The organism is Nocardia sp. NPDC004151 (genome assembly GCF_042874235.1).
In the GTDB taxonomy this organism is placed as follows: domain Bacteria; phylum Actinomycetota; class Actinomycetes; order Mycobacteriales; family Mycobacteriaceae; genus Nocardia.
The window spans coordinates 1-57671 of the sequence record NZ_JBIAMR010000011.1 but is presented as its reverse complement, the minus strand read 5'-3'; the positions used below and the strand labels follow the sequence as shown (position 1 = coordinate 57671).

Below are 57671 nucleotides of genomic sequence, written 5' to 3'. Positions count from 1 at the left end.
GCGGACCATGGACCAGCAGAACGCGTCCGCGCTGACATACGCGGTCAGCAGGTCGCCCTCCGCGACCCAGTCGAAGCGCTGCAGTTCGCGAATCGTGGTCGCGCCCTCGCGGCGGCGGCAGAAGGCCGCGAAATCGTGCAGGCCCAACAGGTTTCGGGAGGCCTCGCGCATGGCCTCGAGATCCGGACCGGGACGGCAGGGCACCACGCCGCGGGCCTGCAGCGGCTCGGCGCCGTAGGGCGCGGTGGTCAGGCGGTAGGCGTAGTGCCGGCGGATCGCCGAGAAGCGGGCGTCGAAGTCCGGCGGGGCGATCCGGGCCTGCTTGACCCGCACGTCCTTGGGCAGGAAACGGGCCAGCCGGTGCACCAGCTTGGGGCCGTCGACCTCGGTGTGGGTATCGAAGTGCGCGACTTGGCCTTCCGCGTGCACCCCGGCGTCGGTGCGCCCGGCCACGGTGAGCTGGATGGGTTCGCGCTGCACCTTGGACAGCGCGTCCTCCAGCACGCCCTGCACGGTGCGCAGGCCGGGCTGACGGGCCCAGCCGGTGAAATCGGTGCCGTCGTAACTGATGTCCAGCCGTACCCGAATCGAAATGGGTTCGGGCGTCGGATCCTCCACGGTCACAGCGATCTCCTGGTTAACATGGAGAAAGCCCGCCGACCCGGAGGGGACGGCGGGCTCACTCATGGGATGTCCACCTTCGGGGTTTCAGGGGAAGCCCCTGAAACCCCTGGTTGGTCCGAAGGACCCGGAGTATTACTCCGCGGCCTTGTCCTCGGCAGCCTCGGCGGCCGGAGCCTCAGCCTCGGCGGCCTCGTCGGCCTTGGCCTCGGCCGGAGCCTCGGTGGCCTTCGAAGCGGCGACACGACGGGCACGATCGGCCTCGTTGGTCACGGTCTTCTCGCGGACCAGCTCGATGATCGCCATCGGAGCGTTGTCACCCTTGCGGGGGATGGTCTTGATGATGCGGGTGTAGCCACCGTCGCGGCCCTCGAACGAGGGACCGATCTCGGCGAAGAGGGCGTGGACGATGTCCTTGCTACGGATCACCTTCATGACCTCGCGACGGTCGGCCAGGGTGCCGCCCTTCGCCTTGGTCACGAGCTTCTCGGCGTAGGGGCGCAGCGCCTTGGCCTTGGCCTCGGTGGTCGTGATACGACCGTGTTCGAAGAGCGCCGTCGCCAGGTTGGCGAAGATCGCCTTCTGGTGCGACGCCGACCCGCCGAAGCGGGCACCCTTCTTGGGCTTGGGCATGGTTGGAATCTCCTGTGTCTAAGGCAGATCCGGGGCGCTGGCCCCGAGCCGCCTAAAGCTGTTCGGTCTCGGCGTAGTCCTGCTCGCCGCTGTCGGTGTCGCTGAACGAGCCGCTGTCGCTCCAGGTGCCGCTCGCCGCGTCGTAGCCGACGACGGAGGACGGATCGAAGGAAGCCGGGGAGTCCTTGAGGGACAGGCCGAGCGAGTGCAGCTTGACCTTGACCTCGTCGATGGACTTCTGACCGAAGTTGCGGATGTCCAGCAGGTCCGACTCGGTGCGGGCGACCAGCTCGCCGACGGTGTGCACGCCCTCACGCTTGAGGCAGTTGTACGACCGAACGGTGAGATCCAGGTCCTCGATCGGCAGGCCGAACGAGGCGATGTGGTCCGCCTCGGCCGGGCTCGGGCCGATCTCGATGCCCTCGGCCTCGATGTTCAGCTCGCGCGCGAGACCGAACAGCTCGACCAGGGTCTTGCCCGCCGACGCCAGCGCATCCCGCGCGGAGATCGAGTTCTTGGTCTCGACATCCAGGATGAGCCGGTCGAAGTCGGTGCGCTGCTCGACACGGGTGGCCTCGACCTTGTACGTCACCTTGAGAACCGGCGAGTAGATCGAGTCAACCGGAATCCGGCCGATTTCCGCACCCGACGCCTTGTTCTGCACGGCCGGGACGTAGCCGCGACCGCGCTCGACCACGAGCTCGATCTCCAGCTTGCCCTTGTCGTTCAGGGTGGCGATGTGCATGTCCGGGTTGTGCACGGTCACGCCCGCCGGGGGGACGATGTCACCGGCGGTGACGGTGCCCGGGCCCTGCTTGCGCACGTACATGGTGACCGGCTCGTCCTCTTCGGACGACACGACCAGGCCCTTGAGGTTCAGGATGATGTCGGTGACATCCTCCTTCACGCCCGGGACGGTGGTGAACTCGTGCAGCACGCCGTCGATGCGGATGCTGGTGACCGCGGCACCCGGGATGCTCGAGAGCAGGGTGCGGCGCAGCGAGTTGCCGAGGGTGTAACCGAAACCCGGCTCCAGCGGTTCGATGGTGAACCGCGACCGGTTCTCGGACACGACCTCTTCGGTCAGCGTCGGTCGCTGTGAAATCAGCATTTCTTCCTCCTTCGGACGCCCACTATTTGACGCCCACTATGTGGGAGCTGTTGCGGCCCTGACCCTGTGCTTATCGAACTGAGCAGGGCCACAACCAGCGGCACGCTTACGCGCACCTATTACTTCGAGTAGAACTCGACGATCAGCTGTTCCTGCAGCGGAACATCGATCTGCGCACGCTCGGGGAGCTGGTGCACCAGGATCCGCAGACGGCCGGGAACGACCTGCAGCCAGCCCGGGATCGGGCGGTCGCCGACGGTCTCACGCGCCACCTGGAAGGGGTACATGGCCAGCGACTTCGCCTTGACATCGATGATGTCGTACTGCGAGACCTGGAAGCTCGGCACGTCGACCTTCACACCGTTGACGGTGAAGTGGCCGTGCGAGACCAGCTGGCGAGCGCCACGACGGGTACGGGCCAGACCGGCGCGGTACACGACGTTGTCCAGACGGGACTCGAGCAGACGCAGCAGGTTGTCGCCGGTCTTGCCCTTCTGGCGGTTCGCCTCTTCGTAGTACTTGCGGAACTGCTTCTCCATGACGCCGTACGAGAAGCGAGCCTTCTGCTTCTCCTGCAGCTGCATGAGGTACTCGGACTCCTTGATCCGCGCGCGGCCGTGCTGGCCGGGCGGGTAAGGACGACGCTCGAACGCCTGGTCGCCTCCGACGAGGTCGACACGCAGACGACGCGACTTGCGGGTGATAGGGCCGGTATAACGAGCCATTTTTCTACTCTTCCTTTCCCGCTAGACGCGACGCCGCTTGGGCGGACGGCAGCCGTTGTGCGGCTGCGGAGTGACATCGGAGATCGTGCCGACCTCGAGGCCGGCGGCCTGGAGGGAACGGATCGCGGTCTCGCGGCCCGAACCCGGGCCCTTCACGAAGACGTCGACCTTCTTGACACCGTTCTCCTGCGCCTTGCGGGCAGCGTTCTCGGCGGCGAGCTGAGCGGCGAACGGGGTCGACTTACGCGAGCCCTTGAAACCGACGTGGCCGGAGGACGCCCAGGAGATGACGTTGCCCTCGGGGTCGGTGATGGACACGATCGTGTTGTTGAACGTGCTCTTGATGTGAGCGTGGCCGTGCGGGATGTTCTTCTTATCCCGGCGACGCGCTTTCTGAGTCTTCTTCGGGCCCGAGGCCCGGCTCTTCGGAGGCATGCGCTATCCCTACTTCTTCTTGCCGGCGACGGTCTTCTTCGGACCCTTGCGCGTGCGGGCGTTGGTCTTGGTCCGCTGGCCACGCACGGGCAGGCCACGGCGGTGGCGGATGCCCTGGTAGCAGCCGATCTCGATCTTGCGACGGATGTCGGCCTGCACCTCGCGGCGCAGGTCACCCTCGACCTTGAATTCCTGCGCTTCGATGAAGTCGCGGAGCTTGGTCAGGTCGTCGTCGCTGAGGTCCTTCGACCGCAGGTCCGGGCTGACGCCCGTCTCCGCGAGGATCTCCTTGGCGCGGGTACGGCCGATGCCGAAGATGTAGGTCAGCGCGATCTCCATGCGCTTTTCGCGCGGGAGGTCGACGCCCATCAGACGTGCCATGGTTGGCGTTTCCTTACTTTTGCGGAGGTCTGCTCCCTGGCCGTCCCCTCGTAAGTGGGGCCCCGGCCTCCGTACCGGGGGTAGGCCGCCATCCGTCCCCTGACGGGACTCGGCGACGGCGACTGGCGCTGGGAGTGCTTCTTATTGCCAATCCGAACTGCGTTCGGTGCTTGGCGGAGATCAGCCCTGACGCTGCTTGTGGCGCAGGTTCTCGCAGATCACCATGACCCGACCGTGACGGCGGATCACCTTGCACTTCTCGCAGATCGGCTTGACGGACGGCTGAACCTTCACGTCAGATCCAATCTGGGTTGGTGTTCACTGGCCGTGAACACAGTTTTTCCCCGGTCAGTTCGACCGGGGAAACCCGGGACATATCGCCCCGGAAGTCTTGATGCGCTCCCGCGAGGAGCGACTCACTTGTAGCGGTAGACGATGCGGCCGCGGGTCAAGTCGTAGGGCGAGAGCTCCACGACGACGCGGTCCTCGGGCAGGATGCGGATGTAGTGCTGCCGCATCTTGCCGCTGATGTGGGCCAGAACCTTGTGCCCGTTCTCCAGCTCGATCCGGAACATCGCATTGGGCAACGGCTCGATAACCCGGCCCTCGACCTCGATGGCCCCTTCCTTCTTCGCCATATCCTCCGCGATCCCGGTTAGGCTGAACCTGGTTGGTTCAAGCTCATTACGGCAGGTCGGCCATGAGTTTCGCAGGCGCACCGGTGGATTGCTGGTGCACTGTGGCCAACCCGGTGACATACTCACTGGAGGCGGCACGAAGACATGCCACAGCCACTATGTAAGTCACCAGCGACCTACTTTACCCGTCGCCCCAGATCCGGCCAAATACGGGTGCCGTGACGTGCCCCTCCCCGGTCGCGCGGGCCATACCCCGGCCGCGGGCGGCCGATACACGCCGGGCACGCAGTCGCCGGGAATCGCTAAACTACGCCGTGTCCTGCACGATAGATCGAGGCACCCGGGGGTATAAGTGAGTCGCGAGAACGACGGACTCCCGATGCTCCCGCCCTGGCTCTCCGAGAGCGACGTCACCGACACCGGATACGAAGCCCCCGTCGAGAACCTCCCCCAGGACGACCTCATCCCCGAGGAGAAGGGCGGCCGCCGCCTCTTCGGCCGCCGCAAGCCCCGCAAGGACTCGGCCCCCGAACCCGCCGCACCCCTCCCCCGCACCCCCGGACCCGCGTCCGCTCCCCCACCCGGTCCCGCCGAGCCGCGCACCCAGCAGCCCACTCCGCCCACCCCGATGCCGACCCGCGACCCCGGCACCCACTTCAACCTCCCCCAGAACGGCACGCAGCCCAACGGGGCCCAGCCGACTTCTCCCTCCGGCCGCCACCCTATCGGCCAGAACCCGGCCACCCAGCATCCCAACGGCCACGCTCCTCAGCACCCCAACGGCCAGGCTCCTTTTAATCAGCCTCCCAACGGCCACCCATCCGGACCGAACGGCCAGACGCCTTTCACGCAGCCGCCCGCCGCTCAGACACCGCAGCCACCCCAGCCCAACAGCCAGGCGCCATTCACACAGCCTCCCGCTGCTCAGCCGCCGCAGTCGTCTCAGCCCAACAGCCAGCCGCCCATCGGCCAGGCACCACAGGCTCCCCAGCCCACGGGCCAGTCGCCCTTCACACAGCCGCCGGCCGAACGAACGCAGGCCGCGAACTCGACCGGCCAGTCGCCATTTACGCAGCCGCCGGGCGGCCAGACCCCACTCGCCGAGCCGCCCAACAGGCAGGGCACAGCCCAGCATGTGGGTCAGGACATCGGTCGATCCTCGAATAGCCAAGGCGCGGAACCGGTTCCGCAGGACGGCCAACCCGTTGCACCCGGCCGCCCGGATGGTCGGGGCTTCGAGGGTTCCTCAGACCCCAGCAAGCCGCTGGGACTCACCGGCGACCCCACTCAACCGCCCGTTGCGCCCGAACCCGCTCAGCCCGGTCCTTCTTCGGTTCCGCTGACACCCCCGCGGTTCTCCGCGCCTCCCGCGGCAGCTGCCCCGGCAACGCCCATCGGTACGCAGCCCGCGGGCGCGGCCCTCGCGGGCACGCCGACCGCGGGAAACCCGGACGCGGCCTCCCCCGCCCGCCCCCCGGCGGACCCGAACACGCGGATGCCCCTGCCTCCGTCTCCGAGCGAAATGGCCGCAGCGGCAAGCGATCCCGCGGTTCGCGCCGCGCGACCGCCGCTGCCCCCGGCTCCCGGTGAGCTGTCCGACTACGGCCCGAAGGCGGACCCGCTCGCGGCCGATCCGGCCGAGGTCACCAGGAAGATGGCGCAGCCGCCGCTGCCTCCGGCTCCGGGCGATCTGGACGCGACCGGTTCCGGCATCATCGCGCCCGCCGATCCGACGACTCGCCGGCCGCTCCCGCCTGCCCCTGAATCGAGTACCACCGCGAGCGAACCGGAGCCCGTCCCGGTTCCGGGCACGCCGAAGCCGACCTCGGCCGATCGCCCGGGCTCCGGCAATGGCGTTCCTCCCGTGCCGAATACGACGGCCGCTGCGCGCGAACCGCTCGACGCGGAACTGGCCGAGCCAGGCGCCGGCGAGACCTCGGGCCCGGAGGCGGACTTCGATCAGGCGATGACGCCGGGCCGCCACCGCGCGGTGGAGGTCACGCCGTCCGCCGACCCGCGCCTCGACATTCCGCCCGCGCCGCCCGGTCTTTCCGCACCGGCGTCGGGCCCGCTGCCGCAGGTCCCGGGTGGCCCACAGCAGTCCGCCGATGCCGGTCAGCGGCTGCCACCGCCGCCGGGACCGTTCCCTGACGCGCAGCACCTGCCGCCCGCGCCGGGCCCGCTCCCCAGCTCACAGGGCCTGCCACTCGCTCCGGGCCCGCTTCCCGGCGCTCAGGGCCTGCCGCCCGCCCCGCACTCCGGCGTTCCTCCGATGCCGCCGAACCAGGGATTCCCGGCCGGACCCGTTCCGCCGCAGTTGAATCCGTGGGCGAACGGCCCGCAGACCGAGGCCGGGCCGCATTCGAGCGACCCCACCGCGCATGATTCCGATATTCCGGGCATACCCTCGGGGTTCCCCGCCGGGCAGGGCGTAGTGCCACCGGCAGCCTCGGCACCGGACGGCCATCCCTCGATGCCCGGGCAACGCCCTTCGGCGGACGGTCCGGACGCGGCGGGGACCGAGGACCCGGACGCGAATCCTTGGGCGAACGCACCGCTGTCCGAGGCCGCGGCGGCTGGGCTGAGTGGTCGCCATCCGGTCAGCGCGCCACAGCCCGATTCCGGGATGCCGACTCCGCCGCGGGGTTTCCCGGCGGGGCCGTTCGTGTCGCAGTCGGCTCCGCAGGGTCCCGATGGTGTCGGGGTTGATGCGAACCCGTGGTCGAATGCCGCGATGTCCGAGGCTGCGGCCGCCGGATTCGACGGGCCGCGGACCGACGGGATGCTTCCGCCCCGCACGGGTATGCCGGGCGACGGCGCTCCCACGCAGCCGCAGTGGGGTCCGGGGGCCGATGGACCGCAGGGTCAGGGTGGGCAGATGCCTTGGGCCGCACCCGGGCCGGAGCAGGGCTACCCAGGTGTGCCCGGCCCGTCCGCAGTGCCTGGCTCTCCGGGACAGCCCGGTCCGTCGGCAGCGCCGGGGTTCCCGGGGCAGCCCGGTCCGGACGCGCCCGTCTGGGGTGATGTGAACGCACAGCCGGGTGGCCACATGCCAGGGCAGTACGGGATGAGTTCTGTGCAGCCCGGATTCGGCGCGCCCGGTCAGTACGGCGCTCCGGCCCAGGCCGGTCCCCCGCAGGGCGCTCGGGGTCCGGCCGGGTTTGCCGGTGGTCCCGCCCCGTCGCTGGATGATGTTCCGTTGCGCCGGGCGAAGAAGGCTCCGGGTTCGGGGTGGCGGCGGGCTGTGCACCATATGTCCGGTGGCGCGATCAATCCCGGCATGTCGGCGGAGGAGCGCCGCCTGCAGGAGTTGGTGGCGCGGATCCGGCAGCCGGTGCGCGGCGACTATCGGATCGCGGTGCTGTCGTTGAAGGGCGGCGTCGGCAAGACGACGACCACGATGGGTCTGGGTTCGATCTTCTCGTCGATTCGCGGGGACCGGGTGATCGCGGTGGACGCGAATCCGGACTTCGGGACGCTGTCGCAGCGGGTGCCGTTGCAGACGCGGTCGACGGTGCGGGATCTGTTGCTGGACGAGCACATTCAGCGGTATTCGGATGTGCGCCGGCATACCTCGCAGGGCAGCAGCCGCTTGGAGGTGCTGGCCAGTGAGCGGGATCCGGCGGCGTCGGAGGCGTTCAGCGAGGAGGAGTACCGCGCGGTGGCGCGGATCCTGCAGCGCTTCTACAACATCATTCTGACCGACTGCGGTACCGGCCTGATGCACTCGGCGATGGCGGGTGTGCTGGATCTGGCGCATTCGCTGGTGCTGATCTCGTCGTCGGCGATCGACGGCGCGCGCAGTGCGGCGGCGACGCTGGATTGGCTGTCGCTGCACGGTCACGACCATCTGGTCCGCAATGCGGTGGTGGTGATCAACCTGCCCCGCCCGGGCGCCCCGAATGTCGGGATCAATCAGTTGCGCGACTACTTCCTGTCGCGTTGCCGCGCGGTCCACATCATCCCGTACGACGCTCACCTGGGCGAGGGCGCGGAGATCGATCTGCATCGCCTGAGCAAGCCCGTCAAGCGCGCTTATGTGGAGCTGGCGGCCACGGTCGCCGATGATTTCGGCACCGACCACCGCCACTATCGGGGCTGAGCAGGGACCGGTTCCGAAGCGCTTCGGCGGCAGGGCGTTCGACCCGGCGGTGGCGGTGGCCGCGGGCGGGTGGCTGCGCATGACACGGCTTCGAACGGGTGCTAGTTTGTGGCTCGATCGCGCTGCCGCCCTGTCCGGCGAATTCCTCGCGGCCGACCCCGAGAACTCGGAGTACACCTGGATGCGTAATGCCCGCGGCCTGTCCGCCGCACCCTGCCCGCTCGCGCCGAACCCGGCGGATCTCCGATGAAGGCGCTGTTGCCCGACGATCCGCGCTGGATCGGCCCGCACCACATGATCGCGGTGGTCGGCACGGGCGAGCTGGGCCGGGTGCTCCTGGGTCGGACGCCGACCGGAAAGCTCGTGGCGGTCAAGCGGATTCACCGCTCGCAGACGGTGGACATGGAGTTCCGGGCTCGCCTGCAGCGGGAGCTGGAGACCGGCAAGCAGCTCACTGGTTCCTGGTTCACGCCGGTGGTGGACAGTGACGCCGATGCCGAACGCCCGTGGCTGGCCACCGAATATCTGCCCGCGCCGGATCTGGCGACGGTGATCGCGAGCTGTGGCCCGCTGCCGGTGCCGGGTCTGCGCATGCTGGCGACGGGGCTGGCGTCCGCGCTGCTGGAGGTGCACCGCGCGGTGCTGGTGCACCGGAATCTGAAGCCCGGCAATGTGCTGCTGACCGCCGAGGGCCCGCGCCTGGTGGATTTCGGCATCACGCGCGCCCGCGAGGACGGTTCGGCCACCACCGACGCTCCCGCGTATCTGGCGCCCGAGCAGGCCGAGGGCCAGCCGGTGACCTCCGCGGTCGACATCTACGCCGTGGGCATGCTGCTGGTGCTGGCCGCGACCGGATCCATGTCGGCGACACCGGATCTGCAGGCGGTCCCGCACGCCCTGCGCAAGCTGGTCGAGTCCTGCCTGTCGGCCGATCCGGCGCATCGCCCGTCGGCGCGGCAGCTGCTGGAGCAGGCGGAGCGCATTCCCGGGGAGTCGGCCTGGCCGCAGCCGGTGCTGGATTTCCTGGAGACGCACCGCACCGACGCCGACTGGTGGGCGTCGAGTGGCGAGCAGGAGACCCGTTACCGGGATCAGCTGGCGCGCTTGGCGGATCGCCGCCGCCGCACCATCGGCTGGGCGGCCGCGGCCGTGACCGGTGCCGTGGTGGTGGGCGGCACGGTGATCGGCTTGGTCCGCGCCTCCGATACCGAGGGTCACGCGCAGGCGCGCACGGATTCGTCGCTGGATCTGACGGCCGCCGAACTGCGACTGCTGGACACCTGCGCGGTCCTGGACAAGGCGCTGCCCGGCAAGCTGGGCACCCGCACCGGCGACCCGGAGGCTCAGCCCGGCGGCTGCGCCACCACGGTGCTCGACGCGTCGCAGCGAAAGGTCCACTACACCCTCGACATTCCCGATGCCGCGATCGGCGTGGACCAGTTGAAGCCGACCACGCACACCGCGAGCTGGGGCACGATCCTCAGCGCGGGCGCGGCCGACAACAAGTGCGACACGGTCCTGGTCGCCAAGTCGGCCGGTGATGTCCCGCTGCGCATGTCGGCCGAGCAGCTGGATCCCGCGGCCCAGCCGGGTTCCGCCTGTACCGCCGCCGAGCAGGCGCTGGCGGCCGTGGCCGAGCAGCTGACCGAGGTGGTCCCCCAGCGTAAGGCCGCCGCGACGTCGGTCCTGCGCGTGGACCCGTGTTCCCTGCTGCAGGACAGCGCGATTCACGACATCACCGGTGAGGTCACCGACCGTCAGCATTCGCCGCACGCGTGCGCGGTGGTCGGCCCCAATGGCTGGGTGCGCGTCGACCTGGTCGACCAGTCCCGCCCCGACCAGGGCGACTGGGCCTACGAGGCCGTGCAGACCGGCGACTACACCACCTATGTGATCGGCGCCCGCACCCCGAACGACTGCAATATCGCCTACCTGGTGCGCCCGACGGACAAGGGCAATGCCGAGCAGCTGAAGTTGCAGGTGTCGGATCAGTCGGCCACTCCGGACGCGTGCAGCAAGGCGGCGAAACTCCTCGCCGACGCGGTCTCGAAGCTGCCGAAGTAGCCGCGCGCTACAGGTATTGCGCCTTGGCGAGCAGCGCGTACTGCGCGGCCGCGCGTTGCTGGGCGTCCAGGAGCTGGGCCCCGGCGACGCGCGCGACGTAGCGGTCGTAGTGCAGGGTGCAGACGTAACGGTCGGTGGCGTTCCAGGCCTGGGAGAAGCTGGTGCGGTTGGGGCTGGGGTTCTCGGCGCAGGTCGCCCCGGGCACGCCGGGCGGTGCGTCGGTCGTGCCCTGGATGAGCCCGTTGATGCCCGTCCACAGGCTCGCCGCGGCTTTCGCGTCGCGGGCGCGGAACAGCAACGCGCCCTTGACGGTCGTGGCGGTCAGGTCGACGCCGTTGTCGTCCAGCAGGGGCTTCCACGGCCCCTGGTTGTCGACGGTGTGCAGGTAGCCACGCGCCGTGCGCACGGCTTCGTCCTGTCCGGGGCGTGGATAGTCGGCGGGGTGCAGGGTCCGCCGCAGCATGCCCTCGGGGTCGTAGTCGAGGTAGAGGATCTCGCGCGCGGTCAGCGGGGGCGTCTTGTCGAGCAGCGGCAGCTGGGCGTCGATGATCTTCGTGGCCAGCGTTTTCAGCCCGCCGATCTCCGCTGTGGGGGTCCGGACGGAGACATTGATCGCGTAACGGCCGCGGGACAACGTCGTCGACATGGTCGGAATCCCGGGTCTCCAGTGGCCTTTCGCGGCCGGGTACCTGTCCAGGCTGACCGGGACGTTCTCGGCGGCCGCGACGGCGAAGTCGGCGGAATCGATGCCCTCGGCGGCCGCTCGCGCCTGCTGTTCGTCGGGGAACTGCATCACCGTCACGTTGAAAGTCGTCGCGGTGGGGTCGTTCTCCCACCCTTCGAAGGGGCTCGAATTGCCCGAACTGTGGTCGATGTAGAGGATTTCGCGGCGAGAGTGGTCGCTGACCGTGGTCGAATAGGCCAGCATCAGGTGATTGTCGTCGAGCACCGGCCTGGCGGCCTTCGCGATCACGAACCCGGTCTCGGGCCGGGACAGCGCCGTGTAGCTGAAGCTCGGGTCGACGTCCGCGCCGCTCACCACGGCGTCGCCGAGCCGCGCGACAGCGATGGCGCTGCCGTCACGGAACGAGTGATCGTAGGAAGCGCGGAAGTCCATGGGCGTGGTCGGGTAGTTGCCGATGGCCAGGTTTCGGATGTCGATCTCGCCCGCCGCGGGAGACCCGGAGACCGTGCCCCCGCACCCGGCGAGTACGAGGCTGAAACTGACAGCGGCAGCGGCGAATACGGCCCTCCGCCGATTGATCTTGTTCACGACTACCCCTATTTGTCGTTGGCGAGAATGGCGTACTGCGCCGAGATCCGCTGATACACGTCCTGCGGCTGCTGCGACCACGCCTCGGCCGCGTACCGCCCGTAGGCGACCATGCAGCGGTACGGGAACTGGAAGGCGACCGGCCCCTGGTACTTGACGCAGCGGGCGTTGGGCAGCCCCTGCGGGGAGTCGATCCGATGCCAGACGCGGCCAACGGATTCCACGCCGACGAACCCCTCGGCCGCTGCGGCGTCGCGGGTGCGGACCAGCCGCCCGGCGCCGAATCCCATGTAGTCCACGCCGAACTTGTCGAACAGCGCGCGTCCCTCGTTCGGGTCGTCCTCCCGGTGCAGCGCCGCTTCCCGGCTCAGGGTGCCCTGAAGCGCGAAGGCCGTCTGGTCGCCGTCGGGCCGGATCAGGGTCAACTCGAGCACGCCCTGCGGATCGAGCGGCAGGTTGGCGAGCTGGTCCACCGGCGTCGGCCGGAAGTCCTTGAGCCGTTCCACGGTCACGCCGATCGCCTTGTCCGCCAGAGCGAGCATGACGTTCGGGTCGGAGATCTTCAGCTCGACGTTCTCGTGGTGGTTGACCACGTCCCCGATCACGTACCGGCCGGTCGCGTACCACGAGGAGAGCGCCTGGAACTGCGGGATCCAGACCACGCGCGCGCTCGGATACACCTTCGACTGCAACGGATCCGGATTGGTGATGGTATCGAAGCGCATTCCCGACAGCGCGGTGGCCGCGGCGGTCGCGGCGGCGTCGCTCTCGAAGATCATCACCGAGTGCCGCAGCGTGTAGCCGAGGTTCTTGGTATCGGCGTTGGAGGCCGCCGCGGTCCCGAATCCGGCGACCAGTCCCGGAGTGCTCGCGGTGAAGGCGTCATTGTCGAAGGACGCGAAAGGCGAACTGTTGCCGAAGGCCTTGACGTCGATGAAGGCGTGTACCCCACCCAGATTGTGGGTCAGCGCCGGATCGATCTGCTGTGGCAACGGCACAGCGTCCGCGAGGCGCATGGCTTCCATATTGCGGCTCATGCGGGCCGGGTCCTTCGGGACCAGTTGCTGGGGTTTGGTGGCGTAACTGCCGGTGTCGAGCTTGGACAGGTCGACGGTCTCGGCGGCGGGCGCCGGGTCGGACCCGCATCCCCCGACGGCCAAGGCCGTAATCGCCACCAGCGCAGCGACTATCGCACGAACTTGTAGCTTGTCCACAACTCCCCTTGTGGTCGAACTCAATGATCGTGCCAACCGTATAACGGAAACGCAAAGATGGCGGTCCGGGCCGCCCTCGGGCCCGGACCGCGCATCGGTCCAGCTGTTACCAGGCGGGCAGCCGACGACGCCCGGCGAGAACATCTCGCACGAGATCGTCGTAGGCGTCCGACAATTCGGCTAAATGGTGCCAAGCGCCATGCAGCATTTCATCATTGGCGTCAAGGGTCATCAACGCGTGATGCGCTCTCACCGATGCGTCCGCGAGCCGGTCGATGACCGATCCGACCGTTTCGGTATGCAAGGTCGCACCCAGGCGATGCTGGGGCACCGAGCGCACGATCCAATCGTCTATGGCCATGACCAATTCGATTCGGCGACGCTTGTTTTCGATGATAGAGGTCGGATCGGATTCCGGACCGACTCCACCGCGCCCGACCACTCGCCGCTCGTGCAGCACCGCGAGATCGTGGGCGAACCACAGCAGGGGTCCGCCGATGACCCGGTGACCGCGACAAGCGCGCAGGAGTAGGTCGGAGGTCGGCAATAGGCCGGAAGCCAGTGGCTGCGCCTCCAAGTCCACATAGGAACAGGACACGTCGGGCAATGCCACAACGACCGTGTTTGATGTCTCCGAACCTGCCACGTTGCCTCGCGTTCGACGTATAACAACACCGCATTCAGGACGTTCATTACAATAAACCTCAGAATGCTCCTGTCAAGCCTTACGCGGCAGTAGAACTACCGGAGTAGACTTCCAACTCTTGAAGCAACAACCGAGGAGCGAGATGGCGGACGGTCCGAGATACCAACGGATCGCAGACCTCCTCCGCGAGGAGATCCGCGCCGGCAAGTGGGAACCGGGCGATCGACTACCGAGTCACAATGAGTTGGCCGATCAGATGCGGGTCTCGATTACGACTGCTCGCAATGCGATCCAACTCCTGGTTGCCGAAAATCTGATCTATACAGCGACTTCTCGGGGCACCATCGTGCGCAGCCAGGAGGTCCTGGAATCCGTTGTGACCAATCACATTCGGCCTGATCGACCGCGTGCGGCGCACGACATCTTCTCGGAGATCGCGCGCGAGGCCGGTCGTGAACCGTCCAAACAGTTCAGTGCGAGAATGGAACCGGCCAGTCAGGAGGTTGCGCACTGGCTGGGCGTGGCGCGCGACGAATGGGTGGTTTCGCGCACTATCATGCAGTATCTGGACAACGAACCGTGGTCGTGGGAGGTCAGCTTCTATCCGCGAGATCTGGCCGAGGCCACCGGAATCGACGCGCCGCACGATATCCCCGAGGGGACGACGCGGCGCCTCGCCGACCGCGGTTACGCCGAGACGGCGCACCGCGACACGGTCGTTTCCCGTCCCGCCACAGCCGAGGAAGCGGCCTTATTGGGCATCGGTCCAGGCACCATTCTTCTCGATCATTTGCGCATCGGGGCCAATCATGATCGCGTCACTCGAGTGACCCGTCATCGTTCCACTGCGGCCCGCAACCGATTGGCATACGAATTGGGCGATGACGAAGGAACGGACATTATTCGTAAAACTCTGGGTGCGCCCTTTCCAACCGGTAATTCCCATTCCTTCGGTAATTCCCTGCTACCCGGTTCGCCATGAAGCCGCACCTGCGTCGGGCCCGCGTCGCGGATCTGGGGACCATCACCCGGTTCCGGTTGCAGCGCACCAGCTGGCTGGCGGCGCGCGGCAGTGACCAGTGGACGCGAGCCGGACGCGGGCTCCCCATCGAGACCTTCGTCCGGTCCGTGGCCCACGCGGTCCGGCGCGGTGAAACCTGGATAGCGGAGGTGGACGGCGAACCCGCCGGGACCATCACCGTCAACGACCGCGCCGACGAAAACCTCTGGTCCCCCGGCGAATTGGCCGACGCCGTGATCATCCACTACATGATCGTCGATCTACGCTTCGCCGGAATCCGCGTCGGCGAGGCGCTGCTGGCGCACGCCGCGCTCCTGGCCCGCCGCCAGCACCGCGGCTGGGTCCGCCTGGACGCCTGGACCACCAATCAGGGTCTGCACGCCTACTACCGGCGCGCGGGCTTCCGCCTCGCGCGCATCGCGGGCCCCGAGGCGACCGGCCCGTCCCGGGCCCTGTTCGAACGACCGACCTCGGCCTGGTCTCACGACCTGGTCCGCCCGACCCTCACCCTGGCCGCCGGCGAAACCACCCGTTTCACCATCGATCCCGCCTCGGCCCCCACCTGGACCCTCACCCAGCACCCCTTCGTCCGCCCGCACCCGGGCGTGACCGCCGAGCCGGGCTCGGCGGCCACCACCTGAGCTACAGCGCGGGCAGGTCGGCGATCTGGATCATCTCGTCGCCGCGGGAGCGGGACCAGAGGATGCCGCGGCCGGGCGGCAGGCGCATGGGGCGGATGTCGCCGATGAGCTTGCCCTCGTCCCGGGAGCCGCTCATGAGCAGTGCGGGGACGGACAGGTTCTTCATCGAGCCGAGCACCTGGTCGTAGAGGGCCCGGGAGATGCCGCCCATATTGCGGGAGATGACCACGTGCAGGCCGATGTCGCGGGCCTGCGGGAGCAGTTCGATCAACGCGCCCAGCGGGTTTCCGCCCGCCACCACCATGTCGTAGTCGTCGACCACGACGTAGATCTCGGGTCCGGTCCACCAGTCCCGGTCGCGCAGCTGCTGCGGGGTGATGTCGGAGCCCGGGATGCGCTTGGACAGGTAGTTGACGACTTCCTTGATCATGCCGCCGCAGGTCTGCGAGGACGTGGAGTACCCGGCGAGCTGGTCGCCCTCCAGGACCCCGAGCAGGGTGCGGCGGTAGTCGATGAGGATGACGCGCGCGGTGTCGGCATTGGAGCTCTCGGCGATGCCGCGAATGATGTTGCGCAGCACCGTGGTCTTGCCGGACTCGACCTCGGAGAACACCATGAAGTGCGGGTCGGCGGCGAAGTCCAGCACGATCGGCTGCAGCTCGGATTCGCCGATGCCGATGACCACCTTGGTCGGGCCCTGCTGAATCCCGTGGCGGCGAGCCAGTTCCAGGATCTGCTCGCGGGGCACGCTGCCGGGCAGGGTGCGCACCTCGGGTGCGCGGCGCTCGCCCCAGATGGCCTGCATCTCGGTGCGCGCGGCGGCCACGCCCTCGGCCAGGTTCTGGGCATTGGTGTCGGAGTCCAGGCGCGGCATGGCGATGAGCATGTGCAGCTGGTCGGCGGTGAGACCGCGGCCGGGCCGGTTGAGCGGCACGTTGACCGCGACCCGGCGGCCCATCTCGGAGTCCGAGGGGTCACCCAGGCGCAGTTCGATGCGGGTACCGATCATGTCCTTGACCGAGGCCCGGATCTCGCCCCACCGGTTGGCGCCCAGGATGACGTGGATGCCGTACGAAAGGCCCTGCGCGGCAAGCTGTCCGACCAGCGGCTCCAGGCTGTCGAATTCCTCGCGGACGACCTGCCAGTTGTCGATGACCAGGAACACGTCGCCGAAGCGGTCGGTCAGCACCGGGTCGTCGGACTGTGGCGCGTTCTGCGCGGCGTGCTTGCGCCGCCGGAACTCGGCCATGGATTCGATGCCCAGCCCGGCGAAGCGCTCCTCGCGTTCGCGCAGCAGGGTGGTGAGCTCGGCGATGGTGCGCCGGACCCGGTCGGAGTCGAGCTTGCCCGCGACCGAACCGACGTGCGGCAGCCCGACCAGGCCGGCCATGGAGCCACCACCGAAGTCGAGGCAGTAGAACTGCACCTGTTCGGGCGTGTGGGTGGCCGCCGCGGACATGATGATGGTGCGCAGCGTGGTCGACTTGCCGGACTGCGGACCGCCGACGACGGCCACATTGCCCTGCGCGCCCGCGAGATTGATGGTGAGCACGTCGCGGCGCTGCTCGTAGGGCTTGTCGATGATACCGATCGGCATCCACAGCTGCCCGTGCCGGTTGACCGGCGAACGCCAGTCCGGATCCGGCAGCAGCATGTCCACGGTCGGCGATTCCTCGAGCGGCGGCAGCCACACCTCGTGGGCGGGACGGCCGTGCCCGGTCAGGCGCTTCACGACAGTCTGCAGCAGGCTGTCGGGCAGGCCCTCGTCGCCGGAGGGCGGCGGGGGCGGCAGCAGGTCGAGCGGATCGAACGGGTTCTCCCGTTCGGGCTGCTCGAGGATCTCGACCATGGCGGCGGTGAATTCGCGCGGCGGCGCCTCGACGACGGTGGTGCCGTCGGCGGCCTGACGGGCCGAGCGGGGCGCGACGTAGGGCCCGGACACGTAGGTCGCGTTGAACCGCAACGGATCCGACGCGTCGCTCTTGAGGTAACCGGAACCCGGGATACCGGGCAGGTGGTAGGCGTCGGTGATGCCGAGCACCGCGCGGGACTCATTGGCCGAGAAGGTCCGCAGACCGATGCGGTACGACAGATGCGAGTCCAGACCCCGCATCTTGTTCTCCTCGAGCCGCTGCGAGGCGAGCAGCAGGTGCACGTGCAGCGACCGGCCCAGTCGGCCGATCATGACGAACAGGTCCGCGAAATCCGGCTTCTGCGAGAGCAATTCGGAGAACTCGTCGATGACCACGAACAGCGCGGGCAGCGGGTCGAGCGGCACCCCGGCCGCGCGCGCCTTCTCGTACTCGACGACATTGGCGAAGTTGCCCGCCGAGCGCAGCAGTTCCTGACGCCGGTTCATCTCGCCGGCGAGCGCGTCGCGCATACGGTCGACGAGCTCGAGCTCCTCCTCGAGGTTGGTGATGACCGCCGCCACGTGCGGCAGCGGGTCCATGCCGAGGAAGGTCGCGCCACCCTTGAAGTCGACCAGGATCAGGTTGAGCTGGTCCGGCGAGTGCGTGGTGACCATCGAAAGAATCAGTGTGCGAAGGAATTCCGACTTGCCGGAACCGGTCGCGCCGATGCACAGGCCGTGCGGGCCCATACCGTTCTCGGCGGATTCCTTGATGTCGATCTCGACCGGCGTCCCGTCGGGGGTGATGCCGATCGGCACGCGTAGTCGTTCGCGTCCGGCACGCGGCCGCCACACCTTGGCGGGGTCGATCTGCGCGGCGTCCGGGATCTTGAGCAGGTTCATCAGGCCCGGGTCGCTGGCGGTGGTGTTGTCGCCGAGGCTGACGATCTGCGCCGCGGTGGCGATCCGGAAGCGGGCCAGGCTGCGCGCGAAGGACTCGACCTCGGCCAGTGTCACGGTGTCGGCGTTGGCGAACTTCTCGGTGCCCGCCGCGCTCTTGGCGAACACCTCGCCGCCGGTGGCGACGAGCTGCAGTCCGCGTCGCGCGGCGAGGCTGTTCTCGGCGGAGCTCAGGTCGATGACGGTGACCGCGTCCAGACCGGATTCGCTGATCAAACGTTCACTGCCGCTGACGTATCCGTCGTCGATGATGACGACCAGGTGCAGCCGCCCCTGGGTGGGCTGCGGGTTGCGCATGAACCGGCCGCGCTCGAGCAGGTCGTCGGCGAGCGCGGTCTCCAGCTCGCCGAGCGAGCCGTAGATCATGCGGGACGCGCCCATGCCATCGCGTTCGCTCGAATGCTGAACGTGCGGCAGCCATTTCGCCCACGCCCAGGCCTCGCAGTCGGGTTCGGCGGTGACGATGGCGACGGCGACGTGGTCGGGTCCGTGAAACGCGGTGAGCTCCATGAGCATCGACCACACCAGCCCGCGCGCGTCCTCGGCCGGGCCCTCCACATTGATGGCCGGGAAGGCGCGCAGCGACACCGCGGTCGGCAGGTGGTGCACCACGGAATGCGTTCGCACGAAACGACGCAACGCCACGGTGGACACCGGCTCCAGGTCCTCGAGCGGTCCGGTCTCCGGCCGCGCCAGCTTGGCGGCGAGCCGGTGGGTGCCGATGCCGACCCGCACGTGCCCGAAGTCGGGGTCGGCGGGCCGCCGCTCCCACATGCGCCGCGAGCCCACGATCGAGGGCAGGTCGGCCGGTTCGGGGTGGCTCCAGATCAGCGTCTCGAGCTGCTTCTGCCCGGTGCGCCGGACTTCGCGGCGGGTCTGGTCGAGGTAGCGGAAGTAGTCCTTGCGTTCCTCGTTCAGTTCGCCGGAGCTCTTGTTGCTGCCGCGCTGGCCCATGAGCATGCCGCCCATGGACATGACCATCATCATCGGCATCATCATCATGTACGGGTTGGTCAGCACGGACCGTCCCATCATGGCGAACATGGCCAGCATGCCGATCATGGCGACGATCATCACGACCGGCATCAGCTTGCTCATCAGTGGCGCGGGCACCGGACGCGGAATCTCCGGCGGGGCCGTCAGCGCCATTTCGCCGCCCGGCGCGCGCGGCGGCGCGATGCGGGGGCGGCGCACGAAACCTTCGGTAGCCATGGGGTAGTTCTCCGGTCGTCGTTAGTCGAGGTCGGGCAGCTCGTCGTCGGTGCGCCGGCGCCGGAACGGAATCGACACGGCGAGACCGATTCCCAGCGCGGACAGGCAGACGATGGTGCCGACGGTGGCCACCAGCCGCGGCAGGCGCGGCGGGCCGGCGGGCTGCACAGGCTTGGGGAAGGCGTGGGACTTGTCGGCGTCGGCGTGGATCGGCAGCTCGGGCGTCTCGGCGGTGAGCACGTCCGCCGGGAACACGGTGGTGAGCGCGGCGACGGGGTCGATGAGACCCGCGCCGATGCGATCGTCGCGGCCGGTGCCGGGCTGGTGCGCGGTCAGCATGATCTGGTTCATGACCTGCCGCGCGGTCCAGTCCGGGTTCTTGGCCCGCACCAGCGCCGCCAGACCCGCCACATACGGTGCGGCGAAACTGGTTCCGTTGAGCGCCTTCTGGCCGGAGTCGAGGCCGGTGGCGTTGACCAGTCCGGTTCCGCCCGGCTTGTTGTCGAGCGAGACGATATTGGTGCCGATGGCCGCGACCCCCACCCACGGGCCGTAGAGCGAGAAGCTCGACGGGCTGCCGTTGGGGTCGATCGAGGCGACCGGGAGCACGTACCTGTCGAACCAGGCCGGGCTGGCGATGGTCTTGACCTTGCTCCAGCTGGTCCGGCTGTCGGTGTAGGTGTCGTTCTGGGTTCCGCAGCCGCTGTTCTGGTCCACGTTGCCCGCGGCCACCACCACGACCACGTTCTGCTCGAAGGCGAAGCGCACCGCGTCGCCGAGCACCGCGTCGGCGGTGTCGCCGCCCGCGGCGGTGCAGGCGTCCTCGGAGATATTGATGACGGTGGCGCCCATGTTCACCGCGCGCACCACGGCCGCGGCCAGGGTCTGCATATTGCCGTAGCCGGACTTGCTCATGCTGCCTGGCGTGTCCCCGCCCGCCGAGTCCTTGGCCTTGTAGGCGTCGCTGAGCTGGCGGATGGACAGGATCTCCGCGTCCGGCGCGACGCCGACGAAGGCGTCGTCCGGGCTGGGCTGCGCGCCGATTATGCCGGCCACCAGGGTGCCGTGGCCGTCGCAGTCCTCGCTGGTGCCGTCGCCCTCGGCGACGTAATCGCCGCCGCCCTGGAGGTTCGCCAGCCGCGGGTGCCGGTTGACGCCGGTGTCGATGACCGCGACCTTCTGCCCCGCGCCCTTGTGGTTCGGGCCGGGGTTGGCCCGCCACACCGCGGGCAGATCGAGCACCTTCTGCGCGACGGGTTCGTCGCGCGGCGCGTCGCCCTTGAGCGACTGTTCCACGCAGACGGCGTTCTTCTGCGTCGGTACCAGCGGCGCGGGTTTACCGGCCAGCCCCTGCGCGTCCCCCAGATGGGACAGGTCGGGATTGGGCCGGCTGACAGCCGCATTCGCGACCGGGGCCTGCGGCCCCAGCAGCGCTCCGCCGAGAATCGCTGCCGCACACAGTGTTCGCGCCCAGTTTCCGGGACGCGCGATCATATGTTCCGGGCCGTCGAGTAGACGTCCATGATCCACAGCACCAACGGCACGATCGAGCAGATCAAGCCGTACTCGAAGATCTCGTTGAAGCGCCGGGTGACCGGGGTGACCTCGACGTGCGGGCCGATGACGCCGAATCCGATGGCGCCCACCGCGAAGGCCAGCAGCAGTCCGGCCGAGAGCAGCGGCATGCCGTCGTCGGCGACCGCGAGCAGCACCGCCAGCCCGATGAAGGTGACGCAGCCGCTGACGATCAGGGTGGCGGCCTGGGTGAGATCGGCGAACGAGCGTCCGCGCAGGCAGAGGATGATGGAGACGACCACGGCGAGCGCGATGCCCTGCCAGCGGCCGGAATTCAATGGATCGGCCGTGCCCAGCGCACCGGCGACGGCTCCGATGGCGCTGCCGACCACGATGCCGGTCTGGAACTGATTGGCCGTGCGGGCGCGCTGGCCGAGTCCGTGCGCGGACGGCAGCACGGTGGCGCCGATCGCGCCGATGCCCTCGATGGTGGGCCGGGGTTCGTGGTCGGCCGGGTCGATGGCCGCGCCCGCGGTGGGCACCGGCGGCACGGGTAGTCGGGCCAGCATGGCGGCTAGTCGCGGCACCATCGACAGCACGACGATCGACGTGACCAGTACGCCCGCAGCCACTTTCGGCACTCCGGCGTCCCAGATCATGCGCACGGCGGCGCCGAGTCCGGATAGCAGCACCACGGTCACGACCGCGGACACCACCGCGGCGCCGGCTCCGATGATGCGATAGCCGACCACGGCGAGCAGCAGGGTCGCGGCCGCACCGAGCATGAGGTGCGGACTGCCCAGCGAACCGGGCACGGCCAGCGCCGCGCCACCGAAGGTGAGCAGCAGCATGCACAGCGTGAGCACGGTGGCGGTCAGCTCGTCGGCGTACTTGCGCATGGCGATCGCTCCGGCGACGAGGGCCCCGATCGCGCCGAGCAGCAGCAGCGGCGGTGCGACGAACTTGTCGCCGTCCGACCGGGACAGCAGCGCCAGCAGTACCGCGAACAGCACCGCCGACACTCCGGCCACCAGACCGGTCCAGCGGGCCGCGCTCGGCGACCAGCTGCGGAACTCCTCGGCCGTGAGTCTCGACACAGCGTCGATCACATCGTCGAACAGCGCGGGCGCTTCCTTGGCGGAAACCGCGCGCAGCACCAGCAATTCGCCGTCGTAGATCTCGGCGTCATTGAGGGTCTGGCTGGGCGCGATCATGTCGCGACCCAATTTGGCCAGTGTCCAATGCTGCGATTGGAGTGGCGTGCCACCCTCATCGCCGCCGATCGGATCGGGATTGCGGGATTCGATGAGACGCACCAGATCACCGATGAACGCGGCGATCGGCACGTTGGCCGGCAGACCGACGTCGAGCTGGGTATTCCCCCCGATGACGGACACTCGGCACAATTCGGGTTCAGCCGCCCGCGGGCCGCTGATCGACTGTGCTGTCACTTGCTGAACTGCTCCCCTATAGCTCTCAACAGTTGCCCGCCCAGGGCGGTTAACCATAATGTATCCGACTGTCCGCAGCCGTGCGATTCGCGCGGTGTGGGTGGGGAAAGTGAACGAAAGACCAACCAGGTTCGACGAATTCGGGGTTCGACTAGGATGATCGACACTCGCCAGGCCCAACGCGCCTTCGATGCGGGAGTGCTGTCCTTGGGGTTGAGCATCGAGGGCCAGGAATCGAACCGGGACCTCGACTACGCGAAACTGGCGTTCCAACGCGCCACCGAGTGGGACCCCACCATGGCCGACGCCTGGCTGGGCCGGGCCGCCGCCGGTGAGGTCACCACGGATGTTCTGAGCAACCTGTACAAGTGCAGCACCGTCTCGCTGGGACGGGAACAGCGCCGGTTGGGCTTGCCGCCGCGGACGCTTGCTGGACGTTTTCTGCCGGGCCTCTACATCGACTATCCGCTGTCCAGTTTCACCGAGACCCACCTGGCGTGGGCGGCGCACCTGATCTCGGAGAAGCAGTACGACGAGGCCGAGCAGGTCCTCGACGAACTCGAGAAGCACCGCCGGGCGCGGGCTTCGGAACCGGACTTCGAAATCGACGGCCGCATAGCCAAATACGTGCGCGGCATCTTGCACTACAACACCCAGCGCTGGCCGGATGTGATGACCGTCCTCAACGGCTCCGACAGCTGGGAGGACCCGTATCTGGCCGCGGGCGCGCATGTGATGGTCGGTACGGCCTGTGCGCAGCTGGGCCTGTTCGGTGAGGCGATCCGCCGTATGGAGGCCGCCGAGGCGGGCCCGATTCCGGCGGCCCGCACCGCGGCCATGTTCTGCCGCGGCCTGTGCCTGCGCGAGAACGGCGCGGCCGAGGAGGCGCAGGCGCTGTTCGAGAAGGTGTATTCGCAGGCACCGGATTTCGACGCCAACACCGCGGCCATGCGCGACCGCACCTACCGCATCACCCTCACCACCCGTGAGGTGATCGAGGCCCGCACCGACCGCTGGGATCCGGCGTCGGCGCCCTCGCTGGAGGAGAAGCAGGCCGCCGAGCACGAGGACCGGGCCAAGGAGATCCTGGCCCAGGCGCGCGCCGAGCTGGACAAGCAGATCGGCCTGGCGGCGGTGAAAACCCAGGTGGCCAAGCTGCAGTCGAGTGCGCAGCTGGCGAAGATCCGTGCGGAGAAGGGGCTTTCGAGCTCCGCGCGCGGCCAGCACCTGGCCTTCACCGGCCCGCCCGGAACCGGTAAGACCACCATCGCGCGCGTGGTCGCCAAGATCTATTGCGGCCTGGGGATTCTCAAGACCGACAAGGTGGTGGAGACCAAGCGCTCCGACTTCGTCGGCCAGCACCTGGGTTCCACCGCCATCAAGACCGACGCCCTGATCGACACTGCCATGGACGGCGTGCTGTTCATCGACGAGGCGTACACCCTGATCCAGACCGGGCTCTCCGGCGGTGACGCGTTCGGCCGCGAGGCCGTCGACACCCTGCTGGCGCGCATGGAGAACGACCGCGACCGCCTGGTGGTGATCATCGCCGGATACGACGGCGAGATCGACCGCTTCCTGGCCGCCAATGACGGTCTGGCGTCCCGCTTCGCCAAGCGGCTCCAGTTCCCGTCCTACACCGCCGAGGAACTCGGCGCGATCGGCGAAGTCGTTGCGTCCAAACGGGATTCGGACCTGTCCGAGGACGCGCTGGCCGCGCTGATCACCACCTGTCAGAAGCTCTACACGATGGAGAGCACCGATCAGAGCGGGCAACCGCGCCGCGGGGTCGACGTGGCCGGCAACGGCCGCTTCATCCGCAACCTGATCGAGGCGGCCGAGGAGGAACGCGAGTTCCGGCTGGCCAACGACGAATCCATCGATCTGAGCGCCGTGGACGAATCGGTGCTCATGCGCATCGAGGGTCCCGACATGAAGGCCGCGTTGAGCACCCTGCTCACCTCGCTGAATCTGGCGTCGGCCGCCGACTGAGGGGCAACTGAACTGTGAACGACTTTCCGCGGGGAGCGGGCGGCTATCAGCCGGGCGGAAATGGTGGGAGCGAGCGGCAGGGCCGTCCGCCCCAGGGGTATGGCGATCCGGGGCAGCCGTACGGTCCCGGCCACGCATACGGTGATCCCGGCCAGGGGCGCGGTCATCCTGGCCAGGCGCAGGGGCATCCCGGCCAAGCGCACGGTCATCCCGGCCAAGCGCACGGTCATCCTGGCCAAGCGCAGGGTGCTCCCGACCACTCATCCAGTGGGGGAAGCGGTTTCGGGCGCGAGTTCGACGACTTCCTGCAACGCACCTCGAATGTCGCGGCGCCGCCGCGCCCGGTGCCGCCGCCGACTCCGGCTCCACAACCGCAGGCCACTCAGGCTCCACCGGCTGCGCCGCGATCGCCGGAAGCGCAACCGGACCGTTCGGCCGCTGGGGAGCCCGAGGCCCGGTCTCGCAGGCGGCGCGCGCCGCAGCCCGACGCGACGGCTGCCGCGAATACCGTTGCCTCCGAACTACGTTCGGACGACCTGTGGCTGCTGCGGAATCTGCCGCTGCGCCTGGTGATTCCGGCCGCGCTGTTGGGCGTCACGCTCTCCCTGGTCGCCGTGGCGTTCAAGTCACCGTGGTGGGGTGCGCTCCCGGCCGGTCTGATTCCCGCTCTGATCCTGTTGATCCCGGTCCGCGGCGTCCCGATCGGCCTGCGGCTGGGCCGTTGGGCGACCTACCGCTGGCAGCAGGCCCGCCGCGCGAATCTCGACGAGAACGCCGCGGTCGACGTCCCGCTCCCCGACGGCGGCAGCTGCGGCCTGCGTTGGGACGGCACCCTGCTGACCACCATGCTCCGCATCGATCCGCCGCCGGACACTCTGACTCTGCTGCGGCGCGGCTCGCTGAGCACCGATCAGCTGCTGCCGCTCAACGAGATCGCTGCCTGCCTGCGCCAATACGATGTCGAGCTGCATTCGGTGGACGTCATCAGCACCGGCACCCGCACCGCGAGCACCGAGGCGGTGATCTCCGGCTACGCGGCCAGCATCGCCCCGCTGGGCCGTCTCTACGACGAGATCCTGGGCCCGCTGCCCGCGATCGCGCACCGCACCATGTGGCTGGTGCTGCGCCTGAATCCGCTCGACAACGCCAAGGCGGTCGACAATCGCGGCGGCGGCCCCGAGGGCGCGCTCCGTTCGGCCCTGGTCGCCACCCGCCGGGTCGCGAACCGCCTGGCCGGGCACGGCATCACGGCTTCGGTCCTGACCACCTCAGAAATGTCCACCGCCCTGCGCGAACTCACCCGCGGCATCCCCGTCGCCGAGTTCACCGAGCACCCGGACAACTTGGAGCACAACGGGATTCATCTGACCAGCTACCAGATCGATCCGCAGCTGTTCAATTCCGACGGCCTGGCCAAGATCTGGGCGGTCCGCAGCCTCGCCACCACCGTCACCGTCCGCCTGCAGCCGGTCCCCGAGCCCGGCGCGAAGCCCGGCCAGCCCGCCGCCATCGTCGAGGTGGACGCCCGGGTCCGCTACGACACCCCCTACGAGCACGGCGAACCCCCCGTGGCGGGCCTGAAGGAACTCCCCCGCCGTCAACTCTGGGCCCTCATGGACATCCTGTCCTACGGCGCCCAGGAGATCCGCCCCTCCGGCTACCGCGGCCCCGTCGACGTCCTGACCGACATCACCATGCCCACCGCCGGCTGCGGCCAGCTCATCGGCGCCGACGCCACCGGCAGCGGCATCGCCGTCCCCCTCATCGGCGACGGCTCCCGCCGCATCGACATCATCGCCAGCCTCCAACTGGCCCAACAGGTCATCATCCGCGCCATCGCCCTCGGCGCCGGCGCGGTAGTCCACACCGCCCGCCCCTGGGCCTGGCAGGGCATGGTCACGAACATCGCCGCCCCCCACGCCCTCTCCCTGGCCTCCTCGGTAACCCACAGCACCCGAGGCACCACGGTCTCCGGACGTCTCCCCACCCCCGCCGCCACCGTCATCGTCTTCGACGGCGTCCCCGCCACCGCACCCCCCGGCTCGGCCACGGTAGTCACCGTCCACGACACCATCTCCCCCGACTACCAACCCGACGCCGACGTCACGATCGTCCAACACCCGGACGCCCCCCACACCATCTCCGTCCACACCCCCGCCACCATGACCACCGCCATGATGGTCACCACCCCGGCGGAACAGCACTACTTGACGGGAGCCACAGCCCGCCGCTGACCTCGAAGCGCGCTTGTGAGATGTCCCCCAGCGGATTCCCATGGCGCGCCTCATATCTAGACCAACCAGTACACTTCTGCACACCAGAAGCTGGGCACAACAGGCAATTCGGTATCGGGGGATGTTTCGACATGCGTCATGGCCATGGCCGACTACGGTCGGCCCGTCTCGGGGTGCGCGCGGTGGCGGCCGCAGCGGTAGCGGTTTCGGTGTTGGTGAGCGCGGGGTGCGGGTCGGAATCACATGCGGCCGAGGATAAGTCAGTCGAAATCAGCAAGCTCGATACGGGCAGTTACCCGACGAAACCGCAGGACCCGACTGCGGCGGACCCCGCCAAACAGGCCCGCATCCTCGAAGGAGCCCGACTCGGCAATATTCTGCCGCTAGGTTCGGAGATCGACCCAGCCCTTGTCCATAACGGGTCCGTCATACACATCTTCACCGAACCGAACACGTATGACGGCATTTTGAATGTCGATCACTTCGCCGAAGACGCGGCCGGATTCATCGTCGGCTTCGCGACGAATGCGCGCCCCGCTGACGATGTCTTCCTGGGCTATACGCTGACTAATGCGGTCATGATCTTCGACAGCGACGCCGCCGCGGCCAACGCCGCAAACGCTCTGGTCCGTCGCGGCTTCTGGCTGTCGCGGGACGGCGCTGCGGTCGATCCGATCCAATCGGCACAGCATCCTGCCGCCCAGATCATCTGGGCCCCGACGGAACAGCGGCTCGCGTCGTGGTATCCCACCGGGAAGTTCGTCATCTTCACCATGTTCGATTTGATCGAGAATCGATCCGTCGAGCACAGTTTCGGAGTAGCTCCCGAGCCCGCACCTCTCGCATTGGCTGACAAGGCAATCGATGTGACCTCTGAGCGGTTGAAGGCCTTCCAACCGACACCGCCGGACAAGCTCGCCAGTCTGCCGCTGGACCCCGATGGGATGCTCCGGCTGACCCTGCCACGTCCGGCGGGCGACCAGACCTCGGCGGCGTTCACCGGGACCCTCGACCGACAAGGCATGTTGCATATGGTCGAGAATCCGGCCAAGTACCGAGATCTCTTCGGCAAGACCGGCGTGGATTCCATCAGCGACGGTGCGGGATTTCTGGTTAGGGCCAAGGATTTCAATTCAGCTCAGACATTCCTCGACAGCGTGTCGGCCTCGAGATATCAACAGCGGATCGACCCCCCGGCCGGACTTCCGAACGCACATTGCGTGAAGTACCACGGACCCGACGACCACGCGGCCCCTTTCCATTGCTACGTCGCGTACGGACGGTACGCGGCGACGGTGTGGTCACAGCAACAGCAGGATGTGTATCAACGGATCTCCGCGCAGTACGCCATCCTGGCCAACAACAAGTAGGGGACTTGTGAAGAAGCTAGGTTCTCACCGTTCGTCGGGTGGAACGATCATCGGCGCCCTCGCGGTACTTCTGGCTGCCACTTCGGTCGCGGGGTGCGCGAGCACGGTAAAGGGGGCTCCGGCCGCGGGCGAGATCGGCCTGGAGCAACTCACCGTCGGCAACTACCCGACCGAACCGCTCGACGTGCGGTTCTCCTATCAACACACAGCGCTCGACGCCCGGGCTCTCGCATTGGGTCGGCTGGCCGACAATGTGGTGGTCGGCGCTGACGTCGACCCGAAGTTCAGCCATAACGTGCTAGCGCTGTCGATGGACAACTTGGCCGCAGCGAAGGCTACTCAGGTCTTGGCGGGTGCTGTCCGTCCCGTGCTGGAAAGCAACGGAATGATGTTCGGCTTCTCGACAGCCGCAAGCACTCGCGAACTGCCCAAATCACGTCAACGCGATCGATCCGGCAACTTCAACCCGTTCGATGGCGCCCTGGGTGATCCGGAAGCCACCGCGTTCAATGTGACCGTCTTGCAGTTCCCCGACCGAGAACGTGCTCGAGCGGCCGCCGACCAGATGGAGGCCACGGACTTCGCGGTCTCGGCCGATCAGAACGTCCACATCACCCTGGACAAACAGCCGGACGCGAAAGCCCACTGGCGCCCGGGCATTCCGTCGATGGCCGCAACGATGGCGTATGGCCAGTACGCCGTGAATGTCTATGTCGCACAGCCCAAACCCGATCTCGATGGGCTGCGGACACTGGCTCAGCAAGTCTTCGCAGCGCAATTGCCGCTGCTCGACAAGGCACCGGCCCTGTCGCCGCACGAGATTCTCCGTCTCGACTACGACCCTGACGAGATGCAGCGCAGAACTCTCCACCCCAAGGAGTACCTCCGTCCTCATCCGGTCAGCGAGGCTACCCACACGCCCCGAGGCCATCTCCACTATGTCGACGACCAGGCCACATGGAAACGACTGCTCGACGACAACGGCGTCGACCGTGTCTCCAACGCCACTATGGGTGGCCAGGTGTTCCGTACGCGGGATGCCCAGGCAGCCGCCGCGCTGTGGTCCGGAATCAAGGCAACGGCGAGCGGTGCGGCCGAGGCGCCGGCCAATGTCCCTGATATCTCGTGCAGCGCCGAGCCCAAGGACAAGTTCGAGGAGGCTTGGTACGCCTTCGATCTCCCGGCATCCAGCACCGTCTACGTCTGCGCTCTGCACTACGGCCGGTACGTCGCCCGAGTAGCCAGTCCTCAGTTGGTCGACGTACAGCAGCGCGCCGCAGCACAGTACGCCTTGCTGGCCAAAAGCCAGTTCATGTGAGGAACCCGGATGAATATCGGAGCGGGCACCATTATCCGCGGCTACCGCATCGAGCGTCAGCTCGGATCAGGGGGCATGGGCACGGTCTACCTGGCTCGGCATCCCGAGTTGCCGCGATGGGATGCGCTCAAGGTACTGAGCCCGCAATACAGCCAGGATGCGGAGTACCGGGCCCGGTTCGAGCGTGAAGCGAATCTCGCTGCGGCTCTGGACCATCCGAACATCGTCGCGATCTACAACCGCGGCGAGGACAACGGTCAGCTCTGGATCGCGATGCAGTACGTCAATGGCATCGACGCGGCCGCTGCCGCGGAACGAGACCCTCGGTCGATAACCCCGTGGCGAGCACTGCACATCGTGACCGAGGTCGGCCGGGGCCTCGACCATGCGCACCGTCGAGGTCTGCTGCATCGGGATGTGAAGCCCGCCAATTTCCTGCTGTCGATGGGCGACGGCGGCGAAGAACGCGTGCTACTGACCGATTTCGGCGTCGCGAAGTCGACCGAGGATGCCAGCGAGCTCACTCAAGCGGGTGGCTTCGTAGCCACGATCGCCTATGCCTCGCCGGAGCAATTGAGTGGAGATCGGCTCGATCACCGTGCCGATATCTACAGTCTCGCTTGCTCCTTCTTCCGTCTGGTCACAGGGCAGAATCCGTATCCGGGCACCCAACCGGCCGTGGTGATGATGGGGCACCTCAGCGAACCGCCACCGCGTATCACCGCCGTCGACCCCACGCTGCCGGCTGCGGTGGACGATGTGATCGCCGTGGCCATGGCGAAGAATCCCGTAGATCGATTCGAGTCCTGCCACGAGTTCACGGCCGCGCTGAAGTCGGCGCTCGAGTACGGGGTTTCCGGTCTCTCGATGCAGACCGTGCCACACGCCCGCAACACTGTTCCGGCGACAGCGTCACGGACAGAATCCGCTGCTTCGACACCTGTGAAGAAGGATGCCCATAAACGTCTGTGGCTTGCCGGAGGCGTTGCCGCGACGATCGTCGCGCTTGCCGCAGGCACAGGAATCTGGGCAATGAGCGACTCGACGTCCAGCGGTGCCCGAAGCGCATTGGCCGAGGCCCGTGGCGATAATCCCGCCTTTAATGGGAAAAGCATTGTCGTAATGGATATCTCGGGCAAGAGCGGCTACTCGGCGGAGATGGATGTTCAGCTGAAGCCCAGTGCTCAGTCGAAGTTCCTCGAAGACCTCGGGTTCAGCTACAACCCGAATTTCCTGAGCAAGGGAGATGAACCGAATCCACGGCCCATCAAATCGGGATCGGACTCTCAGTACGCCGCGCTGTCGCAGGTGACGTCGGGATACCTGCTCGCCGTCAGGAGTGATACCGATGCGGGCGGTGGCGGATTGGTCAATCTCCCGGCCTCGGTAGCGGGGACCACGGCGTCGGTCATCGTCGTCGACGATCCGACTACGGTTGCCGCCATTCGGCAATGGTCGGCCAATTCGGAGCAGGTGCTACTCGACAAACTTCTGCCGATCTTGCGCAAGCGAGTCAAGTAGCCCGGTCCGGTGATCAACCCACCGGACCTGCTCCTTACTGAGTCGGCAGCGTGTCCCAGTTCTTCAGAGCGTCCTTGTTGGACAGCGTCGGGCCGGGGACAAGCTGGCCGATGATCTCCCACGGAGCCAGGTGCGGTGCACCACCCAGTCCGAGTGTCTGAGCCGTTGCGAGATCGGGAATGCCGTATCGGATCCCGTTGTCGGCGATGTAGAACAAGCTCTCGCGCCGCTGACTGCCCGGCTCGATGCCGGTGGTTCGCACGAATTCACCAGTGGTCGGCGGCACATAGACGGCGTCCACCCGGTCACCGGAAGAACCGTCCTTGGTAGCGAGATCAACCGGCTTCCGTGAATCAGGCAGCGGCAGACGCGTGCCGACGAGTATTTGAACCGTGGCCCGGTCCGAGGGCCCCTCGGTCGCATCCGGCTGTTCCTTGCCGAGACCACTCTTCTTGGCCCAGGTGATGCAGGTGACCGGGTTGTCTTCCGCGGTAATGATCTTCGGAGTGGACTCGGGGAAGTCGTCGACGGGCAAGGAATGGACGACCGGTATGCCGTTGAGCACGTCCGGGGTCATCGCCTTGAAGCCGTTCATGCCCTGGGAGTTGTCGGAGCCAATCACCTGTGCGGTGAACGCGGAGATCCGTTGCACGCCGTCCGCCAGCACGATGTACAGATCGGTTCGATCCGATCCATCCAGCGCAGCGACCTTGATGATGCCGCCGACCGGCATGCTGTTCAGCTTGCCGAGGCCGTTCTCGCCGACATGCGGAACCGTGGGAGGAACCAGAGGCGGAACCCTGACCGCCGCACCGATGAGATCGGTCGTCGCCGGGCGCGGCCGCTTGCCACTCACCCCGAGCGCTTGCGCGATCGAATCCTTGGCCCGATCGAACTCCGCGATCTTGCCGTCATAGATCAGGTAGTCCTTGCCACCTTTGTTCGCCCAGACCGCCGAGCCCTTGTCGGCTACCTTCACCCGGTCGCTGAGCTCCAGACTCCCGGAGATAACAGTCGTTTCCGCCCCCGAGGACGAAGCCGCGCCACCGGAAGCCGACAGCGGCACCTTGTCGCACAGAGTCCATTGGGAGCGCTCACCCTGTCCCGTACCGGGAAGGGCGGCCGGAACACCGGGAATTCCGAGGATCGGTCCACGCGGAACCGAATTCAGCTTGCTGTCCTTGACCGATTTCGGTGTCTCGCTGGTACCCGAGATCAACCGCGCCGACGCGAGATTCAGCGTCGGGTACAGGGTCATCTTGGTCTTGTCGTCCTTGTCCCGGACAACGACATACAGTGCGCCACTGTCCTTGCCCATCACAATGTTGGCGTCGCCGATGGAGCCCTGCGGACGAATGAATGCCATGATGGCCGCGCCCGCGACCACGAGTACGGCCAGGACCGTGCCGACCATCAGCGATCGGAACTGCGACCGCATCGGGTCGTGCAGCATGCGGACATCTCGGCGGATCAGTGCGTGGTCGAGGCGGCGCAGTAGAAATCGGTACCCATTGACCTGGGCACGGGTGGTCAATTGGGCTGGCACTAACCAAATCCTTCGTCGAACCCGGAGTTACGGACACGTAGAGTACTGGGCGCCGACCGACGAAAGCGCACCCTCCTTCGCGAAGGGTGCGCTTTCGCAAGTGGCACCGGCGTCTCGCTACATGAAGGAGTTGCCGACCTTGGCGTCCGCGGCGAGCGCATTCGAAAGGGCGCTTTCGACCGCGTGCGCAACGGCGTCCAGGGTCGACAGGCACTTGTCCGCGTAGGCGTTGTCCCAGTCGCTCTTCGCCGCAACCACGGCTTCCAGCGCACCGTTCTCGGCACCGCTGTTCGGGTCCGACCAAGCCTTCTTCAGCCGCTCGACGGCCTGCCCGAGGTCGCTGGAGGTGTCGACCTTGGAGGTGCCGTCACCCGCAATCGCGACCAGGTCGCTGTGGAACTGACGGAGATCCGCCACGAGGGTGGTCATCCCAGCCTTGTCGTAAAGCATTTCTTTTCCTTTGAGAGTTGGAGAAGTCGGAGAATTCGTTCAGGCCCTGCGGCCGTCACCCGAGGTTCGTGAGAGCCTTCGCGAAGTCGTCCTTGTTGGTGATGTCGACGTTCTGGAAGACGTCGGTACCGGAGCCGACCTTCTCCTGGAACTCGTCCATCGCCTTGTTCAGCTTCTGAGCCTCGTCGTCCCACGCCACCGCAGCAGAGTTGAACGCGTCGGCCGCCTCACCGGCGAAGTGACCCTTGGACGAGTCGACCCGGTCGGTGATCTTCTTCAGCACGTCCTTGATCGACGCGACCACGTCGGCCATGTGGGACTGCGCGGCCTTCGCGAGTTCCGCTTCGTTTGCAACCATCGTCTGTACCTTGCCTTTTCTTCGGAAATGGATAGGCGATGCGCTGCGGCATCACCGGTTCGGGGCGTCAGCTGCGAGCAAGTCACGGGTGACTCACGACAGCCACCTCCCCCCGGGCAGCGAGTCGATCAGAGCCGAGATCGACTGCGCGATACGGTGATCACTGCCCGGTGTCAGCGTGGACCAGAGTTGCTGGTCCGGGGCGACGCCCGGTGCGGCCACGATGCGGCCTCGTGCGGTGTCGTAGACCGCGACGGCTCCGGGCGATCGGTCGGTGACGCCGTCGGCGTAGGCGTAGGCCACGATTTCGGCGTAGGAGTGGGTGGCGGAGAGGGCGAGGCCGTAGGCGGTGGCGTCGGTGTCGGGGACGCCGAGGGTGTAGACGGTGCTCGCGTAGTCTTCGGAAGTTGTTGCGGTGTCGAGGCGTTCGGCCAGGTCGGCGGATTCGGCACTGAAGGCGGCGAGATCGGCGGGCGGGCAGGGGCCGAGGGCGTCGAGGAGGGGGCGGGCCAGGGAGTCGCCGGAGCCGTCGGACCATAGGGGATGTAGGTCGAGGGTGTCGCCGCGGCGGATGGCGACGGCGTGGCTGTCGGCGCGGCGGGCGACGCAGACGCGTAGTTGGCCGTCGGCGGTGTGGACCCGCATGGCTAGCTCGCGGTCGGGCTGGGCGAGGGTGAAAAGTGTTGTGGCGGTTTCGGTGTCGACGTCACCGTGGGCGTCGACGATGCGGCGGGCGCGTAGGTCGGCGCGGGCCTGTTCCTGGGCGGCCTGCCAGTCCTGGTAGGTCTCCTGGCGTGGCCCGACGGATAGGACGAGCGGCAAGGTCTGCACGCCTAGGTGGCCGGCTAGCGCGATGAGGCCGTCATTTGTAAGGGTGGTCACGTGGCCGACCCCTGACCGCCACCGGATTCCACTGTGCTGGACGTCTTTTCGGATCCACTGCCCGCATTGAACGCGATGTCGACGGGCGCGCGCTGGGCGGCCGGGTCGAGGCCGCCGAGGACGGCGGGCGCGACCTGCATGCCGGAGGTGAGGCCCAGTTCGGTGTCGCTGGTGGGCGCGCCGACGAGCCCGGCCCGCGGCGTGTGCTCCTCGTCGCTGGACTGGCCCGTGTTCCCCATCGGGGTGGGGGCCATGGTGGTCCCGCTCTGCTGCACCGTAACCGGTTGCGTCACAACGCGTTGCGTGGTGGTTTCCTTGGCCTCGACGGTGGTGGCGCGCACCTGCGTCAACGGCATGGGCGGCAGGTTGAGCGAGCCGAGGTTGATATTCGGCATCGACGGTGTCGGAACCGCGGGCGTTTCCGCCTCGACCGGCGCGACCGGCTGTTCGGCAGGCGTCAGTCCGGCGGTGACCTGCGGCGGAGCCTGGTGTTCCCACGGCTTGGCCAGCGATTCGGTGGCCGCCTCGTAGGTCCGCATGACCCGCGCCGCCTGCGCCTTGGCGGCGTCGGCGTCCATGTCGGTCTTGGCGAGCCCGCCCAGTAGAGGCATCCCGCCCGCGAGGCCGAGCTGCTGCATCAGCTGCTGCAGATCCTTGAGCTTCTCGACCTCGTCGACGTCCGGCATGGTCAGTTTCGCGAGTTCATATGCGGCCGCGTGTGTTTCGGCCTGCACAGCATTACCGGCAGCCGCGGAGGCGGAAGCCCCCATCCAGTCGCGCAGGGCTTTGATGCGTTCAATGAAGGGCCCGCTGTGCTTGGATTCCCAAGCACTGTCGAGGATTACGAGAATTCTCTCGTACTCCAAGGCGGCGGCGGCGAAACCCGCGCTCAGTCGAGTCCACGCGAGCCCGGCTTCGGCCGCGGGGATCGCCCCGGCGCCCGTCACCAGTTCGCGCGCCAGCTCTTCGGGCGGCTTGGATTCCCAAACCGTCTCGGTGAAGCCGGGTTTCGTCGGTTCCAGCATCGAGGAGGGTCTCCGCTCAGCCGGCGAAGCCGAGGACGGACTGTTCCTCGACCTTGCCGAAGGCGTCGAACTGGCTGCGCAGCGTCGAGGCGAGGTTACGCAGTTCGGTGACCCCGTCGCCGCCGGAGGCCACGAAGGACGCGGCGACCGTGTTGAGGGTCTGCGCGGCGCGCTGCGACACCTCGTCGGAGCCGGCGGGCGCGAAGTCGAGCTTCGCCTGCTCCACACCGAGCCCGTTGGCGATGCGGTCGGCGAGCGCGTCCAGCTGGGCCGCGGCGTCGCGGGCGGTCGAGGCGTCGAAGCGCAGACCGTCGAATGCGTTGATGCTCATGCCAATCCTCCTGTGTCCCCTGGCAATTCGAAATCAGAGTGTGAGGGCCTTGTCCGGTGGCTCCTCGATGGCTTCGATGGCGCCGACGACCGGCAGCACCACGCCTTCGATGACGCCGACCACTTCGTCGCCATGCGCGCCGGTGACCAGGCCCGAGCGGTCCGAGGTGGATTCTTCGTCGGCGGCGCCCGCGCGTCCGGCGGCGCCGGCGCCCGTCATGCCCGGCGAATTCGTCGCGGTGGTGCGGCCGTTGGCCTCGGTGGTGGTCTTCGGTATTCCGGCGCCGGTATTGCTGACCTCGCCGGTGGGAATCCGGTTGGCGCCCACCGTGTTGGAGGGCGTCGTGGTGGTGGGCACGCCGCCGCCGAAGATGGTGCTGAGCGGGCTGCCGCCGCCACCGTCGATCTTGGTGCCGTCCGGGTTCTCGGTCTTCTTGGCCTCGTCGGTCTTGGTGGTGGTCGTCGAGGGCGTCGTGGTGGTGGTCTTGTTGGTGTTGTTGTTCGTATTGGTGTTGTTGTTGCTGGTCAGCGCGGAGCTGAGATCGCTGACGCCGCTGGACAACACCGTCGCGCCCTTCTCGACCACCTTCTCGGCGACCGTAGGCGCGACACTGGTGATGGGCTGCAACGCGGTGCCGACCATGTTGACCAGGTTCGAGATATTGGACGCGACCGGCGCGCCCGCGATCATGATCTTCGTTCCGGCCTCGAGGATCTCGGCGGTGCTGCCTGCGAGCTGCACCTTGGTCTTGGCCGCGATGGCCAGGCCCGCGTTGATGGTCTCGGTCGCGGTGGCGATCAGCCACGGGATCCCGGCGGGCGTCGCGATCAGCGCGGTCGCCGCGGTCACCTGGGCGATGAATTGCGCTATGAGAGCGCTCATTTCGGCATAGCCCTCGGCGACGATGGCTTCGGCGCTCATCAGGATGACACGCTGCTGGGCCCCTTGCGCGGCCACCGTGCCACTCTGCGCTTCGACCTCGTTGCTCTTGAGCTGAGCGGCGGTCGCGCCTTCCCCGCTGAAGGTGTTCATCAGCGTGCTGGTCGCCGACTTGCTTTGCGAGATTGCCGAGGTCAACGCGCTGATCAGCGAAGTAATGATCGTCGCGGGGTTGAAGTTGCTGTTGCTCAGGCTCCCGGTCCCGAACGACTGCAGCAGGCTGGTGACCGGCTGGATCAGCGCCGTCGGGTCGATCGTCGGCAACGTGGGCAGCTGCAGCCCCGACAGATCCGGCAGGCTGATCTGCGGAATCTGTGGCAGCTGAGGCAATCCCATCTGGCTCAACACGTCCGTAACCGGCGTATCGAGGTAAGGACCAATCGGACTGCTGCGGAGCCCGTCCAGCACGGTCGGATTCGACGGATTGGTCACAGCATCGTCGATAGGAAGCTGGCCGCCGAGGTCACCTCATTGGTTCCGTAGGTGCCGACGGCCGCGTACGCCGCGGTCGCGGTGTTCGCGTGCACGGCGGCGATCTCCGCCGAGGACATCAGGAAGTTGCCCTGCGCGACCGCGAAGGCCGTCAGGAATTCCTGACCGATCAGACCGAAAACCGGAACCGCCTCTGCCATCGCGGCACCCACGTCCGCGGCCGCCGCCCCCGCGACCTGCGCGGCGATTCCCGCCTTCTCGGTGCCGTACGCCAAGATGGGCGTGAATTCCGCCGCCACGTGATCAGCCATCAGTGTCCCTCCCACTACCTATGATCTTGCTCAGACTACAAGCACGAAATTTCTTGTGCCAGATCGCAAGATGCAAACTCTGGCGCAAGGTTCTGTTAACAGACCGGCCTACTCGGCCATCTCCTCATTGAACCGGTCGACGATCTCGGCTCGCCGTTCGAACGCCCGCCGCGCCGCCTGCGCGGCCGTCGTCACCACCGCCTGCTCGAACTGTGCGGGCGTCATTCGCGACACCGCACTACTGAACTGCAGGTCCTTGAGCGCCCCGTTCCCGTCGACCTCCGCGGTCACGGCCCCGTCCTCGGAGGTCTCCCGTCCTCGTACAGCCGCCATCTGATCCGCCAAGTCCTGAAACCGATACAGCTGCCGCCGCACCTGCTCCTGCAACTCATCCATCGACGAAACCACGAGCCCCCCTCTCACACCGTCCTGAGCCAACTCTGCGGCTCAGTATCGTAGTCCTGCTCCTCGACAATCTCCTGCCGAGCCACATCGGCCTCGGTGGGAAGCCCCGCCCGAGCCAGCCCCGCCGCATCAACCCCGGCCTCCTCCAACTGCTTCCGCAGCGCGAGCCCGGCCCGATTGGCAGCCTTCTGACAAAGCCGCAACACTTCCCCCGCCAACTGCCCCGGATCCCGATGCAGCTCAGCCGATTCAACCTTCACGGCCAGCGGCAGACCTTGATTGGTAGTCCGCACCCGAATCGACCCGGTCGTATTGGCGACCACCAGCGAGGCCCAATCCCCCTCACCAGCACCAGAACTGACCGCCCCCACCTCAGTCACGGCGAACTCCCTCCCAGTTAGCTTGGCGTATGACTACCATACGACACCGCGCGGTGTCACCTCGATTTCCCGGAATCAGCCATCCGAACAGCGCATTCAGGCTTCGCGGATCACTGTCCGCGTTCTTCGCGGATCGCTTGTACGACCGCCGCGACGCGACTGTTGATTGCCGTCACCATCCGCTTCGAGTCCGCCGGCACTGCCATGAACGGAAGCTCGTCACCTCCGATGAAGTATCGACCGTCATCCTCGACGTCGCGCCAGTCCATCTGGCGAGAGGTAATGCCGCGCGGCCCGTACTTCGAGAAGCCCTGAACCACTTCGATGGTTCCCATGCATTCCATCGGAGCCGACAGAAAGCGTTTAGCTCGCAGGCCGATCGGGTCCTCGAGGTTGTCCTCGATCAGTGAGCGACGGTATTCGTCGTGGCTACTGTCCGGCTCACCCGGAGCCTGCAACATCACCTCCGAATGGCTACCGCCGCCAACCTGCGGCAGGGCCGCCACAACCAGGTCCGCCAACGCCACCGGATCACATTCGGTGACAGTGAATCCACCACTGTGCAGAAAGGTTTCGCCCGGCAACTGCTCGATCACGAACCCGTAGGTGCCTCGTCGCAGCGCGCGGATCCGAACCCGACCATCCGCACGAGACGGATCGCGTCCATCGAATCCATTGACCGTGATGCTGAGGTCGGGTTCGGCGATGGCGTCCGACAGCAGATCCAGCCGCTTGGTCCAGTCACGCTGCAGTCGTTCGAATACCGCTCGCTTCTCGCGAAGGTAGTCGTAGTACATCGGGGTACGGCTGGTGTACAGAAATGGCGCCGGCATGGCGTCACCCGTGGCCTGTTCCCACAGCACCACGAACTCCAGGTCCTCGAAACGCAGACCACCGGTCACTTCTCCGCCACCGGCCTCACCGCTTCCGGAACACCTTCGAACACGTCATCGAGGTTCTGGCCCGACCGCAAGAACTCGGGTCGCTTGTGCTCCTTGCTTCCACCCTGACCAGCACCCGCACCCATCGGGCTGCCGGCCATGCCGCTTCCGGACGAGGTACCGGTACCAGTGGTGGTTCCGGTGGCCAACCCAGCACGTGAGACAGATTGTGTTTCAGTCTTTTCATCAGCGACGGCAGCTGCCCGAGGAAAGAGCCTGGTCTGCGGATTGTCGCTCTTGGGCGTCGAACCAGGAGCCCCACCGGTTGGTGTTCCCCCTGGACTGCCGCCGGGTGAGGTCGGTTCGACCGGGGTACTAGGCGTGGTCAGCAGCGACGCGAGCTGCTGTTCCAGCTGTTTGGCGGTGGTGTCCGTGGTCTTCTGAGTCGTCTGCGCGAGGGACTGGATCAAGCTGGAACCCTGCGAAGCAAGCGATTCCACCATTTGGGCGCCGCTCTGGGCGAGCGTCGTCAAAGCCGACGCAAGCGTGGTTAGGGTGGTATCCGGGGTTGTGGTCGTCGGCGTCTGCGGGGTGGTTGGCTGTTGCGGAGTTTCCGGGGTCTGCGGCGTTTGCGGAGTATCCGTGGGCAGATTCGGCGCCGAAGGGGTACCACCCGTCGGAGATCCCGATGGGTTGGTCTGCGGCGAACCCGCGGGCTGGTCCGTCTTCGGATTTCCATTGGGTTGTGGAATCGATGGCGGGGCATCCACCTTCGGGGCCTCGGGCTGCGGCAGGGTCACGCGCGAAGAGTTGTACTCCATGAGGCCGGCGACGTAATAGGCTTCGCAATCCTGCCGGTACTTGACGAGCGCCGATTCCATGCAATCATTCGCGGTCGCCGCTTGGTAGGTCTTGCCCCCGTCCGTGACTGTGTAACCAGCCGCTGAGCCTCTGCCGTTCTGGTTTTTCGTAGCCGCATGAAACTTCACCTCGGGCGCGTCACCCTTAGGCATACGCTCCGCGGTCGACTTCAACCACCCTTCCGCCTTGTAGAGGCGGTCTTCTACATCGCCCATCTTGGATATCAAGTCCGAGATGGCCGTTCGAGCACTTTCCATTGCCGCCAGAGCCAGGGGGCCCGACCCGCTCGTCCACGAGTTCCTGAAGTTCGCCTCGTTGGTCTTCGCCTTGAAATCCGTCACGGCCTTGTTGAGCTCATCCTTCATCCAGCCCCAATCGGCTGCGAGACGCCCCGGCGCCCCTTTGATGCTCTCCCCCAGCGCACGCAGGTCATTCCATCCCTTGACGTAGGGATTCTCGGGCCAGACGGCTCCCTGAGTCTTGATGTCCGTTTCGTTGTACGCATAGGCATGCGTGCGCGACTTGCTACTTCGATTCGAGACATACTTCTCAACAGGTTTCGGTGAGGGCGTCTTGCTACCGATCTTCGAGTAGTCCGGACCTTGACTGACCGAAGTGGGTGAGGCAGGCATCGTGTCAGGCATCTTCTGATTCAGGAACACGGCGATGGATTCATCCTCCGCGTTCTTGAATTCCTTGATCGCGTTCTTGAACTTTTCGGACAAGGCGGTCACGACAGCGATGTGTGTGCCGAGCGCGGCGTCGAGTTCGGTATCGAGTTTCGTGAATCCCTCGGTCCACAGATGACCGGACTTGAATATCGCTTCAGGACCGGCGAAGTCCTCCACGTTCCGTGCCCCCAGGAACGACCTCACCGCGAGCAGGTGCCCGATCAACGTGCTGCAGCCATCGATCGCCGTCTTGGCCACTGCGGGACTGAAGTCAACTTTGCTGTTGTCGCCCATCCGGGATCCTCCCCCACCTGATGATCTGTACCGAAACCGCCTCGGACTCAATGCCCAGAAACGACACTATCCTGATCCGTTCCTCAGCCGGGCAGACTGTTGGCCAGCAGATTCGCCAGTTCCTCAGCGCCCCTGCAGAGTTGGCCGACATCCACGCCCTGGATGCTGTAAGCACGCAGTTCCGATTTGGCGAAGCCGTAGGACGTGGGCCATACCACCCAACACGACGCATTGTTGTTGCTACCTGGATCCAGGAACGTCTTGTACTCCTGGCCGTCGATCCTGCCTCCGAGAAGACGAACGGGCTGGGGCGACACCCCGAAGTCATTCGGCCGCATGACGCTGAGGAACAGTTTGCCGCTGGGGACCTGTCCAACGTAACCGATAGGATGTTTGCCGCCGTCGTCCCACTCGCAACGGCGCAGGGTCGGGGCATCCATCTGGTCGCTGTCGTAGAACTGGGTAGTGAATCCGAACCGCTGCATCTGTTCGGGCGTGAGTACGCATGGGCTGGGCAGCGGGGCCGACGGTGTCACGTGCACCGTGGATTCTGCAGCGGCAGCACCGGAATCGGTATCTGTATCGGTATGACTCACCGCGTATGCCCCTGCACCGACGAGCGCCAGGGCACCCACTATCGCAACCACGATGAGCTTCCGTTCTCCGTTTCCCGCGATCGGCTGTCCGGCGGCAGGCGCACGGCCACGAGCTCCGTCGATCAGGTCACGCGCTGCCGGCGTGAACAAATCGCCCGGCAGCGCCGTCCCGCGCGTGCCCTTCTCCCGCAGGAAGGCCCCGCCCCCGATCGTGAAGAGGTCCTTGATCCGGTGATAGGGAACAGTCTCGACACCGGTGGTCCGCACCAGTTCGAGCGAGTCCTGATGAAACCGGGCCGATATCGCGGTGCCGGGCGCGGTGTACGCCACCACCGCCGGGTTGCGCTTGAGCATCTGGATCCCAGTGAGCAGCAAGCCGATCACAACAGCCAGCACGAGGACTACGAGGTACGACAGCAGTAGATCCGTGAATTTCCAGTCCGGGCTGCTCGTCGCATTGAAGAGTTCGAGGAAGCGACGGGACATCACGATCAACGGGATCGTTAGCAGCAGCCCCACGGTCGATGGGGACCGCCAGCGGGCCAGAGCCAGAACACGGCTCAACCGCAGAGCGGTGCCGGAGTCCGACGGGACCGCCACCTCGATCACGGGCTCGGCAACCGGCGAATTCTGCGCAGAACCAGGCTGTTGTGGCTGATACATGGTCCCCCAATCGACCGAGCACTACCGAACGGAACCCTACCCATCGGTAGACGGCGACGCGAACCGTGGCGTTCCCAGGTTCGGGCGTCCGAGGGATTCTCGCGATCTCAGCATTTACGCCTGATCCATAGCGAGGACGCCTGGTGGGCAGCGCCCTGTCCCGGAGTCCGTGTGCATCAACGTATAGGGTCAGCGGTGACGGAGGGGGATCTCATGGTTGTGGCCATTGTCATCGGCGTGATCGTTGTCGCGGCGCTGGTAGCGCTGAATATTTCCGGCAACGCCCGAGAGCGTGAACGACAAGCGGCAATGGCGGCTGCGATGGGCGGCACGGTCGGCTGGCCCTCAGCCGAGTGGCGTCAGCAGCACTCGAGAATCGGACTGTGCCCGTATCCGTCGAAGGCCGGCTACAAGGCTCCCATCCACGGCCATGCAGCTGGCGCTCCCTTCACTACCTTCTTGGTCGAGCACCAGACCATGTTCCAGAACATGATCACCACCTGGCGGCACACCGCCGTCGTCATCGAAGGCGTCGACCGCTCCGTGGACAGGCTGGACCTGCTCTCGACGCAAGGCGAATGGCTCCTCGAGTTCAACAACAAATCCGTCGAACACCGCCGATTCTCCAGCGGTAATGAAGAATTCGACCGCTGGTACCTCGGCCTGACCCCCAACCACCCCGAGCAGGCCCGCCAGCTGCTGACCCGCCCGGTAATGGCTGCCGCCTACTCCATCGTCCAGATCGCGCCCACCGCCCGAATCCGGGTCAACGAGGGCGCAACCATCTGCTGGATACGAGGCGTCCACGACAGAGACTCCGCCGCCTACCTCGAAATCATGCGACTCACAACCGAGCTTGCGACCGCCATCAATCAGGCTGTTGCACAGCTCAATACAGGCAACCACACCTCAGCTGAAGCACACGACTATCCCGTCGTGATGACCCGAACGGCCAGGTCCTTGGCCTCCGCAGTGACCTCGCCAAGCTGATAGTCGCGAGTGGTGATGTGGCGCACCAACTCCGGATCCGGGGGCAGCGCATGTTTACGCAGGTAGTGGGTCACCGCACCGGCCCATATCCAGACGCCGTCGGTCCGGAAGGTCAGCGGCACATCGCGATCGGATGGGGCGAGTTCGTCAACCTCGAAGCTGCGCGCGGCCAGGACGATCGGCGCGGAGTTGAGATAGCCGAGGATGCGGTCGCGCAGATCCGCGGGCAGCGGCTCCCTGACCGCGATCGGACGCCCGCTGTCGTCGCGGCTGTCGTAGACGCGTGCGAGCCGTGGTAGCTCGTCGAATTCGGCACTCACCGTAGGAAACCTCCGCCCCAGAGTTCGGCCACCAGCATTGCACAGGACATAGGGGCCAAGCCCTACGAGGCGCTGAACTCGCCGTTCACAATGCCCTTCTCGAATGCGCCCCACTCGGCGGCCGTGAACGCCAACTCGGTTCCGTCTACGCTCCTCAAGGTCACACAGCCGTCGGGGTCGATCACAACAGTCAATCCCATACCGACTTCACCCGTATTTCCGCATAGGACGAAGTCGAGCACATCAACCCATTGAGCGTTCGTCACCGTGATGATCGGTCGACGTTCCGGCGGTCCGGAGTACTTGCTGTCACGAATCCGCACAACCTCGGATGCGATGGCGACCTCGACGCATTGCCCCCCGTTGCTTCCGCTGTAGCTGGACTTGCGCCACCCGACAGAACTGACCGGGGCCATCGACCGACTCCCTCATTTCAACCCGGCCACGCGGCTCCTGATCAGTTCGGCGGATTCACTTTTCGACAACGCCGCCGCAAGGAGCTGCTCGGCCAGCATCTCGTACACTGCGACCCCATCGTAATCCTGCAGGTAGAGCGCGCCAGTCGGGTACTCGATATAGCCGACGGTCTGAGCTTCGGCGAACTGCAGCAGCGTGAACTCTGTGACGTTCCCAGCGTGGGCATACTTCCTGGTCGGCAGGATGCGAATGTCGATGTGGTCGTACTTCATCAGCCGAGACAGATGCTCTAGTTGCTCACGCATCGTTTCCGCAGTGCCGACCACTCGATCGAGGACCGCTTCCTCGACGACGGAACTCAAGCTCATCGGATGAGGCCCGGTCAGCCGCTGCCGGGCCATTCTGGCGCGCACAATCTGCGGTACGTCCACCGACGCGACCAGTGGGCTGCCCTCATGCAGAGCGGTGGCGTAGGCGCCGGTTTGCAGCTGTCCAGTGAATGTGACTGTCTGATAGATGAACTGACTTCGGGCAAGGCCTTCGAGACCCACAAAGGTCTTGAACCAGTTCGGCAGCACCTCGGAAAACGCTGCCCACCAAGTCTTCTGATCAGCCTGACCGGCCAGCGACGCGAGCCGGTCGACCTGGGCCACGTCGGCACCGTACAACCTCAGCAATGCGGTCACGTCATCGGGCTGCTGCAGATACTTCCCGGATTCCATCGCGACGATCTTCGGCTGGCTGCACCCGATCGCCTTCGCGGCCTCACTCTGCTTCACCCGTGCGCGCTCGCGCGCGACCCGCAACTCGTGCCCGATCAGGAACCGCAGCGCCGATGGATCGGAACGTTCACCCATCTCCCCTCCCCTTCGTACGCATAACGAATTAGCCTGCCGGTCAACATCATTCAGCCGAACCCATTGAACGTGCTGATATATCAGCCTATTCTTGAGGTGTGGCGCTCGCCACACCTCACGCTAATCCTTATCTCAGATTGCTTGCACAGCAGACCGAACCGTCGAAAGGACGGCCATGTTCGAGCAGTTGAAGGTCGGCAGCTGGGCCTGCGCCGACGACCGATGCCCCATTCGCACCGTCGTTCACGCCGAGGACCAGGCGGTAACCCTCGTCTTCGGTGAACACGGAGACTTCGAGCTCTTCGTCAGCGCCACAGCACTACAGACCCTTCTGCAAGTGGGCGGTCAAGCGCTCGAGGAGCTCAACACGCGTGCCGTCCGTTCTTTCAGCGGCACGAATCATGAAGGGGAAGGCCATGATCAGTGAAGTTGCCTGCCTGCTCGTCGGCACCGGCTTCGGAATCATCCTTGCCTGGCCGTTCTCCGCCACCCGTTCCCGCCGACGCCCGAGCCGGGGCACGACAGTCGCTGAGATCCGCGCACGCCTGGACCGCGAAACCCACCACGGCCACACACTCGCCCTCTGTCAAAGCGCACTATCGTAGGCTTGCGTTCACGTGCCACAAGCGCGCTCAGTCGTTGTTGGGGTTTTCGGCTTCGACAAGGACGCCCCTGATGAGTGCGGCGATGTCGCGGAGCCAGGCTTCCGCCGCAGCATCGGATGTCTCGTCGTCAAGTGCCCAGTTTCCGGCGGCGGCCACCATCCACGACAGCGTGCCCGGCGGCTGAGGAGTGGCCAGCAACGCTTCGATGGCCTCTGCCTTGCGTTCCACAGTCCTTCGGCTGATTTGCGCAAATCGAGCCATGTTCCTGCGCACCTCGTCCAGACCGACGGAGTCCGCGACATAGCTGCTCAGGAAGTCACGAACCTGGTCAATCGCGGGGGGCGATGGCTGGTTCGCCCGTGCACGCAAGGCTTCGGGTATCTCCATAACTATCAAGGCGATCCGGAAGGGAAAGCGGCAAGTACCACGAATGAGGGTGGTTGTCCTGGGAATTGAACCCCCGCCTCGCCACATGCCGAGGACTGAATTCCACCCGCGCAGGACATCTGGACCAAGATTTGGTCCCCGGCTAAAATCAGCTGCTCACAGCCTTCCCATCGAGACCTTGCTGGAACCATTCGGGCATGTTCTCGATAGAACGAGGAAACCTCTCGTTTTCGATCACGAAATCAGCACTTGCGGGCCACGTCTCGAACTGTGGCTTCTGATCGCGGTTGTACTGGATGTTGAACCGCCCGGGTGGATCGAGCAGGTACTTGAACTCGACCCAAGTCCCCAGCTCCGGCGCATACATTCCGGCTCGCAATTCCATGAACTTTCGCCATACGTCAGGCTCGAAGGACCAGCCACGCACCGTACCGTCAGTGAGCTTCACTCCGGTCTCGCGTTCGGCGTGACGACCGATGGACCGTGCGCGAATGACGAGGCGCTTCCAGCCCATCGGCAGCGTAGGTAGAATCTCTCTCGTAATCTCGGCAAGCCTGTCCTGCTGCTCCAACGGTCCTAGCGGCAACGGGTTCGACATTGGGTAGGGCCTCCTCGGATATCTCGCTAGCCGCCCAGCCTACTAGGCTGGCTCACCTGGTTCATGTCGGTGTTCCAGATCCAGTCCGAGAGCGACCATCTCGCGCAACCACTGCGGAACATGCTGTTCCGCTCGCGGATACGCTTCGAGGTCACGCAACCACATGAGCGGATGGAGCTCCGGCAACCAATTCGGGTTTTCATCGTAATTGAAGATGATCTCCCGTTGGCGGCCTCGATTCACAATAAACCGAGCGGATAGCCACGCGCCGGTATCCGCGTCGCACATCTCGTCACGCAGTTCCTGCAATTTCTCCGTGATCGCAAGCTGCCTCATCTCGCCCACCGAGAGCCCATCGGGACCCTGCGCGGACACCGCAACCTCCCAAGCCATCACGTTCGACCATACCTCCAGCGTGATCGTGGCCCACCCGAGTGGCGCCCCCGCTTCCGCTGCCGCACAGATCTCATCGCTTAGAGTATCGATCCTGTGGCCCAAAATTCGCACCTCTATTCGGGAATACACGTTCCTTCGTCACTACCGACTCCACAATAGGATTGCCGTCAAATCCCAGCCGGACACTGCCGTCGTCGTTGCGCGCATACGTGACCTCTTGCCATCGCATGACGACCTCGTTCGCGACACCATCGACCTCACGGGTCATCTTGACCTGATAGTCACGGATGTCCTGATGTTCCTCTCGCGCAAACGCAACCAGTTGGTTCTCCTTAGCACGCCAGCTTGCCGCATGAACCCATCCGTCTCTATTGTTCCCCGAGTTCGAGGCCGCCATCTGCGGATGCATGTTCAGGTACTCTCCGAGGCCACCCAACTCATTTGCCATCAGGTGCCCACCCGCCCATTTGATTCGAGCAAGCTCAATCTCGTCAGCGCTAAGACTACGGCCTGGCGGATCGCTGGGATAGGCCGATTCACCTTCCTGAAAGGCGCGCTGCTGGGCGCCTTTTCCACCATCGTCGTCTCGGAAATTTCCATTCTGCCCGCCGACTTCGACGTCGCCCGTCAACGCGTCGGTCTGTCCATGCATATCGGTATGAAAGGTCAGTACCTTCTCCGGATTATGGAAGTTCGGCACCTGATATTGAACGTCTGGTAGGAGCGGATGGCTTAGATCTGGATTGAATCCGGACCACGGACCCTTTCCATTGAGCGCCTGTGACCTAGACCCCGGTATAGCCTCAACCCACTTCACGAGGCCGTCTCCATTGGTGAAGAATGTTGTTCTCGTGCCGTTTTCGTTTACAACCGGGTAAGCAGACCAAGGCTTCAGTGGCTCGTCACCCATATACGCCCGCAATGGAACCGGCACTACTTCGGGATGCTCGACAGGGCTCAGCTGATCGGGGGCACGGTTGCCGTCAGGAACGGTTTCCCGATCGCGGTGGGCGGCCTTTATCTCATCGTGGATTTCAACCGGCTGGCGAGGCGCCTGCGGATCCAGCGGATCCGGCGGCTTATGGGTCGGTCGGTCCCATTCGACGAACGGGTCATCGAAATCCGGATCGCCCTCACGAATTTCCCTGTCTCGTCCTGGAATATCGTATTGAGGTTCGCGCGGACCTTCACCGCCTCGATCCCGAGCATCTTCGTAGCTGAGGCTTTGCTTGTCCTCCTCCCGCGTCCCCGGAACGAAACCGTCTTCGGAGACTTTGGTTTTGGTGCCGTCGGGATGCACGAGTTCCCAGTCACCGTCGGGTGGGATGCGGGGGCGGCGAGCGCCTTCGGGAGTGACGGTCGCGTCGGAGGAGTACAGGCGCCCTTGGGGGTCGGTCCAGGCTGGCTTGGTCGGGGCCAGGACGTCGTTGCCGGTGGCCTTGGCCAGGCGGGCTGCGGCGTCGGTGGAGGCAGCGTCACAGCCGACGAGGCGGATGGGGCGGCCGTCGTAGCCGAGTTCTCGGAGGCGAGTGGCCAGCTGCTCCATGGTGTATTCGCGACCGTCCAGGAGGACGGTGCCACGCTCGGTCAGGTGGGCGTCGATGGTGAAGTAGCGGGGGTCCTCGGGGACCTGGCGGGCCAGTTCGCGCATTTCGGGCTCGTCGTGGAGCGAGAGGCCGGCGGGGGTGCGCTCCGCGAAGTGGGAGAGCGGATCTTCTGTGTGGGTGCGGTCCGGGGCCCCGTGGTCCGAATCCTGGTGTGAGTCGGGGTTCTGGCGGTGGTCGGATTCGGTTGGGCGGTTCTGTGATTCGGTCGGATGGGTTGCGGGCTCGGTCTCGTGAGGGGTGGGTTCGGGAGCGTGCGGCGCGGCGGGTTCGGTTGCCTTGGGTAGCAACGTCTCGTGGTGTTGTTCGAAGTACCGGGCGAGCGCAGGATCGTATTCCTTGAGGAGTCGCCAGGGAGTCACGCTCTCGCGGGGGTCCATGAGGCCCACTCGGTCCAGGATCTCGACGAATTTCTCACGGAGCGCGGGTAGTTCGGCCGCGCGCGTCGGCTCGTAGTGAGCCTTCGCGATTTCGCCGGCTGCGGCACGCATTTCCTCGAAACGGGAGGCCAGGTGGGGTGTAAGCGTCGACGGACGTTCTACGGTTGGATCGAAATGAGTGCTGGGCGAGCGTTGTTCGGGTTCAGGGGCTCGGTTTGGAGCCGCGGAATCTTCGCCGGTTAGGTGTTCTCTCCCCGTTCCCGGTTGATCCGGGCGATCTCCGACTCGCCCCATGCCTGCCAGATCTTGATCTGGTCCTCGGTGGCCGGGCGGCGTCCCTTCGCGTCCTTCTCCCGCAGGATCGCCAAGTCGCGGTCGCGCTTCGCCTGGAGTTCCGGGTCCTCGATCTCGTCCCGCATCGTGGGGCCCAGAACCTTCCGCGCTATGCGTTCCACTTCCTCCGGGCTGATGGGCATCGGGGGTCCTTCCTATATCGGTGAGACGGACGACGTACTTACCGCCGATGAGGTCACGGCTTTCGACCTGGAATCGGGTGCCTGGCGGGAAGACAACCTCTTCTTGGGAGAGACTGGCCCAAGAGATGTCCTTCCCGGTGTGGGAATCGATGATCAGCTCGACATTGCCGCCTGGCATCGAGCTGTCTTTGTCCGCCGAGGCGAATCCGGGGTCGACCGGTGGCTCTTTGCCCGGAGAGTAGGCCTCGAGAAACCTCTCCAAAGCGACCGGATCATCGAAGTGGAGCGAGCGATAGACGGTCCCCTCATGATCCGGCAGCTTGTTGTATGCCGAGACCAGGGTGCGGATCTCGACGTCGTGGTCGGCCAGCGCGGTTGGGTTGCCGTTGCGTGAACCTTCGTTGACCGGCTCGTTGAGGTTGAACCCTTGGTTACGACGGATCGCATCCAGTTCGGCATCGGTGAGCCGGGAGATCTCGGGATGGTTCGCGGTCTCGAAGTCGCGGATGGTTTGGACCTCGCCGTGGCTGATCCTGTTCTTCGCGGCGTATTCGTGTGAGGCCGTGGGGTCTTGGTAGCGCGGGTTCGCGTAGTACGGCTTGTCCTCGACCGGCAGCTTCGGGCGCGCGGGCTCGGTGCCGTCCGGGACATGGGCCGGGTTCGCGTGTTCGGGTCCGGCGGGGTGCGAATCCGGTTGACCGATACGGGCTTCCGGCCGTTGGCCGACCGGATTCTCGCGCGGGGCGGATTCGAGCGGGCGCACCGGATTGCCGTGCGAGTCGAAGACGATCGCGTGGGTGGATTTGACGTTGGTGTGGTCCGGTGGGAACGAGTGCGGCCCGCCGGGGACGGCGTTGTCGTGGACTACGAGGCGGCCGCCGTCGTTGGTGATGGTGTAGGCGTGGGCACCGACGCCATTGGCGTCTGTGGGGCCGTGGAATTCGTCGACGACGAGGGCGGTGGCGCCGTCGCCGAGGCGGTGGAGTTGGTCGGCTATGGAGCCCAGGGTTTCGTGGCGGTCGAGGTGGGCGCCGGCCGCGTGCTCGAGTTCCGCGGCGGTCATGCCGTGGTCGGCGATCGTCGGGTCGTCGGGGACGTGGATGTTGGGGTTGCCGGTCAGTTCCTGGACCTGGCGGAGGGCTTGGGGGCCACAGTCGTTGGTTTCGGTGTGGGTGCGTTCGGGGGCGGTGGGGGGTGGGTCCAGCGTGCGGTTGGCGTGGACCAAGTCGTCGTAGCCGTAGGGGTGTTCGCCCTGGTGGCTTTCGGTTTCGGGGGCGCGGAAGCGGGCCGGGTCGTGGGGGCTGGAGCCGAGGGTGCGTTGCCTGGCGTTGAGGTCTTCGTGGCCGGGGCGCGAGTACTCCGGTAGGAGGTGCGGGGTTTGACCGGATGCGATGCGGGAGAAGTTGTGCAGGGATTCGCTCGGGAGGGAGCGTCCCTCATCCATGTGGTTGTAGTAGCCGGTGTGCGTCGAGATATCGCTCAACGTGTGGGTGCCGCCGGGGAATTGGGCGGCGATGCGGCGGGCCCCGAAAGCTTCGATGGCGGGGTCCATGCCCAGACCCATGCCGAGTTTCGGTGCGACACGACCGATTTCGCCGACGGTGTTCGCGCCGATCCAGGTCACCGGGTCGCGGGAGGAGCTGGCGACGAAGACATTGTGGGCGCCGATACCGAAGTCCGCGGCGTGGCCGACAGGGCCGGCACCGGGTGAACCCAGCAGGGTGATCGTGGAGATGTCGCCGTGCAGGCGGCCGCCCGCGCCGGCGAAGCTGGTGGTCGTGGAACCGTAACTGTGGCCGAACAGGTGAACATCCGGGGTGGGGTGACCGCCGGGTAGTTCCGCGCCCAGTCGGCGAGTCTGACTGAAGGAGGCCACATCTCGGGCCAGCAGCTCGCCGCCTCGTTGCGCCAGGCGGGCATCGGTCATCTCGCGGACGATCTTCGGAAGTCCGCTCGGCGCGTCATAGCCGATCCACGCGATGGAGGCGACCACGTCGGGTTCCTGGGTGCGCTGCGCCGTCTCCCACATGTGGTTGAAGGCGTTCTTCAGATTGCCTTCGAGACTGCGGACCGTGGTCGTGATGCCGGGGACGTGGAAGGAGACCGACGACGCCTTCGACGTGTCGCCGAACGCCACGACCGCGCGGCCCTCGCCGTTGAATTCCTTGGAGTCGTAGGACAGCACGTGCACTGGTGGTTCTTCGCCGCCGAACTTGTCGGCGTACGCCGCCGCGAGATCGTGCGCCTCCTCGAGCGCCTTGCGCGTGGATTCGAGGTTCTTCCACTGCCGGAAGTTCTCCGGATCGGTGAACCTGCTCGTCCACTTGTCGATGCGCGGGTTCTGCTCGTGCAGCGCGTTCAGGTCCCGGGTGATGGCCAGCCGGTTGGCCTCGTCCTTCACATGCGGGGGCAGACCGTCGGCATTGCCGATCTCGTGCGGATGCGCCTTGATCATCGCGTGCTGCTGCTCGGGCGTCAGACCGTGCCACCACTCGTGGTTCTCGGTCACCCGATGGTGCGCGCCCGCGATATCGGTTTCCTGCGGATGCAGCAGATGCTCGGGTGAGCCGTCGGGGTGCAGTTGCTGAAGCGCCTCGCGCGCGTGTGCGTGCTCGGCCTCCGAGATCGGCGAATCCTCCGGCAGCACAGGCCGTTCCGCGGCGGGATCACCCGCATGACGAGTGCTCTGGTCACCGACGGGATGATCGCCGGGCCTCGATGAATCGGGGGTCTGGTCGCCGGTGCGTCGCGGGCCATGCGGTCCCGGCGACCCCGTGGGATGCTCGGGTCTCGCACCGATGCGAGATTCGGGCCCGGTACCCGCACCGACGAGTTCGCGGCTCTCCGGGCGCGCGGTGGACTCGACCGTGCGCCCGGGATCCGCGAGATCCACACGCTCGCCCACACGACCGGCAGGTACTTCGAGGCCGGTGGCGCGGGCCGCCATCGGCGTCGGCTGGCTCCCCGCGTCACGGATCGCCGCGGGCGTCGCTCGCGGTTCGGCGGGTGCAGTGTGAGTGCCCGGCGCATCGGCGCGGCCGGGGGCCGACGTGTCCGCGCGTGGCGCCACCGAGGCCTCCGGCCTGGAAAGCACCGGCGTCTCCGCCCGCGGAGCCGCCGCCGGAACCGGCTTCGGTTCACCTGACGCCGGTGTGTGCGCGGGATTCGACGCCGGTGTATGCGCGGGATTGGAGTGCTGTGGGCTCCCGGTCGGATGCGCGTCGACAACCTGCGCGTTGTGGACCGGAACCGGCGCGACCGGATCCGCCTTGGGCACGGCGGCGAGGGACTCCTTGGGCACCCCGGGATCGGTGGGCCGTGGCTGCGGATCCGTCGGCCTGCCTTGGGGCTGTTCGCCCGGAGTCGTTCCGCCCGTGTTCTTCTCATGCGACGGAGCCGCGTCATGCGGCGAATTCTCGGTGTGCGCAACGTCGTTGATCGCCGAAGGGTGAACTTGCTTGTCCGTGACGGCCAACGGTGATCCATCGGCCTTAGGGCTGGCGACTCCGAGCTTGTCCGGGCTCCCCTTCCAGGGCGACTTTCCCTCATGAGCCACGCCGGGCAGGGTGCCGCCGGCGATGCCCGCGGTGACGACGCGGGGATCGAAATGCCAGTTGTGCGTGACGCCGCCACTCACCGCCCAGCCCGCGAGCCCGGCGACACCGCCCGCGATGCCTCCGCCGAGCAGATTGGAGGCCTTCTCCGCGGTGAGCTTCTTGATGGGCGCTTTGGCGATCTGGTTGACCATGGCTTGCGGAAGCCATCTGCCGATAGGAGCCGCGACGAGTCCACCGGCCGCCCCGCCACCGGCCGAAAGCAGCAGCTGTTGGGTATTGATCTCGCTCCGGCGGCCGAATTCGTGCTGGTAGGCCTGAATTCCACCGTCCTGCAACGCACCGAGCGCACCGCCGATGATCGTCTGCCGCAACATGAAACGCATCAGCGAGATCTGGGTCGCCTCGAGCCCCTCCTTGCCGAGGAAATCAATCGCCCGTCGCGTCAGGATGCGCACCGCGATCCGCCCGATACCGATCGCCGCGCCCTCCGCCATCGGCGCGGTCGGCGGGAACAGCCAGGCCGCAGCGATATCGGCGGCGAGGGTGATCAGCGTCGTATAGAACATGAGCTTCGTGTATTCGAGCTCGGTTCCGGTGTTCTCCGCAGTGCCCGCGATGGTCTCGAACCATTCGGCTAGCTTGTCGATCGACTGGTCGCCGACGCGCATGCTCTGCAACTGCTCGATGATCTTGTCGCCACCGTCGCCGATCGGATACGCCTTGCGCACCGCCGCGATGGCCGCATCGATATCGGCGTCGATCGAGCGCAGATCCTTGGCGCTGGACTTCCAGTCGTCGGCGATTCCCCACATGGAATCCTCGTTGCCGTCCGGCCATTTCATGCCGACCAGCCACCCGAGGGTCCCCGCGAGCGGCGGCTCCCAGATCATCGCCGACCGCCTGCGACGAGAATCACTCGCCCGGTAGTGGTTTCAACCAGACACCCCCGTGACGCCACGACCGCCCCCGAATACGCGCTGACCTGCTCTGCTGATGCGCTGTCCGGCAGCGCCTTTCACGCCGTGACAGCTCACGATCTCGCGCCACGCTGCCACAGAACGCGCCGAGGATCAACTGGGGCGGCGCCCCGCCGCTATTGATCGGCTATGGTCGGCGGCAAGATTCCGGGGCCGGACCGACGCGGAAGGGATGTCGCCGTGCGAACACTGTGGTTCATTCCTCAGGGCGTGCGCCGGATCGGTCCCGAGGAGTACACCGGCTATCGGGGCGGAGTCGCCTCGACGCTGACCCCGATCAGCAAACGCCAGGCCGCGGCGGTGATCGCGCAGGGCGGGCATCGCGCCCGGGAGCTGGTCTCGCTGCTCGAGGGTCTGGGGTTCGAGCCTGAGCTCGACGGGGCGGAAACCTGGGACAAGGCCGGTCTCGTCGGAGAGGGATTCAATCGCGTCGACAAGGGCTTCAACGGGCGAATCCACCAGATCAGCGCCCGATTCTCCGGCCCGCCGAGCGAATTCGACGACCTGGTACGGCGATTCGCGGCCATGCCATCGACCGTGGTGACGAAGACCCGGGAGGATGCGTCGGCCAAGACCCGAGACCTGGAGGTTCTGCTCGGCGATCGATACGGGCACAGCGCCCGCATCGACGTGCAGCAGCGCAAGGACTCCGGGCTGATCTCGGCGCGGTTGCAGGTGACCAGTCACGCCTTCTTCTACCGCTGGGACAAGCGCGACGCGGTGTGGAGCATCCTGGCGCGCGGGCGCGGCGAGAACCTGGAGGAACAGCAGGCCCGGGAGATCGAGCGCCTCGGTTTCCGGCGGCGTCGGCCCTGGCCGGTCCATGACGCTCCCCCCGGCGGGCTGCTGGAATCGGAGGCCGCCGACCGGATCCGGCAGTACCTGATCGGCGCGGACGTCGACACCGACGCCATGTCCTTCGCGCCGCAGCGCACCGAGGGCGGCTGGGATGTCGCCATCACCGGCGGGCCGACCGCGGCATTGGACGCGCTGCACATCACCGACGACGGTCACATCGGTCCCCGCGAACACTGAGCTACCCTCGGCCGGGGCCTACACGAGCACCTCGAATGTGTAAGGTCGCACAGGTATCCGACCGGGTGGAACGTGCGGCGGTCGAGGAGGGGAGCTCGAGACGTGGACAGGCCTCAGGCGGGGAATCCGGACGACGAATTCATGCGGTCGTTCATGGCCGGATTCGCGCAGGCGAACCAGGAATCCGACATCGGGTTCAGCGTCGTATCGCACCCGGGGCCGGAATCGGTTCCCGACGAGGGCCGGATCATCGAGCAAGCCCGGGAACTGACCCACCGCATCGCCCGTGAACTCGCGACCGCCGCGCCGGAAGGCTGGGAGCGAGTCGACGCCACCTTCGCGTGGACCGTCACCGCCAAGGCCTGGAGCGTGGTGTACTCCGCCGGGGACCAGGCCTTTCGAGCCGAGCCGTCGGAGACCGTCCTGCTGCTCGTGCAGGAACAGCGCGAGATCACGGCCGCGATGAGCGAAGGCCCGTGGTGGCGGATGCGAATCAGCCTCAACAACGCGGGTCAGGTGCAGACCGACTACGACTACGGCGACGAGCCGTTCCCGGACGATCAACTGTTTCCGGCCGAGGCGTACCTGGCCGACCTGCGGGAGTATCCCCGCGAACGACTACCCGTCTGGCTGGCCGCGTATGTGAGCCACGGCGATCGGCTGCTGCGCTCGCCACGGGTCGCGGCCCAGCAGGCTCGATCCGACCGGGCCGAGGAGGTCCGCGGGCAGGCTACGACCGAGGTCTTCCCGCCGCTGCCGCTGATGTGGTCCAACTGGACCGCCCTCGCGGCGGCATTCGTCGCCCTCGACGCCCCGCACGGTCCGCGCATACTGCCCGCACTGGCCTGGTTCGAAGGCCCCAACCGCAGCGGGAGCACGCTGTACACGCTGCCCGGCGACCGGGCCGTCATCTCGGGCGGGGTGCTCAACGCACCGGAACTCGATGCGGTCTACAACGACGGCGCTCCCCTGCCGAATCTGTATGCGGGCGCACCGGATTGGGTCACCGACGCGGTGCTGAATCCGCGGGCGGCCACCGGGCAGTTGACCTTCTGCTACTGGTGGGAGGACGGGCAGTGGTTCCGCGGCGAATCGCCGCTCGGCCCGGGGGTGGCTGCCGCGGTACCCGGGATCTGGACGACCGACTCGACGGTCGACACGATCCTGCAGGTGATGGAGTCGGCCGGCAAGACGATCACCGACGCCACGAAATCCGCTGTCGCGAACCTGGTTTCGGCGGCCCAGGCCGGTGTGGTGACTTACGAGACGGTGGCCGCGGTCTTCGATCCAGCCGAACACGACGTGGATTCGGCGCTGAACCAGTTCACGCTGGCGGGGCTCCGAACCTTCGTCACCGCGCCGCCGCTGAGCCGGATCGACGCCATCGAACAGGTCCGCCGATTCATCCTCGCGCGCGGGACCGACACCGGCGGTTACCCCCTCGACCAGCTGACCGCCGAGCGAATCGACAATGGCTGGATGGTTTTCGTGCCCACCCGGCCCGGCGAGATCATGATCGGCCGCGCCATCTACTACATGGCCGACGACGGGGTGATCGAGGCGTCGTCGTCCTCGGTGCCACCGACCGTGTACATCGCCGGCTTCGCGCAGCGTTTCCAGGAGCGGATGCGGCAACGCGGCTGAATATCGCGTTGGCATCGATGACGGTGCCCAATTACTGTCGGCGCCAGTGTTGTACGGGGAGGAATAGAACCAGATGACGGACAAAGTCGAGGTCGATCCGGAGCTATTGCGGCAGGCGGCCGTCAAGACCGACCACGTCAACGCTCGACTACGGACCGTGGTGGACAGCCTCATGGCCACCCTCGGCGGTAAGGGCGAACCGTGGGGCAACGACACCTACGGTGAGCAATTCGCGGGCGCCGAGGACGGCTCCGGCTACAAAGCGGCTCGCAAGACCCTGAAGAACCTGTCCGAGACCCTCGCCAAGAACGCCGGAGACAACTCCGACGGCCAGGCCAAGTCCGGCAAGCAGCTCGACGGCACCGACCAGAACAGCGCCGGCGCGTTCAAGTAGCCATGGCGAACGAGAGCGCGAAAGCCGAACTGGCATCGATGATCGACGAGTTCCAGCAGCAAATGCGGGTCCTCGGCGAAATGCAACAGAAGCGTGCCCAACTCATGGCCACCGGCTACGCCCTGCAGAAACGCGTCACCGTAGTCGTGAACGCCGACGGCACGGTCATCGAAACCCGCCTGGACCCCGACCTCGAAGACCTCCCACTCCCCGAGCTCGGCAAAGCCATCACCGAAGCCGCCCAAGCCGCGGCCACCGAATTGGCCCACAAGAGCTCCGAACTCCTGAGCCCGATCCAGGAACGCCGCGGCCGCATGCCGAAGATGTCCGACCTCATCGAAGGCATGCCCGACCTCACCGAACGCATCCCCGAACCCATCCCCGCCTCCACCGCTCCCCCGAATTCCCCGGAGCGGCAAGCCACCGAACCAGCCATGAACTTCACCGACGTCGAGGAACTCGACGACATCACCCCGGGCCGAATCCGCGCCGACGACTGGTGACCGACCACCCGGAGCAGTCTGCGAATCAGATTCGCGATGCGCTGTTCGACCAGGCCAGGAGTGTCGGATTGCACGACAGGGCCAACGCCCTGTCGGCCTTGCCGGACATGCTTCCACCGCTGTCGACCATGCCGCTGATCGTCGATACCGATATCGGAGGCGATCCGGATGATGCCATCGCCATAGCCGGGGAGTTTCGGATTAACGGTGGATCCGACCTCGGTGTGGGTTAGTTCCCGGTCGGGTGGATCCGGCCTTCGAAGGTGATGGCGAACGCGTTGAGGGCCGGTTTCCACCGCATCGCCCATCGTGCCCGGCCCTGCCCGGTCGGGTCCAGGGAACGAGTCACCAGATACAGGCATTTCAACGCCGACTGCTCGGACGGGAAGTGCCCGCGGGCGCGGATCGCGCGCCGGTAGCGGGCGTTCAACGATTCAATCGCGTTGGTGGAATACATGATTCGTCTGATCTCCACGTCGTAGAGCCTGTTGCAGAATCGATTTCGCGGAGCGGGGTGGGGCTGGGAGGATATGGCGTGGCCAAGTCGTATCGTCCCGTGCTGCGTGATCAGCTGAT

The 57671-nt window shown here is 66.4% G+C and carries 51 protein-coding genes and 1 pseudogene (1 of these 52 running past the window's edge); 17 read left to right on the top strand and 35 right to left on the bottom strand.

Annotation, left to right across the window (positions count from 1 at the left end):
* The 8 genes from truA to infA all read right to left on the bottom strand — a co-directional run.
* Nucleotides 1-687 carry the 5' portion of a tRNA pseudouridine(38-40) synthase TruA gene (truA, locus tag ACFYTS_RS23915; RefSeq protein ID WP_357282312.1) on the bottom strand. Its footprint begins 270 nt before the window's first position, so only the first 687 of its 957 coding nucleotides appear in the window; its start codon is at nt 685-687; its stop codon lies off the left edge, out of view.
* A gap of 69 nt (nt 688-756) precedes the next feature.
* A complete protein-coding gene (rplQ, locus tag ACFYTS_RS23910; RefSeq protein WP_357282314.1) occupies nt 757-1254 on the bottom strand; it encodes a 50S ribosomal protein L17 in 498 nt (165 codons plus the stop codon).
* A 52-nt stretch (nt 1255-1306) separates the two neighbouring features.
* Nucleotides 1307-2365, bottom strand: a complete 1059-nt coding sequence (locus tag ACFYTS_RS23905; protein ID WP_033085978.1) for a DNA-directed RNA polymerase subunit alpha — start codon at nt 2363-2365, stop codon at nt 1307-1309.
* Nucleotides 2366-2484: 119 nt separating this feature from the next.
* The gene (rpsD, locus tag ACFYTS_RS23900; RefSeq protein WP_357088930.1) at nt 2485-3090 is read right to left on the bottom strand and encodes a 30S ribosomal protein S4; all 606 of its coding nucleotides are present in this window, start codon (nt 3088-3090) and stop codon (nt 2485-2487) included.
* 21 nt (nt 3091-3111) lie between these two features.
* On the bottom strand, nt 3112-3525 hold the full coding sequence (gene rpsK, locus ACFYTS_RS23895; RefSeq protein ID WP_213557959.1) for a 30S ribosomal protein S11: 414 nt from the start codon (nt 3523-3525) through the stop codon (nt 3112-3114).
* A gap of 9 nt (nt 3526-3534) precedes the next feature.
* A complete protein-coding gene (gene rpsM / locus ACFYTS_RS23890) occupies nt 3535-3906 on the bottom strand; it encodes a 30S ribosomal protein S13 (RefSeq protein ID WP_213557960.1) in 372 nt (123 codons plus the stop codon).
* A gap of 180 nt (nt 3907-4086) precedes the next feature.
* Nucleotides 4087-4200 (bottom strand): 50S ribosomal protein L36, encoded by a 114-nt coding sequence (rpmJ, locus tag ACFYTS_RS23885; protein WP_033085975.1) that lies wholly within the window; start codon nt 4198-4200, stop codon nt 4087-4089.
* Between the two features lie 122 nt (nt 4201-4322).
* Nucleotides 4323-4544 (bottom strand): translation initiation factor IF-1, encoded by a 222-nt coding sequence (gene infA / locus ACFYTS_RS23880; protein WP_040804562.1) that lies wholly within the window; start codon nt 4542-4544, stop codon nt 4323-4325.
* A 1966-nt stretch (nt 4545-6510) separates the two neighbouring features.
* On the opposite strand from infA, the gene ACFYTS_RS23875 reads away from it, so the two are divergent.
* From ACFYTS_RS23875 to ACFYTS_RS23865, 3 genes are all read left to right on the top strand, one after another.
* Nucleotides 6511-8646, top strand: coding sequence for an AAA family ATPase (locus ACFYTS_RS23875; protein WP_387307491.1), 2136 nt, complete (start codon nt 6511-6513; stop codon nt 8644-8646).
* Between the two features lie 106 nt (nt 8647-8752).
* On the top strand, nt 8753-8896 hold the full coding sequence (locus ACFYTS_RS23870; RefSeq protein WP_387307266.1) for a hypothetical protein: 144 nt from the start codon (nt 8753-8755) through the stop codon (nt 8894-8896).
* Nucleotides 8893-10710, top strand: a complete 1818-nt coding sequence (locus ACFYTS_RS23865; protein WP_387307264.1) for a serine/threonine-protein kinase — start codon at nt 8893-8895, stop codon at nt 10708-10710. Before ACFYTS_RS23870 ends, ACFYTS_RS23865 begins: the two co-directional genes overlap by 4 nt.
* Nucleotides 10711-10717: 7 nt before the next feature.
* On the opposite strand, the gene ACFYTS_RS23860 is transcribed toward ACFYTS_RS23865, so the two are convergent.
* The 3 genes from ACFYTS_RS23860 to ACFYTS_RS23850 form a co-directional block, all read right to left on the bottom strand.
* A complete protein-coding gene (locus tag ACFYTS_RS23860; protein WP_387307262.1) occupies nt 10718-11983 on the bottom strand; it encodes a hypothetical protein in 1266 nt (421 codons plus the stop codon).
* An 8-nt stretch (nt 11984-11991) separates the two neighbouring features.
* The gene (locus ACFYTS_RS23855) at nt 11992-13158 is read right to left on the bottom strand and encodes a hypothetical protein (RefSeq protein ID WP_387307260.1); all 1167 of its coding nucleotides are present in this window, start codon (nt 13156-13158) and stop codon (nt 11992-11994) included.
* A gap of 145 nt (nt 13159-13303) precedes the next feature.
* A complete protein-coding gene (locus ACFYTS_RS23850) occupies nt 13304-13810 on the bottom strand; it encodes a DUF4254 domain-containing protein (RefSeq protein ID WP_387307258.1) in 507 nt (168 codons plus the stop codon).
* Nucleotides 13811-13985: 175 nt separating this feature from the next.
* On the opposite strand from ACFYTS_RS23850, the gene ACFYTS_RS23845 reads away from it, so the two are divergent.
* Together ACFYTS_RS23845 and ACFYTS_RS23840 are read left to right on the top strand one after the other, a co-directional pair.
* A complete protein-coding gene (locus ACFYTS_RS23845) occupies nt 13986-14825 on the top strand; it encodes a GntR family transcriptional regulator (protein WP_387307256.1) in 840 nt (279 codons plus the stop codon).
* Nucleotides 14822-15505 (top strand): GNAT family N-acetyltransferase, encoded by a 684-nt coding sequence (locus tag ACFYTS_RS23840; RefSeq protein WP_387307254.1) that lies wholly within the window; start codon nt 14822-14824, stop codon nt 15503-15505. Before ACFYTS_RS23845 ends, ACFYTS_RS23840 begins: the two co-directional genes overlap by 4 nt.
* Before the next feature lies 1 nt (nt 15506).
* On the opposite strand, the gene eccCa is transcribed toward ACFYTS_RS23840, so the two are convergent.
* The 3 genes from eccCa to eccD are packed head-to-tail and all read right to left on the bottom strand — an operon-like array spanning nt 15507 to nt 22441.
* The gene (gene eccCa / locus ACFYTS_RS23835; protein ID WP_387307252.1) at nt 15507-19529 is read right to left on the bottom strand and encodes a type VII secretion protein EccCa; all 4023 of its coding nucleotides are present in this window, start codon (nt 19527-19529) and stop codon (nt 15507-15509) included.
* 21 nt (nt 19530-19550) lie between these two features.
* Nucleotides 19551-21023 carry a type VII secretion-associated serine protease mycosin gene (gene mycP, locus ACFYTS_RS23830; protein WP_387307250.1) on the bottom strand — a complete coding sequence of 491 codons (1473 nt, stop codon included), beginning with the start codon at nt 21021-21023 and terminating at the stop codon, nt 19551-19553.
* On the bottom strand, nt 21020-22441 hold the full coding sequence (gene eccD, locus ACFYTS_RS23825) for a type VII secretion integral membrane protein EccD (RefSeq protein ID WP_357282330.1): 1422 nt from the start codon (nt 22439-22441) through the stop codon (nt 21020-21022). Before eccD ends, mycP begins: the two co-directional genes overlap by 4 nt.
* Before the next feature lie 210 nt (nt 22442-22651).
* Here eccD and eccA point away from each other — a divergent pair, with 210 nt between their 5' ends.
* The 5 genes from eccA to ACFYTS_RS23800 all read left to right on the top strand — a co-directional run bounded on the left by eccA (nt 22652) and on the right by ACFYTS_RS23800 (nt 30930).
* Complete coding sequence (gene eccA / locus ACFYTS_RS23820; protein ID WP_387307248.1) at nt 22652-24487, top strand: type VII secretion AAA-ATPase EccA; 1836 nt, start codon at nt 22652-22654, stop codon at nt 24485-24487.
* Nucleotides 24488-24501: 14 nt separating this feature from the next.
* On the top strand, nt 24502-26721 hold the full coding sequence (eccE, locus tag ACFYTS_RS23815) for a type VII secretion protein EccE (RefSeq protein WP_387307246.1): 2220 nt from the start codon (nt 24502-24504) through the stop codon (nt 26719-26721).
* Nucleotides 26722-26903: 182 nt separating this feature from the next.
* Nucleotides 26904-28091, top strand: coding sequence for a hypothetical protein (locus ACFYTS_RS23810; protein WP_387307244.1), 1188 nt, complete (start codon nt 26904-26906; stop codon nt 28089-28091).
* Nucleotides 28092-28098: 7 nt separating this feature from the next.
* Nucleotides 28099-29409, top strand: coding sequence for a hypothetical protein (locus tag ACFYTS_RS23805; RefSeq protein WP_387307242.1), 1311 nt, complete (start codon nt 28099-28101; stop codon nt 29407-29409).
* A 9-nt stretch (nt 29410-29418) separates the two neighbouring features.
* On the top strand, nt 29419-30930 hold the full coding sequence (locus tag ACFYTS_RS23800) for a serine/threonine-protein kinase (protein WP_387307240.1): 1512 nt from the start codon (nt 29419-29421) through the stop codon (nt 30928-30930).
* 34 nt (nt 30931-30964) lie between these two features.
* Here ACFYTS_RS23800 and eccB read toward each other — a convergent pair whose 3' ends face one another.
* The 13 genes from eccB to ACFYTS_RS23735 all read right to left on the bottom strand — a co-directional run bounded on the left by eccB (nt 30965) and on the right by ACFYTS_RS23735 (nt 41901).
* A complete protein-coding gene (eccB, locus tag ACFYTS_RS23795; RefSeq protein WP_387307238.1) occupies nt 30965-32476 on the bottom strand; it encodes a type VII secretion protein EccB in 1512 nt (503 codons plus the stop codon).
* Nucleotides 32477-32593: 117 nt separating this feature from the next.
* Complete coding sequence (locus tag ACFYTS_RS23790; protein ID WP_357282342.1) at nt 32594-32926, bottom strand: hypothetical protein; 333 nt, start codon at nt 32924-32926, stop codon at nt 32594-32596.
* Nucleotides 32927-32981: 55 nt separating this feature from the next.
* Complete coding sequence (locus tag ACFYTS_RS23785) at nt 32982-33284, bottom strand: WXG100 family type VII secretion target (RefSeq protein WP_357282343.1); 303 nt, start codon at nt 33282-33284, stop codon at nt 32982-32984.
* Between the two features lie 93 nt (nt 33285-33377).
* The gene (locus ACFYTS_RS23780) at nt 33378-34166 is read right to left on the bottom strand and encodes an ESX secretion-associated protein EspG (protein WP_387307236.1); all 789 of its coding nucleotides are present in this window, start codon (nt 34164-34166) and stop codon (nt 33378-33380) included.
* Entirely contained in the window at nt 34163-35191 is a 1029-nt protein-coding gene (locus ACFYTS_RS23775; RefSeq protein WP_387307234.1) for a PPE domain-containing protein, read from the bottom strand. Before ACFYTS_RS23775 ends, ACFYTS_RS23780 begins: the two co-directional genes overlap by 4 nt.
* Nucleotides 35192-35207: 16 nt before the next feature.
* Nucleotides 35208-35522 carry a PE family protein gene (locus ACFYTS_RS23770; RefSeq protein ID WP_357088993.1) on the bottom strand — a complete coding sequence of 105 codons (315 nt, stop codon included), beginning with the start codon at nt 35520-35522 and terminating at the stop codon, nt 35208-35210.
* A 33-nt stretch (nt 35523-35555) separates the two neighbouring features.
* Nucleotides 35556-36893, bottom strand: a complete 1338-nt coding sequence (locus ACFYTS_RS23765; RefSeq protein ID WP_387307232.1) for a hypothetical protein — start codon at nt 36891-36893, stop codon at nt 35556-35558.
* Nucleotides 36890-37204: a hypothetical protein gene (locus ACFYTS_RS23760; protein ID WP_357282350.1), complete on the bottom strand. Its 315-nt coding sequence runs from the start codon at nt 37202-37204 to the stop codon at nt 36890-36892. The genes ACFYTS_RS23765 and ACFYTS_RS23760 overlap by 4 nt, the downstream gene beginning before the upstream one ends.
* Nucleotides 37205-37312: 108 nt before the next feature.
* Nucleotides 37313-37600: a YbaB/EbfC family nucleoid-associated protein gene (locus tag ACFYTS_RS23755; RefSeq protein WP_387307230.1), complete on the bottom strand. Its 288-nt coding sequence runs from the start codon at nt 37598-37600 to the stop codon at nt 37313-37315.
* A gap of 23 nt (nt 37601-37623) precedes the next feature.
* Nucleotides 37624-37989, bottom strand: coding sequence for a hypothetical protein (locus ACFYTS_RS23750; RefSeq protein WP_357089002.1), 366 nt, complete (start codon nt 37987-37989; stop codon nt 37624-37626).
* Between the two features lie 110 nt (nt 37990-38099).
* On the bottom strand, nt 38100-38891 hold the full coding sequence (locus tag ACFYTS_RS23745) for an ESX secretion-associated protein EspG (protein ID WP_387307228.1): 792 nt from the start codon (nt 38889-38891) through the stop codon (nt 38100-38102).
* Nucleotides 38888-40696: a hypothetical protein gene (locus tag ACFYTS_RS23740; RefSeq protein WP_387307226.1), complete on the bottom strand. Its 1809-nt coding sequence runs from the start codon at nt 40694-40696 to the stop codon at nt 38888-38890. The genes ACFYTS_RS23745 and ACFYTS_RS23740 overlap by 4 nt, the downstream gene beginning before the upstream one ends.
* An 83-nt stretch (nt 40697-40779) precedes the next feature.
* Nucleotides 40780-41901, bottom strand: coding sequence for a hypothetical protein (locus ACFYTS_RS23735; protein WP_379271091.1), 1122 nt, complete (start codon nt 41899-41901; stop codon nt 40780-40782).
* A 267-nt stretch (nt 41902-42168) separates the two neighbouring features.
* On the opposite strand from ACFYTS_RS23735, the gene ACFYTS_RS23730 reads away from it, so the two are divergent.
* Nucleotides 42169-42945, top strand: a complete 777-nt coding sequence (locus ACFYTS_RS23730; protein ID WP_387307224.1) for a hypothetical protein — start codon at nt 42169-42171, stop codon at nt 42943-42945.
* Here ACFYTS_RS23730 and ACFYTS_RS23725 read toward each other — a convergent pair.
* From ACFYTS_RS23725 to ACFYTS_RS23715, 3 genes are all read right to left on the bottom strand, one after another.
* A complete protein-coding gene (locus tag ACFYTS_RS23725; RefSeq protein WP_387307222.1) occupies nt 42882-43265 on the bottom strand; it encodes a hypothetical protein in 384 nt (127 codons plus the stop codon). The two genes, ACFYTS_RS23730 and ACFYTS_RS23725, sit on opposite strands and share 64 nt — an antisense overlap.
* Nucleotides 43266-43327: 62 nt before the next feature.
* On the bottom strand, nt 43328-43681 hold the full coding sequence (locus tag ACFYTS_RS23720; RefSeq protein ID WP_379271094.1) for a DUF397 domain-containing protein: 354 nt from the start codon (nt 43679-43681) through the stop codon (nt 43328-43330).
* 12 nt (nt 43682-43693) lie between these two features.
* Complete coding sequence (locus ACFYTS_RS23715; RefSeq protein WP_387307220.1) at nt 43694-44539, bottom strand: helix-turn-helix domain-containing protein; 846 nt, start codon at nt 44537-44539, stop codon at nt 43694-43696.
* A 175-nt stretch (nt 44540-44714) separates the two neighbouring features.
* Here ACFYTS_RS23715 and ACFYTS_RS23710 point away from each other — a divergent pair, with 175 nt between their 5' ends.
* On the top strand, nt 44715-44966 hold the full coding sequence (locus ACFYTS_RS23710) for a hypothetical protein (protein ID WP_387307219.1): 252 nt from the start codon (nt 44715-44717) through the stop codon (nt 44964-44966).
* Nucleotides 44967-45171: 205 nt separating this feature from the next.
* On the opposite strand, the gene ACFYTS_RS23705 is transcribed toward ACFYTS_RS23710, so the two are convergent.
* From ACFYTS_RS23705 to ACFYTS_RS23690, 4 genes are all read right to left on the bottom strand, one after another.
* Nucleotides 45172-45531: a hypothetical protein gene (locus ACFYTS_RS23705; protein ID WP_387307217.1), complete on the bottom strand. Its 360-nt coding sequence runs from the start codon at nt 45529-45531 to the stop codon at nt 45172-45174.
* Between the two features lie 148 nt (nt 45532-45679).
* A complete protein-coding gene (locus ACFYTS_RS23700) occupies nt 45680-46129 on the bottom strand; it encodes a hypothetical protein (RefSeq protein WP_379271097.1) in 450 nt (149 codons plus the stop codon).
* A 42-nt stretch (nt 46130-46171) separates the two neighbouring features.
* A complete protein-coding gene (locus tag ACFYTS_RS23695; RefSeq protein WP_379271098.1) occupies nt 46172-46522 on the bottom strand; it encodes a hypothetical protein in 351 nt (116 codons plus the stop codon).
* A gap of 73 nt (nt 46523-46595) precedes the next feature.
* Nucleotides 46596-53432 (bottom strand): alpha/beta hydrolase, encoded by a 6837-nt coding sequence (locus ACFYTS_RS23690; RefSeq protein ID WP_387307215.1) that lies wholly within the window; start codon nt 53430-53432, stop codon nt 46596-46598.
* A 267-nt stretch (nt 53433-53699) separates the two neighbouring features.
* On the opposite strand from ACFYTS_RS23690, the gene ACFYTS_RS23685 reads away from it, so the two are divergent.
* The 5 genes from ACFYTS_RS23685 (at nt 53700) to ACFYTS_RS23665 (ending at nt 57328) form a co-directional block, all read left to right on the top strand.
* Complete coding sequence (locus ACFYTS_RS23685; protein WP_387307213.1) at nt 53700-54554, top strand: hypothetical protein; 855 nt, start codon at nt 53700-53702, stop codon at nt 54552-54554.
* 102 nt (nt 54555-54656) lie between these two features.
* A complete protein-coding gene (locus ACFYTS_RS23680) occupies nt 54657-56198 on the top strand; it encodes a hypothetical protein (RefSeq protein ID WP_387307211.1) in 1542 nt (513 codons plus the stop codon).
* A gap of 73 nt (nt 56199-56271) precedes the next feature.
* Entirely contained in the window at nt 56272-56592 is a 321-nt protein-coding gene (locus tag ACFYTS_RS23675) for a hypothetical protein (protein WP_357282365.1), read from the top strand.
* A 2-nt stretch (nt 56593-56594) separates the two neighbouring features.
* Nucleotides 56595-57095 (top strand): YbaB/EbfC family nucleoid-associated protein, encoded by a 501-nt coding sequence (locus tag ACFYTS_RS23670; RefSeq protein ID WP_387307209.1) that lies wholly within the window; start codon nt 56595-56597, stop codon nt 57093-57095.
* Nucleotides 57092-57328: a hypothetical protein gene (locus ACFYTS_RS23665; protein WP_387307207.1), complete on the top strand. Its 237-nt coding sequence runs from the start codon at nt 57092-57094 to the stop codon at nt 57326-57328. The genes ACFYTS_RS23670 and ACFYTS_RS23665 overlap by 4 nt, the downstream gene beginning before the upstream one ends.
* Here the strand turns inward: ACFYTS_RS23665 and ACFYTS_RS23660 are convergent.
* Nucleotides 57325-57576 (bottom strand): annotated as a pseudogene (locus ACFYTS_RS23660) (transposase); the annotation flags it as partial. The gene ACFYTS_RS23665 and the pseudogene ACFYTS_RS23660 overlap by 4 nt on opposite strands.
* Between the last annotated feature and the right edge of the window lie 95 nt (nt 57577-57671).

Bases quoted from the DNA above. Each gene is read 5' to 3' on its own strand.
- ACFYTS_RS23865 (WP_387307264.1), top strand. From the start codon at position 8,893: ATGAAGGCGCTGTTGCCCGACGATCCGCGCTGGATCGGCCCGCACCAC.
- ACFYTS_RS23675 (WP_357282365.1), top strand. From the start codon at position 56,272: ATGACGGACAAAGTCGAGGTCGATCCGGAGCTATTGCGGCAGGCGGCC.
- ACFYTS_RS23715 (WP_387307220.1), bottom strand. From the start codon at position 44,539: ATGGGTGAACGTTCCGATCCATCGGCGCTGCGGTTCCTGATCGGGCAC.
- ACFYTS_RS23775 (WP_387307234.1), bottom strand. From the start codon at position 35,191: ATGCTGGAACCGACGAAACCCGGCTTCACCGAGACGGTTTGGGAATCC.
- ACFYTS_RS23720 (WP_379271094.1), bottom strand. From the start codon at position 43,681: ATGGCCCCGGTCAGTTCTGTCGGGTGGCGCAAGTCCAGCTACAGCGGA.
- ACFYTS_RS23875 (WP_387307491.1), top strand. From the start codon at position 6,511: ATGACGCCGGGCCGCCACCGCGCGGTGGAGGTCACGCCGTCCGCCGAC.
- ACFYTS_RS23690 (WP_387307215.1), bottom strand. From the start codon at position 53,432: ATGATCTGGGAGCCGCCGCTCGCGGGGACCCTCGGGTGGCTGGTCGGC.
- ACFYTS_RS23905 (WP_033085978.1), bottom strand. From the start codon at position 2,365: ATGCTGATTTCACAGCGACCGACGCTGACCGAAGAGGTCGTGTCCGAG.
- ACFYTS_RS23730 (WP_387307224.1), top strand. From the start codon at position 42,169: ATGGTTGTGGCCATTGTCATCGGCGTGATCGTTGTCGCGGCGCTGGTA.
- ACFYTS_RS23740 (WP_387307226.1), bottom strand. From the start codon at position 40,696: ATGGGCGACAACAGCAAAGTTGACTTCAGTCCCGCAGTGGCCAAGACG.
- ACFYTS_RS23840 (WP_387307254.1), top strand. From the start codon at position 14,822: ATGAAGCCGCACCTGCGTCGGGCCCGCGTCGCGGATCTGGGGACCATC.
- ACFYTS_RS23670 (WP_387307209.1), top strand. From the start codon at position 56,595: ATGGCGAACGAGAGCGCGAAAGCCGAACTGGCATCGATGATCGACGAG.
- ACFYTS_RS23785 (WP_357282343.1), bottom strand. From the start codon at position 33,284: ATGGTTGCAAACGAAGCGGAACTCGCGAAGGCCGCGCAGTCCCACATG.
- eccA (WP_387307248.1), top strand. From the start codon at position 22,652: ATGATCGACACTCGCCAGGCCCAACGCGCCTTCGATGCGGGAGTGCTG.
- eccCa (WP_387307252.1), bottom strand. From the start codon at position 19,529: ATGGCTACCGAAGGTTTCGTGCGCCGCCCCCGCATCGCGCCGCCGCGC.
- ACFYTS_RS23700 (WP_379271097.1), bottom strand. From the start codon at position 46,129: ATGTCGAACCCGTTGCCGCTAGGACCGTTGGAGCAGCAGGACAGGCTT.
- ACFYTS_RS23710 (WP_387307219.1), top strand. From the start codon at position 44,715: ATGTTCGAGCAGTTGAAGGTCGGCAGCTGGGCCTGCGCCGACGACCGA.
- ACFYTS_RS23770 (WP_357088993.1), bottom strand. From the start codon at position 35,522: ATGAGCATCAACGCATTCGACGGTCTGCGCTTCGACGCCTCGACCGCC.
- infA (WP_040804562.1), bottom strand. From the start codon at position 4,544: ATGGCGAAGAAGGAAGGGGCCATCGAGGTCGAGGGCCGGGTTATCGAG.
- rpsK (WP_213557959.1), bottom strand. From the start codon at position 3,525: ATGCCTCCGAAGAGCCGGGCCTCGGGCCCGAAGAAGACTCAGAAAGCG.
- ACFYTS_RS23695 (WP_379271098.1), bottom strand. From the start codon at position 46,522: ATGGCTTGGGAGGTTGCGGTGTCCGCGCAGGGTCCCGATGGGCTCTCG.
- ACFYTS_RS23755 (WP_387307230.1), bottom strand. From the start codon at position 37,600: ATGGATGAGTTGCAGGAGCAGGTGCGGCGGCAGCTGTATCGGTTTCAG.
- ACFYTS_RS23760 (WP_357282350.1), bottom strand. From the start codon at position 37,204: ATGGCTGATCACGTGGCGGCGGAATTCACGCCCATCTTGGCGTACGGC.
- rplQ (WP_357282314.1), bottom strand. From the start codon at position 1,254: ATGCCCAAGCCCAAGAAGGGTGCCCGCTTCGGCGGGTCGGCGTCGCAC.
- ACFYTS_RS23705 (WP_387307217.1), bottom strand. From the start codon at position 45,531: ATGGAGATACCCGAAGCCTTGCGTGCACGGGCGAACCAGCCATCGCCC.
- ACFYTS_RS23790 (WP_357282342.1), bottom strand. From the start codon at position 32,926: ATGCTTTACGACAAGGCTGGGATGACCACCCTCGTGGCGGATCTCCGT.
- rpsM (WP_213557960.1), bottom strand. From the start codon at position 3,906: ATGGCACGTCTGATGGGCGTCGACCTCCCGCGCGAAAAGCGCATGGAG.
- ACFYTS_RS23800 (WP_387307240.1), top strand. From the start codon at position 29,419: ATGAATATCGGAGCGGGCACCATTATCCGCGGCTACCGCATCGAGCGT.
- rpsD (WP_357088930.1), bottom strand. From the start codon at position 3,090: ATGGCTCGTTATACCGGCCCTATCACCCGCAAGTCGCGTCGTCTGCGT.
- ACFYTS_RS23845 (WP_387307256.1), top strand. From the start codon at position 13,986: ATGGCGGACGGTCCGAGATACCAACGGATCGCAGACCTCCTCCGCGAG.
- mycP (WP_387307250.1), bottom strand. From the start codon at position 21,023: ATGATCGCGCGTCCCGGAAACTGGGCGCGAACACTGTGTGCGGCAGCG.